The sequence below is a fragment of the Novosphingobium mangrovisedimenti genome, from assembly GCF_025153475.1.
Taxonomy (GTDB): domain Bacteria; phylum Pseudomonadota; class Alphaproteobacteria; order Sphingomonadales; family Sphingomonadaceae; genus Novosphingobium; species Novosphingobium mangrovi_A.
In genome coordinates, this window is record NZ_JANZXA010000020.1 from 1 (window position 1) to 40,497 (window position 40,497).

42 protein-coding genes and 2 pseudogenes are annotated in these 40,497 nt (G+C 63.1%); 28 read left to right on the forward strand and 16 right to left on the reverse strand.

All coding sequences use genetic code 11. From position 1 onward, the window contains the following. Positions 1-137 precede the first annotated feature (137 nt). From NZK81_RS19640 to NZK81_RS19660, 5 genes and pseudogenes are all read left to right on the forward strand, one after another. A pseudogene (locus tag NZK81_RS19640) lies at positions 138-446 on the forward strand (autoinducer binding domain-containing protein); the annotation flags it as partial. Between the two features lie 9 nt (positions 447-455). After that, positions 456-791 (forward strand): helix-turn-helix domain-containing protein, encoded by a 336-nt coding sequence (locus tag NZK81_RS19645; protein WP_260047785.1) that lies wholly within the window; start codon positions 456-458, stop codon positions 789-791. Positions 792-844: 53 nt separating this feature from the next. Beyond that, positions 845-1,468, forward strand: a complete 624-nt coding sequence (locus tag NZK81_RS19650) for an acyl-homoserine-lactone synthase (protein WP_148274978.1) — start codon at positions 845-847, stop codon at positions 1,466-1,468. A gap of 14 nt (positions 1,469-1,482) precedes the next feature. Continuing rightward, positions 1,483-2,445, forward strand: a complete 963-nt coding sequence (locus NZK81_RS19655) for a phytanoyl-CoA dioxygenase family protein (RefSeq protein ID WP_148274977.1) — start codon at positions 1,483-1,485, stop codon at positions 2,443-2,445. Next, positions 2,438-2,848 (forward strand): helix-turn-helix domain-containing protein, encoded by a 411-nt coding sequence (locus NZK81_RS19660; RefSeq protein ID WP_013832886.1) that lies wholly within the window; start codon positions 2,438-2,440, stop codon positions 2,846-2,848. Before NZK81_RS19655 ends, NZK81_RS19660 begins: the two co-directional genes overlap by 8 nt. A gap of 21 nt (positions 2,849-2,869) precedes the next feature. Here NZK81_RS19660 and NZK81_RS19665 read toward each other — a convergent pair whose 3' ends face one another. The 3 genes from NZK81_RS19665 to NZK81_RS19675 form a co-directional block, all read right to left on the reverse strand. Continuing rightward, the gene (locus NZK81_RS19665) at positions 2,870-3,163 is read right to left on the reverse strand and encodes a type II toxin-antitoxin system RelE/ParE family toxin (RefSeq protein WP_260047774.1); all 294 of its coding nucleotides are present in this window, start codon (positions 3,161-3,163) and stop codon (positions 2,870-2,872) included. Further along, entirely contained in the window at positions 3,160-3,429 is a 270-nt protein-coding gene (locus tag NZK81_RS19670) for a CopG family ribbon-helix-helix protein (RefSeq protein ID WP_260047775.1), read from the reverse strand. The genes NZK81_RS19665 and NZK81_RS19670 overlap by 4 nt, the downstream gene beginning before the upstream one ends. 70 nt (positions 3,430-3,499) lie before the next feature. Further along, complete coding sequence (locus tag NZK81_RS19675) at positions 3,500-4,423, reverse strand: nucleotidyltransferase and HEPN domain-containing protein (RefSeq protein ID WP_260047776.1); 924 nt, start codon at positions 4,421-4,423, stop codon at positions 3,500-3,502. Positions 4,424-4,751: 328 nt separating this feature from the next. Between NZK81_RS19675 and NZK81_RS19680 the strand changes: the two genes are divergently transcribed. The 4 genes from NZK81_RS19680 (at position 4,752) to NZK81_RS19695 (ending at position 11,234) form a co-directional block, all read left to right on the forward strand. Continuing rightward, on the forward strand, positions 4,752-5,360 hold the full coding sequence (locus tag NZK81_RS19680) for an RNA polymerase sigma factor (RefSeq protein WP_260047777.1): 609 nt from the start codon (positions 4,752-4,754) through the stop codon (positions 5,358-5,360). After that, positions 5,357-6,388 (forward strand): FecR family protein, encoded by a 1,032-nt coding sequence (locus tag NZK81_RS19685; RefSeq protein ID WP_260047778.1) that lies wholly within the window; start codon positions 5,357-5,359, stop codon positions 6,386-6,388. Before NZK81_RS19680 ends, NZK81_RS19685 begins: the two co-directional genes overlap by 4 nt. 92 nt (positions 6,389-6,480) lie before the next feature. Continuing rightward, positions 6,481-9,066 carry a TonB-dependent receptor domain-containing protein gene (locus NZK81_RS19690; RefSeq protein WP_260047779.1) on the forward strand — a complete coding sequence of 862 codons (2,586 nt, stop codon included), beginning with the start codon at positions 6,481-6,483 and terminating at the stop codon, positions 9,064-9,066. Positions 9,067-9,071: 5 nt separating this feature from the next. Further along, a complete protein-coding gene (locus NZK81_RS19695; protein WP_260047780.1) occupies positions 9,072-11,234 on the forward strand; it encodes an Atxe2 family lasso peptide isopeptidase in 2,163 nt (720 codons plus the stop codon). Positions 11,235-11,268: 34 nt separating this feature from the next. Here the strand turns inward: NZK81_RS19695 and NZK81_RS19700 are convergent, their stop codons facing one another. The 8 genes from NZK81_RS19700 to NZK81_RS19735 all read right to left on the reverse strand — a co-directional run bounded on the left by NZK81_RS19700 (position 11,269) and on the right by NZK81_RS19735 (position 16,595). Then, complete coding sequence (locus NZK81_RS19700; protein ID WP_260047781.1) at positions 11,269-13,011, reverse strand: asparagine synthase-related protein; 1,743 nt, start codon at positions 13,009-13,011, stop codon at positions 11,269-11,271. Next, a complete protein-coding gene (locus tag NZK81_RS19705; protein ID WP_188821804.1) occupies positions 13,011-13,682 on the reverse strand; it encodes a lasso peptide biosynthesis B2 protein in 672 nt (223 codons plus the stop codon). Before NZK81_RS19705 ends, NZK81_RS19700 begins: the two co-directional genes overlap by 1 nt. A gap of 57 nt (positions 13,683-13,739) precedes the next feature. After that, entirely contained in the window at positions 13,740-13,880 is a 141-nt protein-coding gene (locus NZK81_RS19710; protein WP_188821806.1) for a benenodin family lasso peptide, read from the reverse strand. Positions 13,881-14,066: 186 nt separating this feature from the next. Then, positions 14,067-14,690 (reverse strand): GntR family transcriptional regulator, encoded by a 624-nt coding sequence (locus tag NZK81_RS19715; protein WP_188821808.1) that lies wholly within the window; start codon positions 14,688-14,690, stop codon positions 14,067-14,069. 9 nt (positions 14,691-14,699) lie between these two features. Then, entirely contained in the window at positions 14,700-15,128 is a 429-nt protein-coding gene (locus NZK81_RS19720) for a helix-turn-helix domain-containing protein (protein WP_260047782.1), read from the reverse strand. Between the two features lie 154 nt (positions 15,129-15,282). Continuing rightward, positions 15,283-15,453 (reverse strand): helix-turn-helix domain-containing protein, encoded by a 171-nt coding sequence (locus tag NZK81_RS19725; protein ID WP_308422615.1) that lies wholly within the window; start codon positions 15,451-15,453, stop codon positions 15,283-15,285. Positions 15,454-15,609: 156 nt separating this feature from the next. Then, positions 15,610-16,017, reverse strand: coding sequence for a hypothetical protein (locus NZK81_RS19730; protein ID WP_188821813.1), 408 nt, complete (start codon positions 16,015-16,017; stop codon positions 15,610-15,612). Between the two features lie 281 nt (positions 16,018-16,298). Next, the gene (locus NZK81_RS19735) at positions 16,299-16,595 is read right to left on the reverse strand and encodes a hypothetical protein (RefSeq protein WP_188821815.1); all 297 of its coding nucleotides are present in this window, start codon (positions 16,593-16,595) and stop codon (positions 16,299-16,301) included. Positions 16,596-16,677: 82 nt separating this feature from the next. Between NZK81_RS19735 and NZK81_RS19740 the strand changes: the two genes are divergently transcribed. Continuing rightward, complete coding sequence (locus NZK81_RS19740; RefSeq protein WP_188821843.1) at positions 16,678-17,448, forward strand: DsbC family protein; 771 nt, start codon at positions 16,678-16,680, stop codon at positions 17,446-17,448. 12 nt (positions 17,449-17,460) lie between these two features. Here the strand turns inward: NZK81_RS19740 and NZK81_RS19745 are convergent, their stop codons facing one another. Continuing rightward, on the reverse strand, positions 17,461-17,598 hold the full coding sequence (locus NZK81_RS19745; RefSeq protein WP_260047783.1) for a hypothetical protein: 138 nt from the start codon (positions 17,596-17,598) through the stop codon (positions 17,461-17,463). 34 nt (positions 17,599-17,632) lie between these two features. On the opposite strand from NZK81_RS19745, the gene NZK81_RS19750 reads away from it, so the two are divergent. The 9 genes from NZK81_RS19750 (at position 17,633) to NZK81_RS19790 (ending at position 25,318) form a co-directional block, all read left to right on the forward strand. Continuing rightward, positions 17,633-17,959 carry a hypothetical protein gene (locus NZK81_RS19750; RefSeq protein ID WP_188821817.1) on the forward strand — a complete coding sequence of 109 codons (327 nt, stop codon included), beginning with the start codon at positions 17,633-17,635 and terminating at the stop codon, positions 17,957-17,959. A gap of 137 nt (positions 17,960-18,096) precedes the next feature. Then, positions 18,097-18,363: a type IV conjugative transfer system protein TraL gene (locus NZK81_RS19755; RefSeq protein ID WP_054945813.1), complete on the forward strand. Its 267-nt coding sequence runs from the start codon at positions 18,097-18,099 to the stop codon at positions 18,361-18,363. Between the two features lie 8 nt (positions 18,364-18,371). Then, on the forward strand, positions 18,372-19,028 hold the full coding sequence (locus NZK81_RS19760) for a TraE/TraK family type IV conjugative transfer system protein (protein WP_188821819.1): 657 nt from the start codon (positions 18,372-18,374) through the stop codon (positions 19,026-19,028). Next, a complete protein-coding gene (locus tag NZK81_RS19765; protein WP_188821821.1) occupies positions 19,012-19,797 on the forward strand; it encodes a type-F conjugative transfer system secretin TraK in 786 nt (261 codons plus the stop codon). The genes NZK81_RS19760 and NZK81_RS19765 overlap by 17 nt, the downstream gene beginning before the upstream one ends. Further along, the gene (locus NZK81_RS19770; protein WP_229710550.1) at positions 19,794-21,104 is read left to right on the forward strand and encodes a TraB/VirB10 family protein; all 1,311 of its coding nucleotides are present in this window, start codon (positions 19,794-19,796) and stop codon (positions 21,102-21,104) included. Before NZK81_RS19765 ends, NZK81_RS19770 begins: the two co-directional genes overlap by 4 nt. Before the next feature lie 50 nt (positions 21,105-21,154). Further along, positions 21,155-21,787: a TraV family lipoprotein gene (locus NZK81_RS19775; protein WP_188821823.1), complete on the forward strand. Its 633-nt coding sequence runs from the start codon at positions 21,155-21,157 to the stop codon at positions 21,785-21,787. Next, complete coding sequence (locus NZK81_RS19780) at positions 21,784-24,336, forward strand: TraC family protein (protein WP_188821825.1); 2,553 nt, start codon at positions 21,784-21,786, stop codon at positions 24,334-24,336. The genes NZK81_RS19775 and NZK81_RS19780 overlap by 4 nt, the downstream gene beginning before the upstream one ends. Continuing rightward, positions 24,333-24,662, forward strand: a complete 330-nt coding sequence (locus NZK81_RS19785; protein WP_308422614.1) for a hypothetical protein — start codon at positions 24,333-24,335, stop codon at positions 24,660-24,662. Before NZK81_RS19780 ends, NZK81_RS19785 begins: the two co-directional genes overlap by 4 nt. Then, the gene (locus NZK81_RS19790; RefSeq protein ID WP_229710551.1) at positions 24,662-25,318 is read left to right on the forward strand and encodes a conjugal transfer protein TraW; all 657 of its coding nucleotides are present in this window, start codon (positions 24,662-24,664) and stop codon (positions 25,316-25,318) included. The genes NZK81_RS19785 and NZK81_RS19790 overlap by 1 nt, the downstream gene beginning before the upstream one ends. Positions 25,319-25,362: 44 nt before the next feature. Here the strand turns inward: NZK81_RS19790 and NZK81_RS19795 are convergent, their stop codons facing one another. Both NZK81_RS19795 and NZK81_RS19800 read right to left on the reverse strand, forming a co-directional pair. Beyond that, positions 25,363-25,932 (reverse strand): N-acetyltransferase, encoded by a 570-nt coding sequence (locus NZK81_RS19795; protein WP_188821826.1) that lies wholly within the window; start codon positions 25,930-25,932, stop codon positions 25,363-25,365. Then, the gene (locus tag NZK81_RS19800; protein WP_260047784.1) at positions 25,929-26,234 is read right to left on the reverse strand and encodes a type II toxin-antitoxin system TacA family antitoxin; all 306 of its coding nucleotides are present in this window, start codon (positions 26,232-26,234) and stop codon (positions 25,929-25,931) included. Before NZK81_RS19800 ends, NZK81_RS19795 begins: the two co-directional genes overlap by 4 nt. Before the next feature lie 36 nt (positions 26,235-26,270). On the opposite strand from NZK81_RS19800, the gene NZK81_RS19805 reads away from it, so the two are divergent. The 9 genes from NZK81_RS19805 (at position 26,271) to NZK81_RS19845 (ending at position 38,902) form a co-directional block, all read left to right on the forward strand. Next, complete coding sequence (locus tag NZK81_RS19805) at positions 26,271-27,299, forward strand: TraU family protein (RefSeq protein WP_188821830.1); 1,029 nt, start codon at positions 26,271-26,273, stop codon at positions 27,297-27,299. Between the two features lie 283 nt (positions 27,300-27,582). After that, positions 27,583-29,511: a hypothetical protein gene (locus NZK81_RS19810; RefSeq protein ID WP_188821831.1), complete on the forward strand. Its 1,929-nt coding sequence runs from the start codon at positions 27,583-27,585 to the stop codon at positions 29,509-29,511. Further along, the gene (gene traN / locus NZK81_RS19815) at positions 29,508-30,584 is read left to right on the forward strand and encodes a conjugal transfer protein TraN (protein ID WP_373290165.1); all 1,077 of its coding nucleotides are present in this window, start codon (positions 29,508-29,510) and stop codon (positions 30,582-30,584) included. The genes NZK81_RS19810 and traN overlap by 4 nt, the downstream gene beginning before the upstream one ends. Before the next feature lie 262 nt (positions 30,585-30,846). Further along, positions 30,847-31,578: a type-F conjugative transfer system pilin assembly protein TrbC gene (locus NZK81_RS19820; protein WP_188821832.1), complete on the forward strand. Its 732-nt coding sequence runs from the start codon at positions 30,847-30,849 to the stop codon at positions 31,576-31,578. Beyond that, positions 31,550-32,158 carry a S26 family signal peptidase gene (locus NZK81_RS19825; RefSeq protein ID WP_188821833.1) on the forward strand — a complete coding sequence of 203 codons (609 nt, stop codon included), beginning with the start codon at positions 31,550-31,552 and terminating at the stop codon, positions 32,156-32,158. The genes NZK81_RS19820 and NZK81_RS19825 overlap by 29 nt, the downstream gene beginning before the upstream one ends. Beyond that, positions 32,155-33,072, forward strand: coding sequence for a conjugal transfer protein TraF (locus NZK81_RS19830; RefSeq protein WP_373290167.1), 918 nt, complete (start codon positions 32,155-32,157; stop codon positions 33,070-33,072). Before NZK81_RS19825 ends, NZK81_RS19830 begins: the two co-directional genes overlap by 4 nt. Then, positions 33,069-33,659: a hypothetical protein gene (locus NZK81_RS19835; protein ID WP_188821834.1), complete on the forward strand. Its 591-nt coding sequence runs from the start codon at positions 33,069-33,071 to the stop codon at positions 33,657-33,659. The genes NZK81_RS19830 and NZK81_RS19835 overlap by 4 nt, the downstream gene beginning before the upstream one ends. A 60-nt stretch (positions 33,660-33,719) precedes the next feature. Beyond that, a complete protein-coding gene (locus NZK81_RS19840) occupies positions 33,720-35,141 on the forward strand; it encodes a conjugal transfer protein TraH (RefSeq protein WP_188821835.1) in 1,422 nt (473 codons plus the stop codon). Positions 35,142-35,149: 8 nt separating this feature from the next. Next, complete coding sequence (locus NZK81_RS19845; protein WP_188821836.1) at positions 35,150-38,902, forward strand: conjugal transfer protein TraG N-terminal domain-containing protein; 3,753 nt, start codon at positions 35,150-35,152, stop codon at positions 38,900-38,902. A gap of 9 nt (positions 38,903-38,911) precedes the next feature. On the opposite strand, the gene NZK81_RS19850 is transcribed toward NZK81_RS19845, so the two are convergent. Next, a complete protein-coding gene (locus NZK81_RS19850) occupies positions 38,912-39,328 on the reverse strand; it encodes a hypothetical protein (RefSeq protein WP_188821837.1) in 417 nt (138 codons plus the stop codon). A 560-nt stretch (positions 39,329-39,888) separates the two neighbouring features. Next, positions 39,889-40,380: pseudogene (locus tag NZK81_RS19855) on the reverse strand (IS3 family transposase); the annotation flags it as partial. Between the last annotated feature and the right edge of the window lie 117 nt (positions 40,381-40,497).

Sequence of the window (40,497 nt, forward strand, 5' to 3'; positions counted from 1 at the left end):
CCCGACGCAAAACGGCAAATATGCAAAGGGCCCCGATCGGGGCCCTTTGCATATCATCCGAGCTCATCCTCAATGGCCTGCTTTTACTCCGCCATGCTGGCCTGGAATCCGACCGCCGTTGACAGGGCTTCGAGCAATTTGCGTTCGTCAGCCATGTCGACCTCGTGGCAGCGTCCGAAGACGCGGTTGCGATATCGAACTACCCCGACGGCTGGGTCGAACGAATCCTGACGGAGCGCTACTATCTCGACGATCCAGTGCATGCTGCCAGCATCGGCCGCAACACGCCTTACGCATGGCATGCCATCGGAACAGAAGTAATCCAGAGCAAGCGCCAGCGCACCATATTGAAGGAGGGTGCCAGCTTCGGCCTCCAGGATGGCATCACCGTACCCGTGCATTCGCCGGGAGAATACCGGGGAACCTGCTCCTTTGCGACCTCGCAGCCTGTTTCCATGACACCGCAAATTCGGGGGGCCACCCACATAGTCGCAGGATTTGGCTTCGAAACCGCACGCAAACTGGTGCGCTTGCGCCTTGGCCTTGAGCAGACGGTGCCGACCCTGCCACGATTCAGCCCGCGCGAAGTCGATTGCGTGGGGTTGGTCGCATCCGGCATGGGGGATACTCAGATCGCCCACGCCCTGGGCCTCTCCGAAGCGACGGTTCATCAGCACATCACCGCCGCCATGCGGAAATGCGGTGTTTTCAAGCGGGCTGCGCTGGTGTTCCGGTCCTTGTTCGATGGGCATATCTGCTTTCACAGTCTGCGCCGGACATCCTCTAAATAGAGGAATTTTCCTGACGGGCGGTTTCCCCGATCCTTTTGCCATCACAACAAGAGATGGCGAACATGGCCCACGTCATTCAAGGCGGATGGGAAGCGGCGCAAGGCGCGCTGCTTGCCCAGATGTACCAGGAACGCAAACGCGTATTCATCGATCTGCTGCGCTGGGATTTGCCCGCGCTCGATGGACGCTACGAAATCGACCAGTTCGACACGCCCTCGACGATCTATCTCATCATCGCGGGCACCGACGGCAAGCATCTGGGTTCGCTGCGGCTCTTGCCCACCACCCAGCCCCATGTTCTGGGAGATGTGTTCCCGGGCCTCTGCGATCTTGGGGCGCCGAGCGCACCGGATGTCTGGGAGATTTCGCGGCTGTGCCTGTCCCGTAGCATCCGCGCGGCCGAGCGACGGTACGTTCGCAATCAACTGGCGACGGCCCTGACGGTCTTCGCGCGGGATAACGGCGTTCGCGCTTATTGCTGTGTGGCCGACATGCCCTGGTACAACCAGATTCTTTCATTCGGATGGCGCTGCGAGCCTCTTGGTCTGCCGCACGATCTTCCCTGCGGCATGCTCGCCGCCCTGATGATCCACATCGACGACGAAACGCCCGCGCGGCTGGAAGCGACCGGAATATGGTCGGAGACACTCGCGCCGCTTGTTGCCCTGAGCCAGTGATGATGGAGAGAACCATGAGCACTGCCTCTCCATACGCCCGGTGCGTGGCCGATCTCCATGAACAGGGCTACGCCATCATCAACGATCTGGTTACGGCCGATCTGATCGCAGCCCTCGGCACCGACCTCGACGCGCAATTTGCCGCCATCGGATATTCAGAAGGCAGCTTTTCCGGCGCCGGAACCCGGCGTTTCGCCGGCCTCCTTAAGCGGTCGCCACACGTCTCGGACCTGGTAGAGCACGACCTGATCCTCCGGATTGCCCACGACATGCTGGGGCCATGGTGCGATCATTTCTCGCTCAATCTGACCCAGGCGGTCGAGCTCACTCCCGGGGCGAGCCAACAGGTGCCCCATCGCGATCAGGACATGTGGCCTTGTAGCGGCTTCGTTGACCGCAAACGCGGTATGGAATTCCTGATCAACGTCATGTGGCCGCTGTCGGCCTTCACGCAGGACAACGGTGCCACGCTGGTGTGGCCCGGGAGCCACCGGCGACAGGATGAATTGCTCCTCGCCCCCGAGGAAGCGGTCATTGCCGAAATGGCACCGGGCTCGGCACTCGTGTTCCTCGGCTCGACCCTGCACGCGGCAGGCGCCAATCGCACCGCCCTTCCCCGCCGCGGGGTGATCATCAGCTACTGCCTTGGGTGGCTGAAACCCTATGAGCTTCCCTGGCTCGCCTACCCGCCAGAAGTAGCCCGGCAATTTCCACGGAGCCTTGCGCACCTTGCCGGATACCGCGTGCATCGCCCGAATCTCGGCACATACGAAGGACGCTGCCCCTCCCTCCTGCTCGACAGCACGCTCGATACGCCCGGCGCAGTGGACGCGCTGTTGCCCGAACAGGAAGAACTTATCAGGGCATGGCGAAGCGGTACGATCGGTTCGGAGGCCCCTGAGGGTTCCGCTGCAAATCTCGATCAATCCACGCTTTCCGCGACCGTGGCCCCCGGTTCGCAGGCATCCCATGGATAGCGCCCCCACCGATGGCAAGCGCCTTGCCCTGTGCCGAACGCTGATCCTTCAGCGCAAGCTCGCAAAGGAGCTGCTCGGGGCCGGCCTATGCGCCAATCCGATCTGGGACATGCTGCTCGAACTTTATGTCGCGGACCGGGAAGGCGAACTGCTCTACATCTGGCAGCTCAGCGTTTCGGCAAACATTCCCATTTCCAGCGCACACCGCAAAATCGACATCATGGTGCACAAGGGCTTCGTGGAGCGCACTGTCGATGAAAGTGACCTGCGGCGCGTCGGCATCCAGCTTACATCGCCGTTTCGCGACATGCTGGATGAATTATTCGATACGCTGACGAACATGCTCATGACATCGTGTTGCCTGCACAGTTCAGGCGGTGGAGCGCATTCCTGCAGCGATTGAGCGCCGCGCGGCCAATGATGCTCAGTTATCCGGACCGGTGCCCCGATTTTCCCGGCAATGCCAAAGTCGAAGAATGAAAATCGTGGCCTGCGAAATTTCGTAGCGCATTTCGTAATTGCCCACGATGATCCGGCGCACTTCGCGAGGATCGAAGGCATCCAGCCTCTCGCCAAGGCGGGGGTAATCGAGCAAACGGCCCGGCGCACGGGCCAATTCCTGGACAATGCGCGCCGCGGCATCGGGCGCGACAGGCTTCAGATGTTCATGAAGGCGGACAAGATCGGAAGAGGCCTTGCTGGTCCACTGGATCTTCATGCCAGGGGCGGGGCCAGCGGATCTTTCGTGGAAAGGCTCTCGGCCCAGGCGACGATGCTCTGATGGTCGATTACATTGCCGGCATCGACATCATGCAGCGCTTCAAGCGTAAGCTGATGCCGCTCCTCTTCCTGGTCGATCCATGCGGTCAGGGCCTGCTTCATGATCCAGCCACGCGACCGGTCCATCCGTTCCGCCAGAACATCGACCTTGTCCGCCAGGTCGGCGGACACATGGGCGGTGATGACGCGGGTAGCTGCTGGCATACGATTAGCTTTCAATCAGGTTGATTGAAAGCTAATCAATCCTGGACATTAGCGCAAGCTGCAACACCGTTCAGGCCGGCGCAGCGGCCTTTTCCAGTTCGGCGATTTTGTCGCTGCAGATCAGGTGGACCACCCGGCCCAATTCCTCGACGCGCTCGCCGAGCCAGGTGAGTTCCTCTTCGCTGATCCGATAGTGTTTGGAATAGCGGGCCTTGGTGTAGGCCTCTTTCAGCTTCTGGAACATGGCCCGCTCGCGACGCGCGCCTTCAGGCCAGATGCCGACCATCCTCCCGTCGAGGCGCTCGGCTTGAGTGCGAAGGAACGCAATGTTGTGATTGTAGGGCGTATAGTTCTGCACGACGAGCAGCATACATGAGTAGAGCCGCTCGGTTGCTTGGTGCAGTTCGAAGGCCGCCTTCTTGAAGCGTCCCCGCTCACAATTTGATCGGAAATCGTCGAAGAATTCCCCGGCACTGGGAAACCACTCCTCGAAATACTCGCGCGCCATAGCCAACGCCTCCTTGGGCGTTTTGGGCTTGGGCTGATGGAGTTCACGCTCATCGGATTCGTAAATCGCGATGCCTTCCTTGGCCATTTCCAGGAAGAAGATGCGGCCGTGGGCTAGACCGTCGTTCACCTCCTGGAGCGAATGAACAATGAAGTTCACCGGCGTGCGCAGGGTCTTCTCGATCATGTACTCGCGGATCAGCCGCTCCTCGCACTTGGCCCAATATTTGGCCCGGTCGGCGAGATCCTTCTGGCTGACGATGATAAGAATATCATAGTCGCTCTTGTACTGGTTGGCCGAGAGCGGCGCATCGACCCAGTCGCCGCGGCTGTATGAGCCGAACAGCACGATTTTCAGGATTTGCGCACGCGAGCGCGGACCGGTCGCATGCTCGGTCGCCTCGCGAAATTCCTCGAAGATGACGGCGACGACGCGCTCCAGCTCGCGCTGCTTGGCCGGAGGCAGATGATCAATTCCCGTACGCATGGACCGTCACCCTAAACGCAACACCGCAAGATTGCCCAGCGCCAATTGCATGCGACGGCACACAATAATTACGCCTTCTTGCAACAATTTAATCACCCCTTCCCTCCCTCACTCAGGCCAGGGCTTGCCGGAGTCCATGGTTTGTTCCATATTCCGGTGATGAGACGGAAATGCTGGCGTCCGTCCTCAGGATAATCCTGCCAGGCATCATCACGCCCGTCCGCAATGGCCGGTCGGCTGGAGCGCTTCGGCTCACGGCACACCTTAGCTTCGAATGTCCCGCTTGCCGGGAACGCTTCGTATTTGGCCGGCGCAGGCTGTGTTGCCCATGCGCTCCCCGCACCTGTTACCGCGTACGTCCGCCGTTCTGGACGAAGCATCCTGTGATGGCGATACTGGCCGTTCCCTTACCGGGGCCAGCAATCCGGCGGAACGCGAACGGCAACTGACCGACCTGCTTTGCGCGGAACGCCCGAGGCTGATCCGCTTCTTTCGCCGGCAGGCAAGATTTGCCAGCCCCGACGAAGCGGACGATCTCGCGCAGGAAGCCATCACCCGGTTCCTGCGCGCGGCCCCTTCCACGCAGATGGCAACACCTCAGGCCTATCTGCGCCGGATCGCCAGCAATCTCCTTATCGACCGGGCCCAGCACGGATCGACCCGCCTTGCGCAGATTTCGGTCCCCCTGGTCGAAGGACTGGACCGCCCGGTCGAGTTCGATCAGCACCAGCAACTCGAAGCGCGCGAGGAGCTTGTTCATTACGAGCAGGTCCTGCGCCAACTCAAACCGCGAGTGCTGAAGGTCTTCCTGCTCAGCCGCGTCGAGGGATATACTTACAAGGAAATCGCCGCACGCCTGGGTCTCACTGTCTTTACCGTAAAGCGCGACATGCTGCAGGCCATTGCCCATCTCGACCAACATCGGAGGCACCGGTGAGCCTCGGCAAAGCAGAAGGACGCTTCCAACCCATGCACCGGATCGAGCGCCAGGCCTACAAATGGGCGATGAAGATGGCCGACGATCCCGAGCGGCACCGGGCGGGACTTGAACGCTGGATCGTTCGCAGCCCAGACCACCTCATCGTGTACAACCGCGTTGCCCGGGAAATGCGCCTCGCCACATGGAGCGCCGCCCAGCTCGATTTGCGCCCCGCAGACGCGAGAGCCACAAGACGAAGGCCTTTCCGCAATTCGGGATTCGTATTGGCGTTCGCGGTCCTCGCTTCGGTCCTGGCGGCCAGTTCGGCCGCGTTCCTGGTGCTACGCAGCCAACAAACGCCCGGCAAAGCCGTCGTTTCCGGCGCCCCTACAGTCGCCCAATCCTGGTCTTCACATGCCAATGACATTCGCCGGACCCGGCTCCCTGATGGATCGGTCGTCACGCTCGACCGGGACAGCACGATTGCCATCCGCTTTTCGGCGGACCGGCGCGTGATCGAATTATCCCGCGGCCGCGTCCGCTTCGAAGTCGCGCATGATACCTCGAGGCCGTTCGTGGTGCTGACACCCGGCGGAAGTGTCACGGCGACAGGGACCGTGTTCGACGTCGAAGTGCGCGGCACGGTTCGCGTGCACCTGATGCGCGGCGCGGTCGAGGTCGCCATGGCGCACAATACATCGGTGAACGAGGATAGCCCTGTCAGGCTCGTTCCTGGCCAGAAGCTGGAATTTGCATCGCGCCAGCAGGCCGTCGTGCCGGTTCCGCAGGCTGCCCCCGCGGCGGACGGCCGATGGCTGTCAGGGATGATGAGCTTCGAAGACATGCCGCTTGCCGATATCATCGCGCAGACCAACGCCTATTCCAGCACGCGAATTTCAGTGTCCGAACCCGGGCTTCTGCAAAAGGAGATGTTTGTCGATATCGACATCCGCGATGCCGATGCCGTCGCGCGCAAGCTCGCAGTTCTGCTCGGCCTGCGTGTCGATAGAAGCCAACCGGGCGAGCTCGTCCTGAGGCCTCAATGACATTTTTTTGCAACTTTTCGCGCACCGGTTTTCGTTGATCCCCGTCTAGCCCTGATGCCCGCACAAAACGCGGGCTCTACAGGGGCAAGGACATGGACAACAAGAGCCGGCTACTATTTGCGGCCATACTTTCCGGCACCGCGATCTGCTCGGTCGCACAGGCACAAGAGGACACCCGGCGCGATTTCGATCTCCCGGCGCAAGAGCTCAAGTTCTCGCTGCATGCCGTCACGCGCGCTGCTGGCCTCGAACTGGCCGCAAAGTCCGAGGCCCTTAACGGCAAACGCGCACCGGCCCTCAAGGGGCACTACAGCGCGGCAGAAGCCATCGCGCTGCTCCTCAAGGGCACCAGCCTTACCGCGCAGGTTTCCGGACGCACCGTGTTCATTCGGGAGAATGCCCCTTCGCCGCAGTCGGCAGGCGACACCGCCGCCATGGGTCCAGAAATCACCGTCACCGGATCGCGCATCCGCGGCGCGGTGCCGACCTCGCCTGTCGTTGCCAGCAGCCGCGAAGAGATCGAGCGGCGCGGCATTACCGATCTCGGGGCTTATGCCCGCAGCGTGCCGCAGAACTATGCGGGCGGACAGAACCCCGGCGTCATCGGGAGTGTCCAGGAGGGATCGGAAAACTTCAACTCCTCCTCGACCCTGAACCTCAGGGGCCTTGGCGCCGACGCAACGCTCACGCTCATCAACGGTCACCGCGCGGCCTACGATTCCGTCGTGCAGGGCGTGGATATTTCGGCGATCCCGCTCGTGGCGATCGACCGGGTGGAAATCGTCGCCGACGGTTCCTCGGCGCTCTATGGTTCGGATGCCGTCGGAGGCGTCGCCAATGTCATCCTTCGCCAGGATTACGAGGGCGGCAAGATATCCGCCCGCCTGGGCGCCGCAACCGAAGGCGGCGATGTCCAGCAGCAGTACAATCTCGTGACGGGAAGCCGTTGGGACGGTGGCGGCTTCATGGTGGCAGGCGACTTCAGCCGTTCCACAGACGTGACTGCCGGGCAGCGCTCGATCACCTCCACCCTCGACGGCTCGACCACGCTTTATCCTTCGCTCAACCAGAAGAGCGCGGTCCTTGCCGGACATCAGCAGCTCAATGACATGTTCAGCTTCGAGATCGATGGCCAGTTCAGCAAACGCCGTTCCAAAACGGCTCTGGCGTTCCTCACCACAGGCGACTTCACCGTAAATGGCACGGCGGCGCAGCGGGATGTAAAATCCTGGTCCATCGCCCCGCGTCTCAAGGCGGCTTTGCCGGGTGGCTGGCTTGCCACATTGGGCTACGTCCATGGCAGCAGCGATTCCGATGCGGCAACTGTCACGAACCTGGGCGGCGCGGAGTTCTCCCGCAACCGGATCTTCTATGACAACACCCTGGATACGCTGGAAGCGAGCGCGGAAGGCGGTGTTCTGCAACTGCCGGGCGGAGAGGCCCGGCTCGCATTGGGCGGCGGGTGGCGCTCGGTAAGCCTCGACGCCAACATCCGCTCGACGCGCGGCGGCGTCACGAGCACGCTTGTCGATTACACGAGCGGGCAGGATGTGTGGTTCGGCTATGGCGAACTCTCGCTTCCTCTGGTCGGTCCGGAGAACAGCGTGCCGCTGGTTCATCGGTTTCGGCTGACGGGCGCGGCGCGTTACGAGGATTACGAGCGCTTTGGCGGCACGACGACACCCAAGTTCGGGGTTGTCTACGAACCGGTCAGCGGCCTTGCGATCAAGGGGACCTGGGGCAAATCGTTCAAGGCTCCGACGCTGGCGCAGATCAACAAGGTCCCGGAAGGCAATCTCCTCAATGCAAGCTACTTCGTACCGGCAGCGCCCGCTGGTCAGCCTGTCCTTCTGCTCGGCGGCGTGAGCCCGGACCTCAAGCCGGAAAAAGCAACGACCTGGACCGCCACGGTGACCGCAACGCCCGCATTCGCCGAAGGCCTTCGCCTGGAGGTCAGCTATTTTCATACCCGCTACAAGGACCGGGTGGTTCAACCGGCAACCTCGTCCTCGCAGGTTTTCGGGAACGACATCTATGACCGGCTGATCGTCTACAATCCGACGGCAGAACAGGTAAATGCGGTCATTGCTGAGCTCCCGCTCGGGCTCGTCAATCAGACCGGACAGGCCTTCGACCCCGCCTATGTCGGCGCGATCGTCGACAACAGCCTGCAGAATGCGGCAAGCCAGACACTGGAGGGCGTCGATGCCTCGGCGGACTATCAGCTGACATTCGCGCGAGGGGACCAGTTGGGGTTCAATGCCGCGGTCAGCTACCTCAAGAGCAACCAGAAGCTGAGCGACGGTCAACCCACGATCCAGCGCGCGGGTACGATCTTCGATCCCCCGCACTGGCGCGCGCGGGGCAGTGCAACCTGGCAGCGCGGCAATTTCACGCTGAGCCCGAGTATCACCTATATCGGCGGGACACTCGATGACCGCTACCAGCCCTACGTTCGCGTCGGCTCCTACACCAGCGTCGATGCCGTCGCGCAGGTGCGGACTTCGGAAACCGCAGGATTTCTCTCCGGCATCGAGGTCACGCTTTCGCTGCTCAACATCTTCAACGAGATGCCCGCCACGATCCGCAATTCGTCCGCGGCCGCACCGACTTACGATGCCACCAATTACCCCGTCATAGGCCGAAGCGTCAGCCTCGGCCTGTCCAAGGCCTGGTAAGCATCATGCGGGTCATCCTTGCCCAAGCGGCGACAGCGGCACTGGTGCTTGCTGGCTTTCTCTGCGCGAAACCGGCTTCGGCAGCCCCCGAAGACTGCCACTCCCTCGTTCCCGGCAAGCTGGACAAGGATGGACCGCATCGGGCCCTGACACCGCTCGACCTCGTACAACTGCGCGATATCGGCTCCATCCCGGATATGCGGCAGCCGATCGTTTCGGTGTCGCCTGATAGCAAATGGCTGGCATTCGAGATCCACCGGGCTGATCCGCAGAACAATTCCTATTGTCAGGGCATGGCCGTGATGGAGGCACGCCCCGGCGCGCAGGCCGTGCTCGTCGATCAGCATCGCGATATCATTCGCTGGCGCTTCCCTGAACTGCCAGGAAAGGCAGATTTCCCCTCGGGCTTCGCAAAAGTGATCACGCCGAGGTGGTTTCCCGACAACAAGACCATCGCGTTCCTGAAACGCACGGGAACCACCATACAAATATGGCGGACACGCATCGACGGGAGCCACAGTGCTCCCGTCACCCATTCCGATACCGATATAGTCGATTTCCGGATCGCCGGGGACGGCCGGACGATCGTCTATTCGGCCAGTCCCGCGCTACAGGCGGCGTGGGGCCAGATCGATCAGGAGGGCCTTTCCGGCTTTCATTTCGATGACCGGTTCGCACCCAACGCCTCCACCCGGCCGTTCCCCTCGCCCCCGATTCCGGTCGAGACCTTCGCGCTCGATTTGGCCAGCGGGCAGGTTCGCACAGCGTCCGTTGCGGAAGCGGCTCTGCTGCAGGATGACAAGCCTCGCGGCCCGCCGGGCGCGATTGCCGTTGCGGTCTCGCCATCGGGCAGACGTGCCTGGACGAAACCGACACTATCGGAGCGATTTCCACCTCGCCCGCAATTGGTGGCAGAAAGCCTTACCGGATCGCCCATCAGTTGCGAGGCACAAGCATGCCGATCAGTCACGACCTTGCTGGGCTGGTCTGCCGATGGCGCGAGGGTCCGCTTCACGCATCTGGAAGGCTGGGCCGACAGCCTGACCGCCATCTACGAATGGAAACCGGGCACACGAACCGTCAAACGCCTTTACGTCACGCCCGGTTTGCTGGTCGACTGCGCCCCCTTGCATGATGACATGGTCTGCGTCGAAGAAGGCTCAAGCACACCCAGGCATATCAGTCTCCTTCGGCTTGGTTCCGGGCGTGACGAAGTGCTGTTCGATCCCAACCCGGAATTCGGCAAGTTGCGTCTTGGGCGGGTCGAACGGCTCACATGGAAGACCGCCTATGGCACCGAGAGCTTCGGTGATCTGGTCTATCCGGCCGGCTACAAGCCCGGTCAGCGCTATCCGCTTGTGGTCGTCCAGTATATCTCGCGCGGCTTCCTGCGGGGCGGAACGGGCGATGAGTATCCCATCCAGGCCTTTGCCAATCGGGGCTATGCGGTGCTGAGCATCCAGCGTCCGCGTTCGCCGGTCGCTGTCCCTGACGCGAAAAGCTATACCGACCTCGACAAGGCGGATCTTGTGGGTTTCAAGGACCGGAAGAATGTCCTGTCGGCGATCGAGACGGCCGTTCAATCCCTGATCGATCGCGGTATTGTCGATCCCGCGCGCGTCGGCATCACGGGTCTCAGCGACGGGGCTTCAACGGTGCAGTTCGCGGGCCTTCACAGCAGGTATTTCGCGGTCGCCGCCATGAGCAGCTGCTGCTGGGAACGCTCGCAAATGGCCATGCTCGGCCCGGCCGTCGCCCGCCAGTACGTGCAAACAGGCTGGCCGCGCCAGTCGGACAACGCACCGGAATTCTGGAACGAAATCTCATGGGCGCAGCAGCCCCGGCGCGTTGCGTTTCCGGTCCTCATGCAGCTCTCGGACAATGAGCTTCTGCCCGCGCTGGAGGCCTATACCGCGCTTGCCGAAGTCGATGCGCCAGTGGACCTCTACGTCTACCCCCATGAAGATCACGTCAAATGGCAACCGGCCCATCGCCTCGCGGTCTACCGGCGCAATCTCGACTGGTTCGACTTCTGGTTCAAAGGCTCCGCGCCTGATGCGCCGCCTGCAGAGACTACGCGTTGGCAAGCGTTACGGGATCGGATGGCCGGGCGCAGCCGGAAAGATGACGTCGACGGCGACCCGAACTTGTCGCGACCTGCCCCCTGACCGCAGGTATCGAGACCGGCCACGACGCAAATTGTTATGTCCAATGTCCAATCCAGGCTTCGGTATCGAGCAAGGCCATGATCCGCATGTACTCCGACGCCGCATGCAGCCTGCTCTCGCCGAGGCTCGCCCCCAGAGCGTCGAGATCGAGCAATCCTTGTGAGGCGAGCCGCCCCCCGAGCAACCTTTCGCGAATCTCGGCCATTCGGCTCGTGAGCAATTCCACGATGAAGCTGTCGGGCCCCGCCTTTGAACGCCGATCAAGAATTTGGGGTGGAAGCCGCGATGCGTAAGCCGCACGGGCCGCCGCACGATTGACGCCGCCCGCACACATCTCCCAGGTCGGAATGGCAAGGCAGGTTTCGACGATCGGCTGTGAGACGAGTGGATTGACCAGCGTGAATGGCAAAGCACGATCGTAGCCGTCCAGATGCTGCTGCATGCGCAGCAACATGGCGACATGCCCTGCCTTTCCCGGAAAAGCCTCGTCTGGAACTTCGAGCCAGGGGTGTTCGGCAGGTTGGCGGCTTTCCTCGGCGACGATGTCGCGGTTCAGGAACAAGGGGTCGGTTCTCCAGCCATAGCCCTTCCCCCTTCCCTTCAGAACTCGCCGTGCTTCGCGCATTGCCTGCCATGCGCTGGCGCCGGTGACCGCGCAGACGTCTCGCAGCGTGCGGACGAGCCCGGGCCCCATGCCTTCGGCCAGATAGCGATCCGCGATCGGCCGCGCCGAGGCGCTGTTGTAGAAAACATTGTCGCCGCCGTTCCCGGTAAAATAGGCATCTGCGCCCAGTTCTGCTGCTTTGGCGGTGACGACAGTGCGAAAGGCAAGATCGTGTGTCCTTCCGCAAGGACGGGGAAGATGGGCTACCACCGAACGATCAAGATCGATGGCATCGAGAGAGTAGCCGCACTCATGGAGGCTGGCGTGGCAATGTGCTGCGATAACCCTCGCATAGGAACGCTCGTCACCGCTCGGATCGCGCGTAGCAAGCGTGAGGCATGAGAGCGGACGGCCCCGCCGAGCCAGCGTAGTGGCAACGATCGACGAATCGAGGCCACCAGAAACGCTGAGAAGAATGTTCGCGTAACGTGAGCCCCAGGCCGATATGCACTGCTGCAAGGCGCGGCCCAATTGTTCCGCACTATCCTCGGGTTCCATGACATCAAGCGTGGCGGCATAGTCCCATGGCGACCAGCATTGCTCCGCGCGGTTTCCTTTTTCGGGAAGGCTTACGCGTGCACCTGGCAGAATTTCGCTCAGCCCGGCGATGGCCGTCCGGGGCGATGGCAAGTCGCGCATGAAGAGTTGGCGCTGCAATGCGTCCCAGTCGATCCTGGGCGCCAGACGCCCCGCCTTCACCAGGATACCTGGATCGGAGGCGAAGACATGCAGGTCTCCTTGCCGCAATCGGAAGCATGGCAGTGCGCCCATGGGGGCTCGCAAGACGCACACTCCGCCGGGCATCTCGAACGCCGCAAGATAACCGCCCCAGTACCTCTCAATGAGGTGAGCACCGCCGGATTTTCGGATGGCGTCGGCAGCGCGCTGATCAAAGTCGCGGATGGCTTCAGGAGGACCGTGGCGATGAAAGATCGTGCCGATCACCGCGCCGCCACCGGGAATGGGCAGAACATCGCTTTCATCGCTCACTACGAGCGAAAACGGGCCCGGCACCGCAACCATGGTGAGGCCGCAGCGCTGCGCGGCCCGACTAGCCGCACCTTCGCGCTCATCTGCGTCCGGCGAATGGAAGAGAATGTAGCGCGGCGCCATTACACGACCATGATCGGCGTGAAGGGGCGGACGTTGTCGACGGTGTCATTGAGAACGGTCTCACCTTGCTGCACCCAGCAATGCGCGGAAAACGGGCTGGCCTGCACGCCGAATACAAGGCTGGGAGCAAAACCCCGGCGCAGGCAAATCCATACAAAGGCGAGCGAGCGAACGAGGCACCGGTCCGAGCGCCGAAAGATCAGGCCGAGCGCCTCGAAAGCCGCATTTATCCGGGCATATTCATCGTCATGCCGCCAGGCAACGTCAGCCCCTGCGGTAGGCTTGCGACTTTCGATATCCCGTATGAGCGCGGGCAATCCACGAAGCCGTACCCGCCATGCGAGAACGCATTGGGCAACGGCGACCTGCATGAGCATGGATGGGCCAGGGCGTTGACCTACGCTCGCAACGACATCGCGGGACGCAGGCATGATGCGAATGGATAAGTCAGTATCGGGGGCCTGCGTCTGCTCGATGAGCATGCCCCGGGCGAGGAGCGGTTGCAGCACCCCGTCATCATCCGGACTGCAGGGTTCACCGCCTGCCGCGCGGCGAAAGGCCTCATCCATACCGGGCGGCAGCGCGAAATACCGGTCGGCCTCGATGTCGAGAACGATCGTGCGCCCACTTGCCGTGCAGTGATGGAGATTGTCGCGCAAAGAGAAGAACATGGTCGCGGCGCCTTGGCAGTGACGCGCCCCGGCAGGAGCCGGAGCGCGCCGGTTTGCTCAGTCGTCGGAGATGGCACCAAAGATCTGGCGCGGCTGACCTTCGAGGTCGGCTTCGCCCTGGACGGCGCCCTTGGTCTCGGTGCTGACAGCGCCGAGATCGATCAGCTCGTCATCGCGATGTTCGTCAATCACGGTCATGATGACCTCCTTCTTGTCGTCGCAGGGATTTGCGACAGCGAGAAGGATATCGCGACAGTACGCGAAACGTCGATTTTATAAGTTTCCAATTTGAGTTCTTATAAGCCAAAATACTCATTCATTGTCCTGTGAATTGGAAAGACCACTCCGTGAAGGGCCGGGTTATCGACAATCACGGCGTGAATTTCAGACCTGATCCTCGGAAGGAATGAGCCTCGAGACTTGCCGCAATCGCCGGCGATGATAGCGGCGGACCGCCTCCTGTGCGTCACGTGACGGGCCTGATCTGGCCAATGCCCATATCCGTTCGAGTTCGTGAAGCCGGTTGGAGAGCTTCGTTTCGCGAATACGAGTCGCGTGAAGCCGTTCACCAACGGAGCGAACGGCTTCGACATGCTCGGGATTTCCCGAATAGCTGGCAATGTGCAGAAACAGCTCCGCCGTTGCTTCCGCAACGGCATGCGTGTCGTTGTCATCGATCGATGGGAAAGCGGGCTGATAGTCGCTCGACGAAGTGCCGGATCGTCGGAATTTGAGCGCAAGTTTGATCAGATCTTGGTGCCATGAATAAAGGTCAGTGAGCCCGTCCACGGTGAGGCGCGGCATCTGGAACCCGCCGCCAATGTGCAGATCGAGCAGGCGCTCGCCCACGAGCCGCTGCATGCTGTCGCGGACGGGAGCAATGCTGGTCCCGAATTCCCGGGCTAAGGAGGTAACTACAAGCATGGTGCCGGGCGCGAACCGCCCCTCGAGAATGACCTGCTTGAGCCCCCGGTAGACCCGCTCGGCAGCGACGGCTTCAGGCGACATCGCGCCGCGTCACTCACTTCCACGTAGAGAAGCATCATCGACCGGAACGCCTGCACGGCGGCCTTTGCGAATGACCGCTCCCAAGTAGTAATCCTCGATGATGAATTCGATGCAGTGCTCCTGAAGCCGGTTCATGTCACCATGGAGCAGGTCAGCCGGGAAAGATCGCCGGTTCTGCAGGAACATCATTGGCAGGAAGAAGTAGCCGGCAGGCAGGCCGAGCCGTCCGGCGCAGCGAAGGTGATCCTCGATCGACGGCTTGGGACTGCCGGATTCGATTTCGCGCAGCCATCGCACGCCGATGCCTGCCTCAGCCGCCAATTGCGCTTGCGTAATCCGTTCCATCCTGCGCCGTCCCTCGATACACTTTCCGGAGATCGATTTGATCTCGTTCAGAATATCTTCTTCATTTGTGCAGAAATGCTTTTGATTGGCCACGTCCGGGATCCCCTGACAGCCGCTCAAAGCTTTCCGATACACAATCCGACAGCGCCAAGGCTGGTGTTAATTACGCCTGAAATCAATTCTCCATCGTTCCCAATTTGGGAGAATTGCAAATATATTGATGAAATTTTTGAAAGCGATAGCCCGTTCAGCGCAGGAGTTCGCCGACAAGCGAGGGGCGTTTGGCGATCAAGGCAAGCAGCACCTGGGCCGGCCCTGTAGGACGGTGGCGGCCGCGTTCCCAATTCAGCAAAGTCCGCTTGGTTACGCCGATACAGCGCGCAAACGCTGCTCGCGAGAGTCCTGTCGGTGCCCGGATCGCGGCGACATCGACGCCCTGAACTCAACCTGACGAACAAGGACGTCCGCAGCATGTCCTTCAGCGAACACCAGAACTTCGTTCACCCCCTGCTTGATGCTTTCCTATGCGCTCATGTGTCATCTCCAAAGGTCGCAAGGCGTTTCCTTACATATCCTACGCGTCCCTTGTCCTGCGATACGCCTCGAAAAGGTCGTGATCTTCGCTGCTTTCAAAGGCCAGCAGCCCGGCCAGATAGAACCGCCCGATAGCCGTAACCGAGGTTGGCTCATCCGACGCGTCGATACGCCCCATCAGCCTTTGGGTGACATCGGCCAGCTGCGAAGATGATCCCACGAAACGCACATGACTGCCGGCAAGCCGGTCGCATCGCGGGTCGGCCACTTCGCCGGCAAGGTCATAAGGCTCCATGCGATCAAGCAGCATGACCGCGACATGGAGCGTTGCGCCATAGGGCGGGAACTCGCGCAGGAGATGGGCGAGGCGGCTGTGACAATCCAGGAAGAGATCGATTCCTCTGTCCGACAGCCTCAATTTGTAGGTTCTCGATGAACGCGCAGCCATGCGACATGCTCCGAGTGATTCGCACCGTGGGCCATTGATAGAACGGCCCGCGACCCAAGTTTCCTGCCAATTTGACAGGCATTTTCGGCACGGCAGTGCCGCAATCGGCACGCAGATGCCGAAACAGGCACGTCAGTGCCCTGCCCGTTGCCGTGATCCGCGTCATTGGTTCACCTCAAGCCATCCCGACGAGGGGTGACGGCAATCACCATCCGATAACGCCCGAAGCTTTCTGCCCGAGCCCGATCCAGGAACCGGAGATCCGCTGCTTGCGCAGCATCTTACCGGAAAAGGAGGCCATGTGAGAGATGTTCGCTTTCAAGCGCCAAGCAACGATAATCGCGCTCGTCGTGCTCGCGCTCGCCGGTTGTGTCAGGAGCGCTCACCCCGATCAGCTCCCTCCCGTTCTTCCGCATTATCGCATCGTTGCCACCTCGGATGGCTTTGCGATCGAGGCGGTCGAACCTGATGAGGTCCGGCCCACGGCGGCCCCGCCGGTTCCGCTCGGCCGCACGATCCACCTCGATCCAGAGCTTCTGGTTTCCCCCTCTTCTTCCCTCTTCAGGAGCACGCTCCATGCCCCTTCGCTTCAAGATGACCTGCCTGGCCAGACCGGCAATGAGCACGCTGGCCGCAAGCATGATGGCCACCTTGGGCCTGATGAGCGCGGCAGCACCTACCCTGGCAATAGCCGAACCCGCGGCAGGTAATAACGACGCCCAGGTACTGAGCCAGGCAGCCGAGGCCGCGCAGCGCCAGCTCCACCAGACTTTCACCAATCTGGCGTTCGAGGACTTCGGTCCCGCACCGATCAACGGTACAATCTACCAGGCCTTCGCTGGCGGGCGGGTGATCTACTATGCCCCGGCCAGCGGCCACATCGTCTTCGGCACGGTCTACGACAAAAACGGCCTCAACGTGACCGCGCTTGCCCAGCAGGCAAGCGCCACGAAGCGAATGAAGCTGATCGATCCTGCAAAAGCGCTTGCGATCGGTCCGGAGGGGGCTCCGACGGTGATCGAGTTCACCGATCCCGATTGCCCTTATTGCCGCGCGCTCGACAGGTTCTGGGCGGCCAAGGCCGCCGAGGGCAAGCCGGTGCGCCGCCTCATCTATTTCGTGAGCCAGATTCACCCGGGCTCCGCGGCCAAGGCCGAACATATCCTGTGTTCGAAGGATCAGGCAGCAGCTTTCCATGCGATTTACGCAGGTGCAGCCCCGGACACGCTTCTGACCTGCCCTGAAGGAAAGGCGCGCGTTGCGGACGATGCTGCGCTCGTCAAGGCCATGGGCATCGGCGGAACGCCGACGCTCATCGCAGGCGGGAAGCTCATCCCGGGCTTCCAGCAGGCCGAACTCGAGGCGTTTCTCGAAGGCCGGCAGGACTCGCACGAGGCCAGGAGCGGGACTGGCGACGATGCCGCACGCTGACCTTCCATTCACTCATCTGGCGGACGCCAGCTGCCCGGCTTTCGTTGCCGGGGCGCGGTGGACCGGAATGCCGACACGCGCGGTCCTCTCGGAGCCGCCCGCCTCGCGCGACGGCAGGCAGCGATATTCCATCGATGCCGAAAGGCTCAAGTCCCGGCGGCTCCCATCGAACGGAGCGCAAGCGATGATTTCAAAGCTCAGGCAAAGTACTTTCCCTATCCCCACCATGCTCGCCAATCTTGGCGTGCCCCTCGCCCTCATGGTGCTCTTCAGCACCGGCGCCCACGCCTTCACGGCGCCGGCGGCGGGCGATCTTGGCTACGACATCTACGACATCGTCGTGAACAAGGGCGTCAAGGGCCCGCTCGGCTTTGTCGGCGGAGTCGCGGCCTTCCTCTTCGGCGTCTCGCGGCTCTTTTCCAACGTCATGGTCGGCATCCCGACCATCGTTGCCGCGGTGTGCCTGATCAAGTCGGACACCATCCTCCAGACCTTCGGAATGGTGATCTGACATGCGGTGCGCGGACCTTTCGGGTTTTCCCCTTGGCTCGCGGGACCCGCGCACCGCGCCCCAGACTGAAGGCCGATGGTCGGCCTTTGGAAAATGGCGCCTGGCGACAGGTGTCATGAAGCAGGAGGAGAAGGGCATTGGACGAACGTCTGCCCCAGTATCTGCACGGCCCGGTCCAGATCCTATGGTTCGGCTCGGACGAGTTCATTCTGGTCATGTCGACGATCTTCGTTGCCGCCATCGTCGGCGGGATCGTCGGATGGACGCTCATCGGCGCCCTTCTCCTTTTCATCCCCTGGAAGAGGGCCCGCCCGCGCGGCTTCCTCTCCCACCTCGCCTGGCGCTGGGGCCTCGTGCGCTTTGCCCACTACCCGGGCCCCACCCAGACCCGCTTCTTCGAGTGAGACCGACAATGGCGCTGTTTCGCAATGGCATTCGTGGCGACAAGGATGTGGGCTCGCGGCCCGACCCACTCGCAGGCAAGCCCGCAAGTTTCGGCATCCATCGCTACCTGCAAGGCTCGGCCAACCTCTTCGAGGAAAACCGGCTCCTCAAGTTCGCGATTTGCGGAACGCTGGGGGTAACGGCGGTGCTGGGCATGCTGCTCTACACGACCAACCAGAACCAGCGCACGGTGATCGTGCCCTTCGGTGCGGGCGGCGATCTCTACGTCACCGGCAATACGCCCTCGACCGGATACCTGCGCACCATGACCCGCAATGTGGTCAGTCTTGCCGGGACCTATTCGGCCTACAGCGCCGACAGGCAATTTCAGGAACTGCTGAGCCTCGCGCATCCCAGTGCCTACAACGGCCTTCGCGACAGCCTCAATGCCATTCTCGACGAGCTTGCCAGCAATCCGACGCTCTCGATCGCGACATACATCCGCGCCGACCAGCCCGTGACCTGGGACAAGACCGAGATCGTCGTGCCGGTCGAGAAGGTGCGCATCATCGGCGGTGTCATCCGCAAGTTCCGCGGCAATTTCCGGATCGGTTACGCGATCGACAACGGCCGCTTCTGGCTCACCCGCCTTTCCGAGGAAAAGTTCGATGCTGAAACCCACTAGGCGCACAGTGAAGCGCACCGGCGGCACAGCACTGCTCGCCGCCATCCTGATCGCACCTCCCGCCCCTGCGCTGGCGCAAGCGATCATGGTGCTGCCAGGCCAGACAAGCACCATTCGCCTCTCCAACCGCGACATCAATCACGTGGTCTGCGAGGGCGGCGAGATCGAGGACGTGCGCTTTTCCGCCGAAAAGGCGATCGCGGTTGAAAAAGCCGGATCGGACGCCTGGATCAAGTTCCTGGTCAAGGAAGTGGACGACACCGGCACTCTCATGCGCAGCTATGTGACCACCCCTTCGGAATTCTTCGTCTCGTGCAATGGCGCGATCTATACGCTCTATGCCGAACCCTCGGACATTCCCGCGCAAACCGTGACGCTGGCGCCGGGGCGCATCCAGCGCGCGAAGGCCAATGCCGATCTCCTGGGCCCCCTGGTCGAGGAAGAACGTGCGGTCTCGATTACTCTTGCCATGCTGCAGGACCGGCTGCCCGCCAGCTTTGCAGAAGTGGCACCCGCCTCGGGCACGCTGACGCTGACTGGCCTTCCAGGCATCGCGCTGACCGAGCGCCGGCATGTCGCGGTCGAAGGCGCAGGGTTGTCGGCTTCGGAATACCTGGTGAGCCCCCAGGCGAACGTAACGCTCGATGAGCGCAGCTTCCTCGACCGAAGCCTCGGTTCCCAGATCTTCGCGGTCACACTCGACCGGCTTGCCCTCAAGGCGGGTGAGACCGCGCGTCTCATCGTCATCCGCAGGGGAGAGGCGCAGTGACCAACGGCATCCGTCACCCGGGCGCGATGTCCCGTTCGAACAGGAAGCTCGGCGATGTACCTGAGCCCTCCCCATCACCACCGTCTTTGGCGCCATCGCTTGTCGATGTCCTGCGCACGCGGTGGAACACGCTGGGCTCGCAAACACGCCTGCGTGCCAAGCAGGCCGCGCTGGCGGGCGCCGTGGGGCTGCTAGGCTATGCGCTGTACTCCGCCAGCAGTGCGAGCAACGAACCGGAAGCGTCCAAGCCCGCTGCATCGACCCTGAACATGGGCGCGGGTCTGCGCGGCGACAGTCTCGAGGAGAAACTGCGCGGCGATTTCAAGAAGGTGCTCGATGACCAGAAGCTGCTGGGCGACCGGCTCGCCGCGATCGAGGAAGGCAAGGCGCCGGGCCAGACCAAAACGCCAGGCCTTGATGGTGCAGCCGGCGATACCGGCGATCTTCCTCCGGCACTGGACGGCGAAGCTCCGGCCTTTCCGCCGCCGCCAGAAGGGATTCCCGATAATATCACCGCCACGCCGCCGCTGCCTCCGTCAATTCCCGCGGCAGCCCCGCCCGCTCCGCCGGTCGAAAAAGTGGTTGGCGCGATCGGTTCGGCGACGAGCCCGGTGATCCCCAAGGGCGCCGAGGGATCGGCTGCGGACTCGAAAAAAAAGAATCGGACGATCTATTTGCCGCCTGGTTTCATGAAGGCGCGGCTCCTGACGGGCGTTGATGCCCTCGCAAGCCGCGATGCGACTTCGAACCCCGAGCCGATCATCGCCCGGGTCCAGGCACCCGCCGTGCTGCCCAATGACGTCAAGGCCAACCTCTCCGGGTGCTTCGTGATCGGCAATGCGACCGGCAGCCTCGCGAAGGAGCGCGTCGAGGTCCAGCTCGTCAGCCTCTCGTGCGTCGACTTCGATGAACATTCCGTGGTCGATCAACCGGTCAAGGGCTTCTTCGTCGATGCCGACGGCAAGAAGGGCCTGTCGGGCCGGGTGGTAACGCGCGCCGGGGCCGCCCTTGCTCGCAGCTTCATTGCCGGCACCATCAGCGGGATCAGCCAGAGCGTCGAGAATACGTTCGGCGAGACCTCGACCTCGGCGCTCGGCACCGTCCGCTCGCTCGACGCCGCCGATGCCGCAAAGACCGGCATCGCGGGCGGGCTCTCCAAGTCCTCGGACAAGCTCACCGACTTCTATCTCGACCTTGCCCGCCAGGCCGGCCCGATCGTCGAGGTTGGCGCCGCCAAGGACGTGGTCGTCGTCATCCAGGAGGGCGTTGCCCTCGAGATCAAGCCCGGCGCGGGGGCGCAGTTCTGATGCCGCCGCTTCCCTCGTCATGCCCGCCCCCATCATCCGGAGAAGCACCCATGCCCCTGCTCCCCGATCGTTCCACGCCGCGCTGCTCGTGCCTGATTGCGCCCGTGCTGGTAGCCCTCGCGATTTCGGTCTCAGGCTGTGCTTCATTGGGTTCGGTCATGTCGCCCTACCCGGAAAAGTTCTCCTGTAAGAACCCCGATCACGGCCAGTGCATCCATCCCGAGCAGGCCTACGAAGATGCGGTCGCGGGCCGCGCGGCACGTTCGGATCCCGCCGTCACCAACGACAGAAAGCTGCTGCGCGATAGCGACAAGGCTGTCGGCAAGCTGCGCGGCAGTGCACGCTCCGCTGCGGGCGCCTTTGCGGGCTACCGCGACAGCGTCTACCGCGAACTGCAGGGCCTGATCGAGGCGCCGGTGACGCCGATGCTCAAATCTGGCGAGACGGTGCGCACACTGATCCTGCCTTATGCCGACCGCCAGCGGCCCGACCGGCTGTTCATGCCGCGCTACGTCTATTCGATCCTCGATCGCCCGACCTGGGTGGTGGGCAGCTATCTGGTGAAACCGATATCACCCGCCACGCAGCTGCCAGTGCTCGGGCAAATCCGTGAAAAGTCTGTCGATGCCATCTCGACCGGCGGCAGCGAAGTTGCAGCTCCGGCCTCGGAGACGGGCCGGTGAGCGCGCGCGTCAACAATAGCGGAGACAGGATTGGAGATCTCAGCTTCGCGGCGCTGCGCCGGCAGGTCTCGCGCGATTCCTATTCCGATCACCTGCCGCTCGTCGCCTGGGCCGAGAAGGAAGGCGCGTTCCTCACCATCGATGATGGCTGGGGCTATGCCTGGGAACTGACGCCCAGCGCCTACATGTTCGCGCATGTACATTCGGCGCTGCTGGGCCTTCTCAACATCCACTTCGAGCCCGGCACGGTGCTGCAGATCATCAGCTTTGCTGATCCGCTGGTCGATAGCGCGCTCGATGCCTTCCTTGACCTCAAAACCCGCGACGATCCGCTGATCCAGGCCTCCGCACGGCGCACTTACGATTACCTGCGCGAAGGACGTCATGGGCTTGGTGCGCTGCACGGCATACCGGTCCGAGACTTCCGCACCTTCCTGGCGGTCAAGACCAGGAAGCCGCTGGGCCGGGATCCCCGGCGCCAGATCGAGGAGCAACTCTCGCGCCTCGGGATCGCGCCGATGCCGCCCGAAGCCCTGATGGCCTTCTACCGCCGCGTCTTCAATGGGGTGTTTACCTCGGCACCGGGTAATTTCGTCAATGGCACCAGCGATGGCAGCATCCCGCGGCCCTTGCGCAAGCAGATCATCGATGCGGGCCCCGACCTGCTCTTCGAAGGCCCTGAAGTCTTCCTCGGCGGCCAGGTCGCGCGGTGCCTGACGCCCAAGGCGCCCGCGCGCCGCATCACGGCGGAACGCGCGAGCAGGCTGACCGGCGGCATCCGTGGGTCCGCCGAGGACAGCGATCAGATCGGTGGGCCGTTTCTCTACACGCTCAATGTCCTATTCGATCACAGCGCCTTCGAGATCCACAAGCGCGCGCAGATCCTCTCGGCCCAGAAGGCCGCCGGCTCCTTCGCGGTCGAAGTCGGCAAGCAGATCGAGGAAATCAGCTGGGTGCTCGACGAGGCCGGCAGCAGCCGCTTCGTTCGCGTCATCCCCTCGGTCTGGGTCTTCGGTGAAACCCGTGGGCAAGCCCGCGAAATGGCCGCGCGTGCCCGGCGTCTGTGGGAAGCCGAGCCGCTCCCCTTCATGATGCAGGAAGAAAGCTACCTCAATCCGATCCTGCTGCCGATGAGCCTGCCCTTCGGGCTCTACCCGGACGGCAAGACGCTGCGTATGCTCGAGCGGGATTTTCGCATGCCGGTGAAAGCCGCTGTGCTGATGAGCCCGATCCAGACCGACTTTCGCGGGGGCGGCCGGCCGGCCCTCCTCTATACCGGCCGCAAGGGCCAGCTCATCACACTCGATCTCTTCGATCCACGCATCAACAACTACAACTTCATCGTCTCCGCCGAATCCGGCGCGGGCAAGAGCTTCCTCCTCAACAACCTGTGCCAGCAGTATTACGCAAGTGGCGCCCTCATCCGGATCATCGATATCGGCGGCTCCTACCGTAAGCTGTGCACCCTGTGCTCGGGTCGCTACATCGATCTTGGCGAAGAGCGCCTCGTCCTCAATCCCTTCGACCTGGGGCTCGCCATCGACGGCGAAGACAAGCAGTCGGCGATCGCCATGGCCGTTGCCATCGTTGCCGAAATGGCCAACGCCGCGACCCGCACAGGCGTTTCCACCTCGGAATGGAATCTCCTGAAATCCGCCGTCCAGTGGACCATTGATACTGGCCGCGCCGAACGCGGCATCGATGCGGTGCGAGAATGGCTGGGAAGTTATCCCGCCCAGACCCGAACCGATCTCGACAAGGTAGAGCATCTCCTCCCGGTCGCGCGCGAGCTGGCCTTCAACCTGAGGGATTTCGGGTCGGACGGCGCCTATGGACACTACTTCAACGGTCCATCGACCTTCGACATCTCGAGCGACGAGTTCGTGGTGCTCGAGCTCGAACGCCTCAAGAACATGCCCGACCTCTTCAACGTCGTCGTCATGGTGGTGGTGAACGCGGTCACCCAGGAACTCTACCTCTCGGGCCGCGACCGGCCGCGCTTCGTGCTGTGCGACGAGGCCGCGCAGTTCATGACCCGCAGCGACGGCCAGGACCTCTCGCGCCTCGCCGAAGCCTTCGGGCAAGGTTACCGCCGCGCACGCAAGTACCAGGGCAGTTTCGGCATCGTCATGCAGTCGATGAACGACCTGCTGCTCTTTGGCGGTACCGGCCAGGTCATCCTTGAAAACGCGGCAACCCGCTTCCTGCTCCAGGGTTCGACCTACGAGAAGGCGGTGGAGAACAAGATCCTCGACTATTCGCCCTTCGTGCTCGACCTCCTGAAGTCGGTCCGCAACAATAAGCCAAACTATTCCGAAGTCTTTATCGACTCCCCGCTGGGTCTGGGTATCGCGCGACTCGTCGTCGATCCCTTCAGCTACTGGATCAACACCTCGGCCCCGACCGAAGTCGCCGCATTCGAGGCGCTGATCCGGCGCGGCCGGTCGCCGCTTGAGGCGGTCTGCGAACTCGCCGGTGTCGATCCGGCCGAGATTCTGGGCACCCGCCCGCCGCTCCTCCTCACCGCCGAGGACGAGGAGACCGCATGATGCGCCCGCGCCGCGCCCATCCCGATCAGATGAGCCTCGACTGGAGCAAGGATGCCGAGATCGAGCGGATCATCGAGGCCCGCGTTGCCATCCGCGCCGAGACCGAAGCCATTCGCTGGCGCTTTCGGCTGATCTTCGTCGAAAGCCTGATGATGGCGGCCCTGGTGCTCGCGGCGGGCCTCACCCTCGGCCAGCCCACGGCGCTGGTGATGCGCGGCGCATTCCTTGTCGGGATCGCCTGCCTTGCCAGCGGCATGCTCCTGATCGTGCTGTCAGGCGTTACCTGCAATATCCTCGATCACGTGCGCGGCCGGAGGCGCCGGTGATGATGCATCCGCCCCGACAGAATCACGCCCGCGCGGTGGCCATTTTCCAGGCCGTAACCGTCGCCACGCTGGTGCTGGCATCCGCCCTTCTCGGAGGGGCGGCCGATGCCGCGACATCGACGATCGGGCGGACCTGGCCCATCGCCGAGCCCGATGCCCTGACAGAGATCGAGGCACGCACCGCCAGGCTCCCTGCCGATATGCGCGGGCAATTCGGCCCGCGCTCCAAATGGTCGGCGATGAAGGCCGCAGCGCTGGCGCCCGCCACCATCAGCCGGACGCGAAATGTGGTTCCCTTCTACACGCTCGATACCGAGATCCGCCTGCCAGGCGGCGAGGTGCTCTACCCCAAGGGCTTTACTTTCAACCCGCTCGACTATGTGACGCTCCCCCAGCGGCTCGTCATCGTCCGAGCCCGCGATCTCGACTGGGCGCTCAGGACGGCGGGAATGACCGATTTCATCCTGCTGGCGGCGGGCGATGCGCATGACGAGGATGCGATTACGCTCTCGGAGCAATGGGGCCGACCGATCTTCATTCTTGAAGAGCGCGTGAAGCAACGCCTTGGTCTCACCGTCGCACCGGTCGTCGTGCGCCAGCAAGGCAAAAGGCTCGAACTCACCGAAATTCGGCTCGATCGCAAGAGGCCGTCATGATCTGTGACGCAATGGTGCGGCATCCAGACCGGGAGGACCGCTTCTCAGACCGGGTTGACCAGTTCACGGGCACTGGCGACCGGCAGGAACAGCCGGAGCGGATCGGACGCGAGGGGCATGAAGCCATAGCCCTGATAAAGAGACTTGCGCCGCTGGACCTGCTCGGAATCTCCGCAATCGAGCACGTCCAGCACGATGATTGCGATACCAACGACATCGGCGGCCCTGACAATGCGCACCATGCAGTCGAAAAGCAGATCGCCGCCATAGCCCTGCCGCTGATAGCGCTGATCGACGCCGATCATCGATATGAAGGCCGCGGGAATGTTGCCATGCGCCGGCCGGGAACGGGCGAAGCGCGATGGCAGTTCGCGATAGTCGATGGCATGCACGTTGATGGCATGAAAGCCGATCAGTTCCCGCTTCGGCGATACGAGCACGGTCACACGGACATTGTCCGCCCTGGCGAGCTTGTTCGCCGTCTTACGGAAGAAATTGTCGACCTGGACCACGCCCGTCGAAAGGGCCGTTCGGTCATGCCTTTCAGGATCGAAGGTCTCGAAGCTGGCCCCGCCCGTCTCCCCGCTGCCTGCGCCCTGCCCGGCCGCCGTCACTGCCCGGAGTATCGCTCATGGTAGCGCCTGGCGATCTTTTGCAGGGCCGGTGCCGGCGGAGCAGGATTGTCCAGCGCCGCGAAGAAGGCTTCATAGTCCGCAGGCTGCAGCATGGTGCGCTCGTGGGTCGAGATCGTCTCGATCGCAGCCTTGTAAGCCGCATTCATGGTGAATACGGAATCGTCGACCCCGGACAGGGCTGCGGCGCGCTGGATCGCGCGCTTCACATGCGGCTTCGTGCGAAAATGCATGCGCTCGCTGCTGCGCTCGGCAATTTCCGCGGTCTTGTCCTCGAACACCATCATGGCCAAAATCCTTCACGTCCTAACTTGACCTCTATGTACGCCAAATGGGTGTACAATTCAAGAACTGCCCGATTGAGCCTGATTGCAGGCCTCGGCTTGCAGATTCTGTCCCCTACTCCCGCACAGGCATCATCCTGCCCGGCAGGCACCGTGTTCAACCCGATCACCAAGGTGCGCTGGAACTGCATCTTCCCGATCACGATCGGCGGCGTGCGTGTAGGCAGCACCGACAAGCTCTCGCGCGAGCTCGATGCCCAGTCTTCCTCGAAGCCGCTCTGCGCCTGCCGCAAGGGCGCGACCTTCTGGTTCGGGGTCAAGGTCAGCTTCTGGTCACCGAACCGCATGATCGATGTCGTGACCGAGCCGGGCTGCATGATGGCGCTGGGCGCCGATCTCATGCCCACCCATGGCCGCCTCCAGGGAAGCCAGAGTTCCATCTCGGATGGGACGAACACGCGCAAGATGTTCGCGCAGATGCACTACTACATCTCGCCGGTCTGGAAGATGCTCGACATGTTCACCGACCTGCCCTGTCTCAATGACGACGGCTTCGATGTCGCGATGATCACCGAGGTCCTGCCGACCTGGCAATCGGGAACGCTTGGCGCGATCATCCAGCCCGAAGGCATCCTTTTCGGAAATCCCGCGGCCGGGCTTGCCTGCATGGCCGACAGCGCCGCGGCGGCCGCAGGCAAGGTCATCGATCCGCTGTTCTGGTGCATGGGTTCGTGGGGCGCGACCTACCCGGTCGCGGGCGACATCCATTTCGATGACAGTGTCGAGGCCTGGGCCGGCCTGGCCGCGCGCGGCACCTTCATGATGGGGCGCCTTGGCGCGCTTACCATTTCCTCGGCCGACGGCTGCTCGTTCATCCCCCAGCCCATCTGGACCAAGAGCCGCTACAAGTACCAGCTCATGGAGCCGGTCAAGGGCGGTAGTTGCGTCAATGTCGGCCGGCCGGGCGCGCTGTGGTCATCGGCCAAGCATGCCCCGGGGCAGGACAACGCCCAGTTCATGCTCTTCGAGAAAGTCATCTGCTGCGCCGGAGTGAGCACGCCATGAACGCTCGCCCGGCAGGCACCATCCTCAAACCTCATTCCGCGTGCGACCCGTCCCCGCAATGGTCTGCCCGCCACAGCCACGAAGGCTGCCGGAACGCGCGCGGAACAGGAGCGGCCTTGCCTGCCCCCCGGCAGGGCCGCTCCACCCCCGGCCGGCACGGCCGCAGGCGGATTTCCGGGACGTTCCTCCTCTCAACCGTCCCGGGCTGCGCCGCGGCCGTGCCGGCCAACCTTGCTTGTCACAATTCGGGCAGCAGCGGGTTCGTCTCCAGCGGGCACGGCCAATGAGAACCTGGCCCCGCCTCGCTGCCGGCACGATCCTGCTGCTTCCCGCCACCCTTCAGGCACAGAGCGTCGAGGAGCGCGCCAGAACCGAGGCCAGCGCATCGCGCGCTAAGACCGGGAGCAGCGATGTGCTGCTCGAAACTTACGTGACGCCTGCCATGAGCGGAGGGGCCGTGACGACGATCGATGGAAGCAAGACGTTCACGCCCACGATTGCCTGTCAGAAAAGCGCGAAACTGCTCGAAGTCCTGATCCAGCCTGCGGCAACCGGAGACATCGGTCTCGTCCAGGTTTCGCGCGACAAGGACTTGGACGGCGCCTTCGATACGTCGTCGAACTTGCCCGTTCCAGTCTCGGGCATCTGCGCCAATGGCGTGCTCTCCTGCGATCCCGGCACCTGGGCAAATTGCCGCGCGTTCCGCTGGGACGTGGATGCCGCAAATGACCTGAAGCTCACCGAGGTCCAGATGCCCGAACTTGCCGGATGCTACTGCGTCAACAACAGCTGCGGCAGCAATCTCGTTTTCAGCAATCTGGCGACCGTACTCAAGGACCTGGGCGGTGGCATGGTGGGCGCGCTCACCACCGCCTTCCCGGCGATTGGGGTGGCCGAGGCGCGGATCAACGGCCCCGTCATCGATTATGTCGGGGCGCTGATGACCAGCTGCACGGGTGGCGATACCACCGAGGAGACGGCCTACCGGGACAATCCCACGGCCATCGGCGGCGATGCCTTTGCCCTCAGCTCCACGAACTCCGTTTTCCAGGCTCTGCAAGGCTCGGCGGCCGGATCCGGCAAGGCCGAAGTGACACGCTCCTGCTCGATCAGCCGGGACATCACTATCCGGTCCTGGGATTTCGATGATATTCTCGGCGTTTCCGGCGCGGTCCAGTCGGTGACGAGTTGCGGCACGAACTGCCGCCGCTACCGGATGGGCGGCGACGGCGCCTGCGGAGCCAATCCTCCCTTCTATACCGCGACATTCGACGTCCATGAGCCCGAACGGCTGACCTCTGCCCGGATCGTCGAAATGGGCGCCGAAGACTGGGTCCAGGGCCGCGTCAATGGCGTAATCGTGGGCTCGGCGGGCAAGCGCCCCTGGCTTACCGAAGGTCTGCCTTCAGGCGACTGCCGGATCAGCGGCAGCGCCTGGTACAACCGGACAAGCATCGACATCACGCCGCAACTGAAGGAGGGCGAGACCAGCGTTGCCGCGCGGGTTCGCGCGGGCGGCGGCGGGCGTTGGGGCTACATCGATGTCGAAGTCGAGGCTCAGACAGGATGCGAAGTCAGCGAGAGGTTGATCGACCTTTGCGCCGCTAACGCCGCTGACGGCAATTGCCGCCTCTACAGCGAGAGCGTCGATGGGGTGGACACGGTCGTGAACGGCGTAGGCACCGGCCTTCGTCCCCTGCCCCAGACACGACTCTTCGGAACCGGCGCCTGTACGTTCCAGTTCGCCCGCGACTTCTTTACGCGCGATCGGCAATACCGCTGCATCGTTGACAGCGCCGCGCTGCCCGAGCCCGATCTCGGCCGCGGCGCCTATATCATCGACCATTCGACCGAGACCCTGCTGGCCGATCGCCAGACCGCGGCCGATGGCACCGTCACGACATCAACGCAGCCCTTCAGTCTGCCGGACCGGGGTTCGGTGCCAGCCTGCGAAATGATCTGCAAGACGCGCGCTCCCCGGGCCAATACCGATGCCGCGCCTGACGGCGTCGTCGGCACCAAACAGAACGATCCTGCAGGGTTCGACACCTTCTACCACGTGTGCGACAGTGCCAATGTCTGCCCCACGGACCCCGGTGAAGAGATTGAAAGCGCCTGCGGCTGCCTCGACGATTTTCCCGAGGCGGTGGTCATGATGCAGACCGTGCGGCTCGCAGGCCAGGACATGGTCTGCACGAGCACCGGGCAATGAGAAGCTCCCCTCTCCTCCTTGCCCTCATGGCAAGCGCGAGCTTCGCGTTCGCAACACCTGCCCATGCAGATGCGCTTTGCGCCGCGGATCTCAATAGCAACGGCGATGCCGCCGATCCCGGGGAGACCGCCAGCTGCCTTGCGACCGCCAACGGGAGCTGGCTTTGCCCGATCGAAGCGGTGCAATGCGTGTCGGACGCGGCCGGGGCCTACACCTGCCCGCTCGGAGGCCAGTTGCCCTGCGAGATACCTGCCGCAGGTGGCACCCCCTCCTGCTCGCCGCACAGTTGCCTCGATATCGGTACCACGCCGATTGTCGAGGAACCGGCCATGAACGATCCCGGCGTGCCTGCCGATGGGCAAGTCGATGCGGACGGCAATTGCCTCGCGCAAATCGAGATCTTTTCCGGGCGCGCCATGCGCTGCCGCCCACCGGGTCTTTCCGACACCTTCCAGAACTGCTGCAAGGACAAGGGCAAGATCGTCAAGGACGGCATGGGCTCGTCCGTCGCCTCTATCGGCACCAAGATCGCCGTCGCCAAGGGCGTCTTCACCGGAATGAAAGCCGCCTATACCGCATTTCAGGCCGGGGCTACGGCCAGCGAAGCGGCCAGTGCCGGGGCGAACGCGCTTATCGTCGGGATAGATCCAACCTCGATCGCGATCAGCCTTGCCGTCAATTTCATGATCGAGGTCCTGCTCGCCGGGTGCGACCAGGAAGACATGGAGACCGGGATGCTGCGCGGCTCGGACATGTGCCACGAAGTCGGCACCTACTGTTCCTCGAAGATCCTGGGCGTCTGTGTCCAGAAGGCCAAAGGACACTGCTGCTTCAACACCCGGCTTGGCCGCATCATCCAGGAACAGGGGCGCCCGCAGCTCATCGCCTTCAACGAGATTGGCTGGGGAACACCCAAAAATCCCTACTGCCGCGGCTTCACGCCGGAAGAGTTCCAGGCCCTCGATTTTTCAAAGATGGACCTCTCCGAATACTACTCGGACATCGAGGTCCGCACCCAGAGCGAGATCAAGATCGATATGGAGGCAAGGATCGATGCCTACTTCCAGCCCTGAGCCCATTACGTATTTGACTGATACCGGGCTGCGAACGGGCGCGTTCTGCGCTTCCGGTGCTCACGTACTGGAAGTACGCTGCGCGCCGGTTCTCGAACACACCCATTCTCGCTCCGGTCTGAGCCAAATCCGAAATGGGCGCACCCTTGCGTTGTTAGTCCTGTCGCTTTTTGTACCGGCTATTCCTGCTCTATCCGCGGAAGCTCCATCAAATGCAGATCCGCAAAAGGACAGTCCGGTCGCACAGCAGGGCGATGCGGCCATGGACCGCCTGAAGGAGGCCGTGAGCCGGCGGAAGGCGGATACCGCATCGGGACCAACCGCGCTCCCGGACCTGCCTGACGAAGAGCGACGCCGGGCCTTCGATGGTCTGCGGGCGCGGACACCTTCGCCGGAACTGGAAGCGCGGGCGCGTCAGGGACTCGAGGCAGCGCGCGAGGGTGTGGCGAGAGAGCGCGAGGCAATGGCGCGGCGCATGGCACAGGCGTTGGGGCTGGACGCGCCCGATGCCGTTGCCCTCGCGGATGCCGTGCGAGTCCCGACGACCGGAAGCTGGGTGCCGGTGCTGTTCGTCTCGTCGTCCATGCCGATTGATGTGCTGCGCACTTACGCAGGCCAGCTCGAGAAAGCGGGCGGGGTCATGGCGTTTCGCGGAATGCCGGGCGGGCTGACGCGTGTCGGGCCGATGGCGAAGCTTTCCGCCGAAATCCTGCGCCTCGATCCGGGCTGTGAAGGGCCGGCCTGCGCGATGCGGGGCGTCCAGATCATCGTCGATCCGCTGGTGTTTCGCCAGCACGGCGTCACGCGCGTGCCCGCCCTCGCCATGATCCCGGGCGATCCGGCCCAGCCCTATTGCGAAAGGGACGACGACGCGCCGGTAAGCCCGCATCTGGTCTATGGCGATGCAGCGCTTTCCGGACTGCTTGGCGAATACGCCCGCCTCGGCGGTAAAATGGAGGTGCGCGATGCTGAAGCTCGCCTGGAAAACCGCTAGGTCCGCCTGGCCCGCGTTGCGCGAGCTGCCGCTGCGCGCTGCCGTGGCGCTGGGAAGCGCAGGGCTGGGCGAGCCGGTGCGCCCCGCCCGGCTCTGGAAAGCCTACGCGATCGTCCTTCCGATAGGGCTCCTCGCCTGCTGGGCCATCCCGCAGGTCACCTGGGTCATGAGCCCCTCGATCCCCGCCATCGCGGTGCGCGCCGATCCCGGTCATATCCGCAAGGGAGACTTCGTCATGTTCACCCTCTCGCATCCGCTCGCAGGGCCCGAACCTGTCAGCGTGACCAAGGAAGCGCTGTGCCTGCCCGGCGAGAGGATCACCATGGTCGAACGCCCCTCGATGCAGCCTTCCCTGCAAGCAGGCACCCGGGATGGCTGGTACTACTGCAACGGCGAGCTCCTGGGCATTTCCAAGCCGGCCGGCCGCAATGGCCAGACGCTCAAGCACTGGATTCCGGCGGAACCACACATTCCCGAAGGCATGATCTATGTCGGCTCGCCCCATCCCGACGGCTTCGACAGCCGCTATTATGGACCTGTCGCAATCAGCCGCCTCACCCGCATGAGGAAAGTGCTGTGAACACGCGCGCTCGGCCATTCCCGCCGCTACTGGCAACAGCCTTGGCGCTGACCCTGCCGCCTCCCGCACTCGCGCAGCAAGGTGCCGGGCCCCTCGAGGTCAAGCAGGGCTACTGGTGGTATGCGCCGCCTCCCAAACCCGAACAGCAAAAGCCGGATGAAGGCGATCCGCTGGCCAGGCCTGTCATTCCGCCCATGGCCGAACTTGCGAGCTGGACACCGCCCCGCATCCGCAAGCTGATCGAGGACCAGCGCGACTATGCCGCGACCGTGCTCACCGTCGAGGCCGTTGCCGATTTCTGGCGCCTCGAGGACTTTGCCCGGCGCAAGGCCCGCGCCTTTGCCGGGCTCACCCAGATCGCCATGCTGCAGAACCCGGCGCTGAATTCCAAGTCCGCCAACCCGATGGTGGGCGATGCGAGGGCCGAGCTGACCGCCCACAAGGATCAGGTCCGGCAGCGCTATTTGCGCGCGCGCGCCAATGAATTCGCGCTCGTCATGTTCTCGCGCACCACCTGCGGCTACTGCCGTGTGCAGTGGCCCATCGTCCAGCGTTTCCAGGACGATATGGGCTGGCAGGTCACGCTGATGGACCTCGACCGCCGCCCGGACCTGGGTGCACGCTTCGGGGTCGAGGTCACCCCGACCACGATGATCATTCGCAGGAACAGTTCGCAAAGGATGGTCATTGCCGCCGGTATCGAGGCTTATCCCAACCTCGCCCAGATGGCCTACCAGGCCGTGAAGCTCCTGACCGGCGACATCCGCCCCGAGCAGTTCATGACGGGCGCGGGCGAGGAAGGCGGTTTCTTCGATGCCCTTTCCGCCGGCCCGATTGCCGCAAGCGATCCGCGTGCGCTGTCCCGGGACCTGGAAATGAGCGATGTGCCTGCCGCTGGGGGGGCTGGTGAATGAAACGAGCAGCACGCCTCCTGCTCCCGGTCATGGCTGCCTCCTGCCTGGCCGCGCCTGGCCCTTCCAGCCGGGCCAGGCCTGCGACGCGCGAGGATGCAAGGGCCGCGGCAATCCATCCGGTTGCCGACCCCTCGCAAATGCAAGCCTGGCTTGCACGTGTGCCGGTCACCCGAGACTTTCCTCCCGACTTTGCCGGATCGCTGCACGCTTATGCGCCGGCCTTCGTGATCGAGATGAGCACCGCGCCAGGATGCCTGCCGTGCGCCGATCTCTGGAGCAAACTGGGCACGCTGCGCCGGCACTATGGCTGGCAGGTGCGCACGCTATCGCGCGAGGACGCGCTGCTACGCTCGGGCCGGCTTGGTCTGCCCTGGGTCGGCCATCCCGTCGCCTGGGTCCGGCCGATCGACGATCCTTCCCGCATGGTACCCATCGCGATCGGCACCGATCATGCGCCCAACCTTGCCCGCAACGTCTGGCTTGCCGCGCGCATGCTGACCGGCGTGCGCGCTCAGGTCGGCGTACGCGCGCTTTCCAGGTTTACCGGGATCGTGGGCGCAAGCCCGGCGACCCGCAACCATCGCTGAGGGACCGTTCATGGCGGGCCGGTCCCTTACTCCATTGGCACGAACAGAAAGAGCCCCGCCATGGCCCAGCCCCTCGCCCGCCTGAACATTGCCGCAGCCGCGTTGCTCGCCTCCTGCGCCGTAAGCTCACCAGCCCATGCCCAGAGCTGGGCCGAATCATGGTTCAACAATGTCACCTACACCAGTCCCGGCAGCTTCGAGGACCAGACCCGCGGCTATGTGACCGCCGGTGGCATGTCGGGCCGGGTCGATGTTCATAGCGACTACCTGACCAGCCTGACGCTGCCCAAGATCAAGGCGGGATGCGGCGGTATCGACATGTTCCTGGGCGGCATGTCCTTCCTCGACCCGGACTACCTCGTCCAGAAACTGGAAAGCATCCTTCAGGCCGCGCCCGCCGTCGCCTTCCAGTACCTGCTCGAGACCCTCGATGAAAAGATGGGCAACATCATCTCCAAGATGGAAGCGGCGACCAACTTCCTCAACTCGATCCAGGTGAACGATTGCCGGCTTGCGAGCCGCATGGTCCAGATCGCTAGGGGCGATGACAACATGTCGGGCATCATCGAGGAGATGACCGGCTACAAGTCAGTGAAGGAAGGCTTTGCCAAGAGCTACCAGCAGAGCCGCGAGAAGATCGAGGCCAACGCCAACAACCCGACCGAGGACCTGAAGGACGCGCTGGCCAACTGTCCGGCCGAAGTCACTGAGATCTTCCGCACCGGATCGCTGCTGTCCCATGCCGCAACGCGTGTAGGCGCGGGTGACTGGGCCAGCGTCATGCGCGCCCGGGTCGGCGACGTTTACATGCGCTGGGACGCGGCGGACAAGGTGCCGCTCTTCTCGGCGATCCCGGCCTGCCCGCACCAGGACACGGAAAGCGTCGAGGATTTCCTCACCGGCAAGGTCCAGCGCCGCGCGCTCAACATTCCGGCCACGGCCGCCGACTGCTCGGCAGGAACCGGCAAGGGTGCTCTCGAACTGGCGCGCGAGCGCATGGAAGCGATCGCCGGCAAGATCAGGTCCCGCAGTGCGCTTACGGCCGACGAACGCCAGTTCGTCGCCAATATCCGTACCCTGCCCGTCTACCGCATGCTCGAATGGGGTGTGCGCCAGGGCGTGCCGGACTCCGTGATTGCCGATACCGACGAACTGGTTGCCCTCACCCTCGCCTACCAGATGCTCAATGACCTCACCCGCAGCATCGACTTTGCCGTGTCCAACGCCGAGCGCGGCGCCAATGCGGCAGGCGTGGCCGATGCCGCCAATACCAATCTGTGCCAGACCCGCATTCTCACCAAGGGCATCGAACAGCTTCGCGGATTGCGCGAGGAGGTCCTGCGCCAGCGCGCGCAGATGCGCCAAAGCTACATGGCAGCGCTCGATGCCGCCAACCTCTCGGCCAATTACGCTGGCCTCGTCCGCCAGCGTGACCGCGACGCGCGCGATGCGGCCGGCGCCGCCGCAGCCCCGGGCCGGTGAGCGAAGTCATGCCCCGCACCATCCGCGCCGCCCTGGGTTTCCTCACCGCCCTGGCTCTCAGCCTGATCGCGACGCCTGCCATGGCCGTCGATACGAGTTTCTACACCTATGACGGGTTTGCCGAGACGGTGGATGCCTTCCGGCTTGTCTCGATGATCTTTGCGGACCCGCGCTACGAAACGCTGGTCGTGATCATCGCAGTGGTCGGCATTGCGCTCGGCGCCGTGATCGCCAGCGTACGCGGGCAAGGCATGGGCCTTGTCGCTTTCGGTTTCCAGATCCTCGTCGGCGTCGGCCTTTTCGTGGGGCTCATCGCCACAACGGGCACGGTCCATGTCTACGACAAAGTCCGCAATGCCTATCAACCAGTGGGCGATGTGCCGAATCTGCTCGTCCTGGTGGCCGGCGTCACCAACCTGATGGAGCGCTCGCTTGCCGAGACCATCGACGACAATACACTCGATCCGAATGCCAAGCTCGAGTTCGGCGCGGGCGGGCACAGCTTTGACCTCTTCCTCAACGCCGTTTCGCCCAATGGTCCGATGACCGACAGCTTCCTCGATGCGACGATCAAGGATTACCTGCGCCAATGCTATCCCGTTGCCCGGGTCTCCGCCTCGTACCCTGTCGATGATGACCAGCTGTTCCGGACGACTGCCGATCTCCCGGCGGCCTTCGCCGCCATGGCAGGCCCGTCGACGTTCAGCACGGTCTATACCGCGGCCGACAAGGGCGGAACCACGGTCTCATGCACCGAGGCCTGGGACCATATCCACACGCGACTGTCCGATCCGACGCTGTTCGAAGGCTATATCCGGCAGGTTTGCGAGCGCACCGGATACGATGTCTCCGATGCCGCCCAGCTCGCGCGTTGCCGCTCGCGGCTCGGCGACATGGGGCAAATGATGCTGGGAACGCCGCTCTCGCTGCAAACCTTCATGAGCGATGTCCTGCTTGGCACCGCGGTGGGTGACGTCCTCTTCGAGGACAGTCCGGCGGCAGCAGCCCGGATCATGGCGAACCGGGCGATTGTCTCGAATGGCCTTGCCACCATGTCGGTCGCCAATGAGTGGATGCCGACGATCAGGGCGACCGTCTTTGCCATCATGCTCTTCATGGTGCCAATCGCCCTGCTCTTCGTCCTCACCCCTATCAATTTGCGGGTCGCGAGCTTTGCCATCGGGCTCTTCGTCTTCGTGGCGCTATGGGGCGTGATCGATGCCGGCATCTACCAACTGACCCTCGGGCGGGCGATGGAAGTCCTCGCGCAGATGCGCAGCAACGCGGTGGCCGCCAACGCCTGGATGCTCGCGCCCTCCGCCGCCATGAAGGCGCTGGCCATCTTCGGCACCTTCCGCATGGCGGCGGCGGGATTGGCTGGCGCCTTCGTCTTCACGGTGTTCCGCTTTTCGGGGAACGTGTTTTCGAGCTTCACCGGCGGCGCGCTCCAGACACAGGGTCTGGGTTCCGCGGCAGCCGCCCCGATGGCGACACGAGAAGGCTATGCCTCGGCGCTCGAGGCGCAAGGCTCGGCCAGCGGGACGATGGCAAGGCGCAGCGCCACTTCCAGCTTTGGCGATTTTGGTGAGCGCTCCACGTTCGGAGCGAACCGGTCGTTCGGCGCTGCGGATGCAGTTCTGGGCGAAGCAAATAGTGGGATGCCCGGTGTCCCTGCCTTCGGGATGGGCGCGATCGATGCAGCCCGCGAATTGGGCGGTATCGCCCCTGCCCTCTCCGGCCGCAGTCCTGCCGATCCGGCGGTCGCGCGCGCGGTGCGGGCCAATGCGACTACGGCCGCGATCCACAATTTTGCCGAGAAGGATGCCCTGCGCAGCCTTGGCACCGGATATTTTGGCCCGGGCCAGTCCGGCGAGAAGGCCTTTGCCGCCTTCGCGCAGAACATGGTGCAGTGGAAAGCCTTTGGTGACGAGCGGGCCTATTCGATGATGTTCCAGGGCGCGGCGCGGCATTTTGAGCGCGGTGGCTATTCGAAGGCCGACGCGGAACTGAAAGCGTCGGGCGTCATTGGCGAGGCCGGGGCCGATCCCACCTTCGCCAAGCTCATCGCCAATGCCTACGATCAGGAGCAAATGCTGCAGAATGACCTGACCGGCGCGCAGGTCCAGGTTGGCGCCATGCAAGGCCGGCGCGATTACGCCGGGGCTCGCGTGGCTGAAGTGGAGCGCAGCAATGTCGCGGCCGAGCAGGCCTGGAGAACGGGGAACAGCGAAGGCCAGCGCACCGCCGCCTCCATGCTGGGCCTTCCTCTCGATGAAACCAGCCGCCGCATCGCCTTCATCAATGCCCTCTCGGGCGAGGCGCGCTCCTCCGCCTTGACCCAGCTCTCCCGCGCTACGGGCCGTAATGAGGCTCAGGTTCTACGCGCGCTCGAAACCTACAACGCTGCTGTATCGGTCGGCACGGCGGATGGGGCGAGCGCCGAGGCGGCGCGGGAGGGGACCAGCGTTTACGGACGCACCCGCGAAGGAGCAGGTTACGACTTTGCAGAGCGGTCCGGCAAGCTTGATGCCCAGCGGGAGGTGGGAACTGATGGAACCCGCAGCGCAGCACGCATTGGCGAGCAGCGGCGGCAGGCGGAAAATTTTGGCTACGCCGAGGGCGCAGCTGCAGCTGGAACCTCGGTACGGCAAGCAGCCCGGCTCGACAGCTTCATCCAGGCGCTGCGACAGACCTCGGGCAATCAGGTCGACATGGCCGAAGGCGGCGCTGATGGTGTCGCGGACCGGGCGCGTAACGAACGCCTCACCCGTATTGTCGACAACGAACGGCTGACCCGTATGCAAAAGCTGCTGGCCGACCATGGCATCAAGCTCACCCGGCGCCAGATCGCGATGGACCAGAACGGGGACTTCAGTCTCAATCTCACCTCGCGGACAGCTGCGGCCCTGTGGCGCGGCGGACTGATCAACGAGAGCCAGCTTGGCGCGATTGCCAATGGCGGTACCGCACGCTTTTCGTTTGCGCACGACGATGTTCTGGTTTCCAGTAGCGCGGGTTTCAGTCAGTCGGCGCGCAGCGATACCAGCACGCGCTTCGAGGCTGGCAAACAGGCTGGGCCGGACACGATCGAGCATTTCCTGGGCGGCGGGAAGGAAGGCCACGAGGCGATGGCGAACTGGCTGCGCGGCGGCTTCGAAATGGATCGGCATGGTAACTGGCGCTTGAAACCGCAGGTGGCCGATACGCTGCAGCGCGATGTTCAGGCCATCATGGCTCAGACAGGGTGGACCAGAAGTATTGCGCGCCGAGCAGAAGACAGCAATTCGATGGGCACCACAGTGGGCGGTTCAGTAGCTGCATCGGTGTTAAAGGGCGGTCAGACAACCGCTAGGACAAGAAACAAACCGTCCTCCCACAGATCTGTCGGCGGCAGTGCATCTGGATCCCTTGGCTTCGAAAGTGCCGATCGTGGCACAACGTCAGAAACTACAAATGCCAACATTGATATTGTGAACTTCGACGTTCGCGAAGCTATTGCAGGTGCTGAACGCGCCGCGTCCCGTTCAAACAGCCCCGCCGAGACCTTTTCGAAGGAACTGAGCCGTCAAATTCTCGGGGAACGCGGGCTACGCAATCGCTATCTTGAGCAAGCAGATGCAGGCCGGGGGACCGCAGATGTTACCGGCCCGCTGACCTCGATCGAACAATCTTCAATTTTGCGCACGGGGCGTTTTTCAAACGATTTGCAGAATGGGCCGTTTGACGGGGACCCGAGCTTCAAAGAACGAAAGGACGACTAGCGGCCATCATCATCCGTTTTCGCGATGCCGCCAATAGAGTGCGCCTGACCGCGGATCGAGCGGATCGCTGTAGGGATCACGCAAGCCCCCAACTGATCGTCGTGGGAACATCTCTTCCTGCGTCGGTTCAACGAATTCCCAGTCGCTCGCGGCAAACCGTGCCTGCGCGAAGTCGATCCCGAGAATGAGCAGTGCCGTAATCGGAAAGAACAGAATGTTCAGATAACCGGCGAGCGCGCTGGTGTAGAAGCCTTCGAGCGACGGTACATAAAACGACGCGCACTTGCCCGCCCAGTAGGCGGCAATGCCTGCCCACCACAGTTTGGCCTGCCATGGTCGCCACAGCCAAGCAGACGCTTCTGGCTTGGAAGTGCCATTAGTCGCTTGATTTTCCGTGGTGTTGCTCGGATCGTTTTCGACTTCCACAGCGGGATCCTTTCCGAACGCGAAGCTACCATCGAGGTTGATCGTTCAAAACCGAAAACCGATTGGATTGAGGTGCAATTCTTGCCACACAGCCGTTCCTTCGATGCCGCAAGATGGTAACTTGCCCCCTCCCCTCCTTCGCGCGATGGGGAGTAGCGAACTTGGCGATTGAAGTTTGTATGACGGCTACGCTTGGCCCTAACGCAGCAATTCGCTCACGAGCGGATCACCCTCCTTGCTCAGCGCTTCAAGATGGTCGCTCAAACTGAACAGGGACTTCGGGTCCATCACGGCACTCCATCGTCGCTCCCGATCAATGAATAACCGTCATCGCGCAAACGCTACCGGTTTTTGCGGTGCTCACGCTGACCGTCCAAAAAACTGCCAGCGCTTTTCAAGGTGTTCAATAACCTTGCTCTAATCAAGGCAAGGGGCATGCAATGTCTGATGCCAGAGGCCATTTTGCAATACGGATGGTAACCCCAAAGCCACGGTATGGTCGTGAAAGTACGGCTTCACCATGAACCGCCCCGGCTTTCCCGGAGGCGTTTTCAATTGGGTCACGCAACCATATCGAGGGTCTCTATGGCTGCATAGTAGTTTGCCTCGGCCTCGGCGGGAGGGATGTAGCCGATCGGGCCGAAAAGGCGGTGATTGTTGTACCAATCCACCCAGCGCAGGGTTGCCATTTCAACCGCAGACGCGCTTGGCCATGACCGCTGCCGCCAGATGACCTCAGTCTTATAAAGGCCATTGATCGTCTCGGCCAAGGCATTGTCATAGCTGTCGCCGACGCTGCCGACCGATGGCACGAGGTTGGCCTCGGCCAGGCGCTGGGTGTAGTTCATGGCCAGGTATTGAACGCCCCTGTCGCTGTGGTGGATCAGGCCATCTTCCGGCTCCGGCCTGCGGGCATGGATTGCCTGCTCCAGAGCATCCAGAACAAAGCTGGCGGTGGCCGAAGTGCTGACCTTCCAGCCCACAATCCGGCGAGCATAGGCGTCGATCACAAAGGCCACGTAGACGAACCCGGCCCAAGTGTGCAGTGGAGTAGGAAGCGCATGAGCGCTTCCCCTCCCCGAACCGTACGTGCACCTTTCAGCGCATACGGCTCTCTATTCAACCGTGGCCCAAGGCCATGGCGACATCATGATAGCGAGAAGTGACGG

What these genes read in the sequence shown, in the direction of transcription:
- NZK81_RS19645 (WP_260047785.1), top strand. Translation starts at nt 456, where the DNA reads ATGACACCGCAAATTCGGGGGGCCACCCACATAGTCGCAGGATTTGGC.
- NZK81_RS19650 (WP_148274978.1), top strand. Translation starts at nt 845, where the DNA reads ATGGCGAACATGGCCCACGTCATTCAAGGCGGATGGGAAGCGGCGCAA.
- NZK81_RS19655 (WP_148274977.1), top strand. Translation starts at nt 1,483, where the DNA reads ATGAGCACTGCCTCTCCATACGCCCGGTGCGTGGCCGATCTCCATGAA.
- NZK81_RS19660 (WP_013832886.1), top strand. Translation starts at nt 2,438, where the DNA reads ATGGATAGCGCCCCCACCGATGGCAAGCGCCTTGCCCTGTGCCGAACG.
- NZK81_RS19665 (WP_260047774.1), bottom strand. Translation starts at nt 3,163, where the DNA reads ATGAAGATCCAGTGGACCAGCAAGGCCTCTTCCGATCTTGTCCGCCTT.
- NZK81_RS19670 (WP_260047775.1), bottom strand. Translation starts at nt 3,429, where the DNA reads ATGCCAGCAGCTACCCGCGTCATCACCGCCCATGTGTCCGCCGACCTG.
- NZK81_RS19675 (WP_260047776.1), bottom strand. Translation starts at nt 4,423, where the DNA reads ATGCGTACGGGAATTGATCATCTGCCTCCGGCCAAGCAGCGCGAGCTG.
- NZK81_RS19680 (WP_260047777.1), top strand. Translation starts at nt 4,752, where the DNA reads ATGCGCTCCCCGCACCTGTTACCGCGTACGTCCGCCGTTCTGGACGAA.
- NZK81_RS19690 (WP_260047779.1), top strand. Translation starts at nt 6,481, where the DNA reads ATGGACAACAAGAGCCGGCTACTATTTGCGGCCATACTTTCCGGCACC.
- NZK81_RS19695 (WP_260047780.1), top strand. Translation starts at nt 9,072, where the DNA reads ATGCGGGTCATCCTTGCCCAAGCGGCGACAGCGGCACTGGTGCTTGCT.
- NZK81_RS19700 (WP_260047781.1), bottom strand. Translation starts at nt 13,011, where the DNA reads ATGGCGCCGCGCTACATTCTCTTCCATTCGCCGGACGCAGATGAGCGC.
- NZK81_RS19705 (WP_188821804.1), bottom strand. Translation starts at nt 13,682, where the DNA reads ATGTTCTTCTCTTTGCGCGACAATCTCCATCACTGCACGGCAAGTGGG.
- NZK81_RS19710 (WP_188821806.1), bottom strand. Translation starts at nt 13,880, where the DNA reads ATGACCGTGATTGACGAACATCGCGATGACGAGCTGATCGATCTCGGC.
- NZK81_RS19715 (WP_188821808.1), bottom strand. Translation starts at nt 14,690, where the DNA reads ATGTCGCCTGAAGCCGTCGCTGCCGAGCGGGTCTACCGGGGGCTCAAG.
- NZK81_RS19730 (WP_188821813.1), bottom strand. Translation starts at nt 16,017, where the DNA reads ATGGCTGCGCGTTCATCGAGAACCTACAAATTGAGGCTGTCGGACAGA.
- NZK81_RS19735 (WP_188821815.1), bottom strand. Translation starts at nt 16,595, where the DNA reads ATGGAGCGTGCTCCTGAAGAGGGAAGAAGAGGGGGAAACCAGAAGCTC.
- NZK81_RS19740 (WP_188821843.1), top strand. Translation starts at nt 16,678, where the DNA reads ATGAGCGCGGCAGCACCTACCCTGGCAATAGCCGAACCCGCGGCAGGT.
- NZK81_RS19750 (WP_188821817.1), top strand. Translation starts at nt 17,633, where the DNA reads ATGATTTCAAAGCTCAGGCAAAGTACTTTCCCTATCCCCACCATGCTC.
- NZK81_RS19760 (WP_188821819.1), top strand. Translation starts at nt 18,372, where the DNA reads ATGGCGCTGTTTCGCAATGGCATTCGTGGCGACAAGGATGTGGGCTCG.
- NZK81_RS19765 (WP_188821821.1), top strand. Translation starts at nt 19,012, where the DNA reads ATGCTGAAACCCACTAGGCGCACAGTGAAGCGCACCGGCGGCACAGCA.
- NZK81_RS19775 (WP_188821823.1), top strand. Translation starts at nt 21,155, where the DNA reads ATGCCCCTGCTCCCCGATCGTTCCACGCCGCGCTGCTCGTGCCTGATT.
- NZK81_RS19785 (WP_308422614.1), top strand. Translation starts at nt 24,333, where the DNA reads ATGATGCGCCCGCGCCGCGCCCATCCCGATCAGATGAGCCTCGACTGG.
- NZK81_RS19790 (WP_229710551.1), top strand. Translation starts at nt 24,662, where the DNA reads ATGATGCATCCGCCCCGACAGAATCACGCCCGCGCGGTGGCCATTTTC.
- NZK81_RS19800 (WP_260047784.1), bottom strand. Translation starts at nt 26,234, where the DNA reads ATGGTGTTCGAGGACAAGACCGCGGAAATTGCCGAGCGCAGCAGCGAG.
- NZK81_RS19805 (WP_188821830.1), top strand. Translation starts at nt 26,271, where the DNA reads ATGTACGCCAAATGGGTGTACAATTCAAGAACTGCCCGATTGAGCCTG.
- NZK81_RS19810 (WP_188821831.1), top strand. Translation starts at nt 27,583, where the DNA reads ATGAGAACCTGGCCCCGCCTCGCTGCCGGCACGATCCTGCTGCTTCCC.
- traN (WP_373290165.1), top strand. Translation starts at nt 29,508, where the DNA reads ATGAGAAGCTCCCCTCTCCTCCTTGCCCTCATGGCAAGCGCGAGCTTC.
- NZK81_RS19820 (WP_188821832.1), top strand. Translation starts at nt 30,847, where the DNA reads ATGGACCGCCTGAAGGAGGCCGTGAGCCGGCGGAAGGCGGATACCGCA.
- NZK81_RS19825 (WP_188821833.1), top strand. Translation starts at nt 31,550, where the DNA reads ATGCTGAAGCTCGCCTGGAAAACCGCTAGGTCCGCCTGGCCCGCGTTG.
- NZK81_RS19835 (WP_188821834.1), top strand. Translation starts at nt 33,069, where the DNA reads ATGAAACGAGCAGCACGCCTCCTGCTCCCGGTCATGGCTGCCTCCTGC.
- NZK81_RS19840 (WP_188821835.1), top strand. Translation starts at nt 33,720, where the DNA reads ATGGCCCAGCCCCTCGCCCGCCTGAACATTGCCGCAGCCGCGTTGCTC.
- NZK81_RS19845 (WP_188821836.1), top strand. Translation starts at nt 35,150, where the DNA reads ATGCCCCGCACCATCCGCGCCGCCCTGGGTTTCCTCACCGCCCTGGCT.